Raw genomic sequence first — 56,358 nt, 5'->3', positions numbered from 1 at the left:
CTCGCGTTGATCATGCCGAAAGAGCCGGCCTGGCCGTACGGACACGACGCCTGCGATCCGTACGATCCGCTGTTTGCCGGTCGGGGATACGGATCTGATCTGGACAGTGAGATTGAGCGCCTGGAAAAACGGGCTTTGATACAAGAAGTACACCGCCTTCGCGCCGAATTGGCGAAATGGAAAGGTCTATAAGAAACCGGCAACAACTGCGTACTTCCGCATATCATGTAAGGTGGAACCTTTACATAGAATGGGGAGGGGAAAGCAGTGCATCTCGGCTTGTTCGATCTGAAGCAAAGGCTGGAACAGACCCGCAAGATATTGCGGGAAAAACAGCAAGTGAAGCGATTGATTGAAGAGGACATCCGTGAATTGGAAAAAGACGTGCAGGAATTGGAAGCGCTTATGAACCGCTACGCGAACAGCGTGCAGCGCTAATCACCAACACCGTGAGTCAATAAAGCGGCAGCCCCCTTGCTTGGGGAGCTGCCGCTTTTCTTTGCAGACCTTGTTAACCGTACGGTCAGGTCGACTGTCACTGCTTGGTCAGAATCACGGGACCGTCGGCGGTAATGGCGATCGTGTGCTCGTACTGGGCAGACAGCTTGCCGTCACGAGTCCGGGCCGTCCAGCCGTCCTCGTCGATCTTGACGTGGTAGCTGCCTACATTCAGCATCGGCTCGATTGTAATCACCATGCCTTCTTTCAGACGGGGGCCGCGTCCAGGCGGTCCAAAGTGGGGAATGTACGGCTCTTCATGAATCCGTTGGCCGATTCCGTGACCGGTAAAGTCGCGCACGACCGAATAGCCCTGTGCCTCGGCGTAGCTTTGAATCGCGTGGGAAATGTCGCCGACGCGGTTGCCCGGGACAGCCTGCTCAATACCCAGATAGAGCGCTTTTTCCGTCACCTGCAGCAGCCGCTTTGCTTCGGGTGAGATGTTGCCCACCGCGTACGACCAGGCGGAGTCGGCCAGCCAGCCGTCCAGGTTTACCACCATGTCAATCGTCACGATGTCGCCGTCTTTCAGCGGTTCCTTGGTGGGAAACCCGTGGCAGATGACGTCGTTGACGGAAGCGCAGGTGGCGTAGGGGTAGCCCTGGTACCCTTTCTGCTCAGGCGTGGCTCCGTGTTTTGCGAGGAATTGCTCGACAAATTGGTCGATTTCCCAGGTAGTTACCCCGGGGCGAATCCGTTTGGCCAGAGCGCGGTGGCAGGCGGCGAGAATTTTGCCGGCTGCCCTCATCCGTTCGATTTCTTCCGGTGTCTTGAGGATAATCATCGGCTCTCTCCTTGTGTTCCAGTTGTTCTCGTTATTAGTGTAGACCTCTTTGCCGTTGATTGCCACCGTCATTTCCGCGTGGTAGGATGGGAAGAGACAGTGAAGATGGGGGTACGTTGCATGGACAAATTTCAAGAGCACCTGGCTCACTACCAGGCTCATGTGAAGGAAGATCTGGAAAAGCGCGTGGCCTTTATCCGTGAGCAGATTGACGGACCCGGGCTCGGCGGCGCCGTCGTGGGGATTTCCGGCGGCATTGACAGCGCAGTATCCGCTGCTCTCTGCGTACGGGCGCTGGGCAGGGAGCGTGTGATCGGCGTATGGATGCCGGCGTACTCGCAAGCCATTCATGCGGAGGATGCCCAAAAGCTGGCTGACGCGATTGGTCTGCAGTTGGTGACCGTCGACCTTGGACCGGCGTTTGACGCGATCGTCCCGGAAATCGAAAAGGTGCTTCCCCTTGACGACAAAACAAAAGGAAACACCAAGGCGCGGCTGCGCATGACGACGTTGTACGCGATTGCCAACCAAAAGGGCTATCTGGTGGTGGACACCTGCAACCGCAGCGAAATCTACATCGGCTACATGACCAAGGGCGGCGACGGATTGGCCGACATCAATCCGGTGGCCAGCCTGACCAAGCACGAAATACGCATTTTGGCGCGCGAACTGGGCGTGCCGGAGTCCATCCTGACCAAGGCGCCGTCCGCCGACCTGTGGGAAGGGCAGACGGACGAAAAGGAAATGGGCTTTTCGTACGAAGATCTGGACCGACTGCTGATCACGGGCGAGACCGATCCGGAGGCCAAAAAGCGGATAGATTACCTGCACCGCATCTCTGAGCACAAGCGGCGTCCGATGCCGGAAGTGTAGACAGGGACAGGCGAGTCACTGCGAATGACGGTGCCTTGCCGTTCGGCGGCTCGCGGAGAAACGGGGAAGACGTTGATTCTCCGCCGCGTTTGTACGATAATAGAAAGTATGCACAGATCTGTTTAGGAAAGAGGTGGAACAGATGTCGACAACCGAACTGATGCTGAAAACGACTTTGGAAGGACGCGTGTTGCGAACCCTGCAGGCTTACTTCCGCAGCCCCAACGATGTGTTGGTCCGCGAAAGCCTGTGGGCAAACGGCCTGTCTGAAGAGCAGGTAGACGTTACCATGAATCTGTTGCAGCAAAATCTGACCGTTTCCGAAATCATGGAACAGCTGCGGGAAAAAGGCTTTTTCGCGTAACCTCGTGACAAAGCGCTTCGATTGACGGCCTGTTTTCACCCGCCGGTTGCCGTGAACGTCAAAAAAAGAGACCGGGTCGACAAAACTGTCGGTACCGGTCTTGTTTTTTTATTTTGCATAGGGAGACGCGCCCGTTTTCCCGCTTACCGTGACTGCCGTTGGGCAAGTGAACGGCGGGCCCGTTTTTGCCGGTACCACTGCAGAGCGGAGTAGACGAGGAAATAGCTGCCGATTGCGACGATGAGGCCCATGATCGCGCTGCCGGTAAAATAGGCGAGTCCTTTTTGCTTCATCCAGGCGATCCAGTTTGCCCACGGCTCGTTGTTGTGCTTCATATGTTCATGCAGCGGCCGGCCGATGATGGAGTAGCCCAGTTTGTAATTTAGTACCATAAAGATTGGCAGGATCATTTTTCCGATTACAAAGCCGATCAATCCGGCGGGCAAACTGCAGCGAAACAGCTTGACCAGCGGAAACAGCAGGAGGAATGCCAAACCAAAGGTTGGCAGCGTGATGAACTCAACAAATATGCCGACGGAGAAACCTCGGGCGACAAAAGAGGGCGCCCCTTTCATCCGAATCAGCTTGTAGTACTCGTATTTCAACTTGCGGTAGATTTTTTTCCACATTCCGGCTTGTCCCTCATTTATCCTATTTCCATACTCCCACTCATTATAGCGAAAAGTGAGTGGGAAAGCCACGGCGAGAACCCATAAAATTCGTCATTTTTAGACAACGGTTGCGATACAGGCGCACAAACCCATGGCCTGCCAGGCAAGGTCAACACTCGCTGCGAAGAAGATTATACTTCCTCAAATGGGAATAATTCACAGATATTTGTCGCCCGCTTCTTCTTTTGGCATAATGTATTGAAAGAGGGGACAAGCGCGAAATGTGGTGAAAACATCTTGAATGAAATAAATGAAATTGTAACAGTTTTTGGCGGATACATCTCCCAATACGGGTACGGCGCCTTGTTTGGCCTGTTTTTTTCTGGGGATTCTCGGAATGCCTCTGCCGGAGGAAACGCTCCTGGTCTTTTCCGGGTTCCTCGTCTCCACTGGCCAGTTGAAGTACGTCCCCACGTTTCTCGTCTGTTTTCTGGGGTCCATTACGGCGATGACCACTGCGTACTGGATCGGCAGGACGTTGGGATTCGTCTTTATCGAGCGGTATGGGAAGCGGCTCGGCCTGGGCTACGCGCTTTATCGCAAGACGGAAGACTGGTTTAACCGCGTGGGCAAATGGGCGCTGCCGCTCGGCTACTTCATTCCCGGCATTCGCCAGTTTACCGCCTATTTTGCTGGCATCACCCGGCTTCCGTTTCCGACGTTCATGCTGTATACATACACAGGGGGCTTATTCTGGTGCGCCTTGTTCGTCACGATCGGCTGGCAGTTGGGAGAACGCTGGGAGCAGTTGTTCGTGCTGGTCGCGCGCAACCTGGCAGTCTTCTTCCTGGCCCTGCTTGCCGTTATTGTCTGCTGGTCCTACTGGTGCAAGCGCAAGGCTGCCGCAAAAACGAAACGGGAGGAATTGCCATGAACGATGAGCAGCGCCATCAAGACAAACAATTGTCTGACGAGCGATTGCCCGCCGTCCGGAGACCGGCCGAGCTGGTGCCGTTGAAACTGCCGGAGAAGCACCAGCGCTTTTACGACAAGCTGCGGGCGAAGATCCAGGCCTTTATCCGTGAAAAGGGAGGCAGCGAAAAGGCAGCCGCGTACATCCTGCTTGCGCCCGACCTGTTTGTGCTGCTGGCCCGCCTGATGCTGGACAAACGCGTCGGTGTTCAGGCGAAAGCGTTGGCCGGGATTGCCGTGGCCTATTTTATCACGCCGATTGACTTCATTCCGGAAGCCTTGACTGGCGCCCTTGGTCTGCTTGATGACGTCGTGCTGGCGGTGTACGCGCTGCGGCGCATCCTCGTCGACGTGGACGAGGCGATCGTGCGCGAACACTGGAACGGGGAAGAGGATCTGCTCCAGGTGATTACCAGGGTGATCAAGTCGGCTGACGAGCTGGTCGGCAAGAAAATTGTGCACAAGATCGAAGAGACCCTGTTTCGCAAAAAATAGACGAGGAAGGACAGACAGATGAGATATCTGCTTGATTATCAAGAGGGAGAACGGGTTGTCACGTTTTGTCTGGTCAAGAGCAAGGAGGTGGGCGTCGCCAGCAACCAGAGCGAATACCTCAGTCTGGAGCTGGGGGATTGCTCCGGCACGATTGCCGCCAAACTGTGGGACGTCACCCCGGAGCTGAAGGAAGCCATCCAGGTGAAATCCGTCATCAAAATCGACGCGACGGTGCAGGTGTACCGGGGGAAAAAGCAGTTGGTCATCCAGCGGGTCCGGCTCGCGTCTCCGTCCGACGACGTTCAGATGGAATCGCTGGTGCCGGTCTCGCCATTCCCCGCCGACGAGCTTTGGGAGAAGCTGCAGCAGGCGGTTCGCGGGATCAGAAGCGAGACGCTGCGCGCGATCGTGACGGAGGCGCTGACCGACGAGGAGATCGGCGGACGCCTGCGCTGCTATCCGGCTGGTGTGCGCATGCACCACAATTACTACCACGGCTTGCTGGAGCACATCGTCTCACTTTTGGCCGCAGCCGAGCGGCTGGTGCCGCTCTACCCTCAGGTGGACCGGGATGTGCTGTACGCGACATGCATTTTGCACGACATCGGCAAGCTGTACGAGCTGTCTGACCCGATCGCGCCCGACTACACCACCCCCGGGCAGTTGATCGGCCATTTGGTGATGGGAGCGGAGATCATCAGCGGCATCTGCCGCAAACGTGACATTCCCCTCGGTGATCCCGAAGTGCTGCACTTGAAGCACTGCATCCTGAGCCATCATGGCGATGTGGAAAACGGGTGGGGAAGCGCCGTCTCCGGCAAGACGCCCACAGCCGTGCTGTTCCACTATCTCGACCAGATTGACAGCAAGATGAACGCCCTGGGCCAGGCGCTGGCCGAGATGGGGGACGAGGAGTGGGCCTACGCCGGCGCCTTGAGGCGAAAGGTGTGGCGCGGCTATTGACAGCGACGAGGCAAAAGCGACTGCCGCTTGCGCCTCGCCGGAGCACTTTTTGAAGCGGATCGGGTCCGCTCTTTTTTCATTTATAAAAACAAACCGAATAGACAATCACTTTCGGTCGCAGTAGGATTTTTCCCTGCTGGTGTCGAATACCCATCTTGATTCCCATTTGCTTGGCAGACCTGTTGCCAATAGCGTAGAAGGAGTAAGTTTAATGAAACGGCCAACCTATACCCTGTCGAGTATTATTAAAAAGGTGTTTCGGTCTGGCGAACGCTCCCTTCCCCGCGAGGAGATCTGTTCCCGTCTGGAAGCGAGCGGGTTGACAACCGGCTTCGGCATGGACGGCAGCGCCCTGCTCGCCAAGGTGCTGCGAATGGAGCAGGCACCGGTGAAAGTTGGGCGTTCCGAGGCGATTATCGAATTGACCTATCAGCCCCATCAACTGTTTGATCTGGCGTACCGTTTTGTGCGTGATACCCATATGCCCAAAACGTTGGAACAAATAGCGGCGGAGCTTCGCCGTCAGACCCAGTTCGGCTGGAATCAGATCATGCGCATGCTGCAGTTGGAGCGGGACCCCCGCTTCGTCCAGTACCAGGGTGATGGCCGCTGGTTTCTGGCGGAATGGACACTGGCCAATGACCAGGTATACGCATTCTGCCGCGCCAACGGCATCACCCAGGTGGCGGCCCGTACCGTTCACCACTTTCTGGAGCAGGAGGTGGGCGTGGCGGACGACGCGATGTTTTTGCCGGCGCTGGACGACCGCTTTCGGTTGGACGGCGAGATCTTGTACATAATCGCCCGCGACGGTGACGAAGAGCAAAGTCAAGCCGGTCTGGAAGCGGCCGCAGCCGTGGAGACGGCGGACGAAACAAAGCCTGAGGCAGATCCGGCAGAAGCCGGCCATACCGATGTAAAAGACGCGGGACAGTCCGGCACCTCACAGCAGCAGTCCACGGACGGACAGCGGGAACGCGAGGCGCAGCCCGCACAAAACCATACACACCGCCATCAGGAAGTGCACGAACAACTTCACTTTGAGGAGGAATTGTCCATGAATACCGTACAAACCCAATCGGTTCTGGAAGAAGTACAACAACTGCTGCGCCAGGCGCTGGGACGTCTGGAGTCGCGCAACGCGGAGATGGCCCAGGAAGTAGTGGCTCATTTTCAGCAAAGCAACATGCAGGCCATCGAAGTTCTGATGAAAGAGAAGCATAAAAACGAGCAGATCGCACTTGGCATTCAGCAAGTGCTGACGACTACCGAACAGCAATGAGCGATCTGGAGGCCATGATCCGGTTTGAGCAGAGGTTTTCCTTGCTGCGCGAGATTATCGCGCGTTATCGGATTCGCCTACAGGAAATGGAACGGGAAGTGGTGGAGCTGTTCGCCGCGAATCAGCTTTCCGCCATCGCTGACTGCATGAGTGAAAAGCACCGCATCGAAGCGCTGATATATCGGCTGGAGCAGTTTATCGCCCAGTGGGAGTCGTCCGCAGTGGCGGGCATCGCTCATGACCGACACGAGAACACTTGAACACCTGATAAGAAATGCGGTATATATAGGGGGATTGCGCTAGATTCCCCGCGCATGCCGCGGTGGAAATGAAAGGAGATCCAAACCCCTTATGTCTGTAGGAAGAAATGATCTTTGTCCCTGTGGAAGCGGGAAAAAATACAAAAAATGTTGCGGCATCGTGACACCGATCACGGAGCTGCGCAGCCGACACGAGCAAAAACTGCAAAAGGAGTACGCATCCTGGGTCGAACGGCTGAACCACTTCGTCGCCGGCAAGGTCAGCAGCGAAACCGTCCAACAGGCACGGGAGCGCTTTGCCGCGGAGGTCGGACTGGCGGCTGAGAGCGTCATGAATCCGGAGTGGGCGGCCCACTTTTTCAACTGGTTCGTCCTTGATGTGAAAGCCAACGGCGAAACCGTGCTGGAAAGCTATCTGAAGCAGCACGGCCGCCGGATGGACCTGGATCTGCGCCGCTCCTTCACCCGTCTGCACTTGAACGCCTACGAGATCGTGCAGGTGGAGCGGGATGTGCTGACGGTCCGCCATCCGCTCAGCGGCGAGACCCGCTATGTGCTGAGAACCAGCCCCCTGAACATGCAGCCTGGTCAGATCATCGTGGGCCGGTTGCTCAATCTGGGGCTGCGTGATCTTTTGTTCTCGGGCAGCATCATCTTGCAACCACACGTAAAGCCCGCATTGGTGGAGTGGTTGGGTGAACATCCGGAAGTGCTGGAAGCAGCGGATAACCCTGAACGGCGCACCTACACCACCGCGCTGTATCGATTCATCGTCGCCTTTGGCGCATCGGAGGGCGGCAGCCGCAGCGACGGTCTTACCCGGCGCATCTACACGATTCCGGACATGGACCGGCTTCGTCAGGCGATCGATGCGCAGCGGGCGTTCGAATTGAAAAAGCGGGACGGCAGCCGGGAAATCTGGGTGTACGCCCCGCGCAAGGAAGAGCATCTCTTTCCGACGCTAAAAGATGCGCTTCTGGAGCTGTACGAAGTGCAGGCTGAATTGATCCTGCAGGACAATACGGCCTGGGTGGAAGGCTATCCGGCGCAGATTGACGAAGTGGCGTCGCTGCTGCAACTTCCCGACCAAGCATCCGAGGAAGAGATTCGCGTGCTGACGTCTACTGGTTCCAGGCTGGCGAAAGGCACGTTGTTTGTCACCAGCGAGCCAATGCTGCCGTCCCCTGTTTTGCAGTGGGCGATGCGCGCCTATTTTACGGAAAAGTGGCTCGTGACCCCGCATGAAGCCTTGGACGGGCTGGCTCCTACGCTGGCAGCAGCTTCTGCGAACGAGACGCTGCAAAACAAGCTTCAGGAACTGATCGATCATCTGGTGCGGGACGGACAGTCCGGCCAGGGACTGGGTCGGCTCATCCACCTGGATACGCTCAAGCCGCGGTTGGCGCTGCCGAACAACACCCTGCACGTGGCCAACCTGCTCAGCCGTCCGCTGATCGAAGGGCTGCCGGAGAGCGTCTATACGGTGCAGCCGGAGCGGCTGGCCGATATCAACCGCTTTGTGGCGGAAATGACCGAGGGCAAGTCGGAAGCGACGGTCAAGAAGTACGACGAAGCGATGAACAACTTCCGCACGTTTGTCCGCAGCGCTTTTGGCCCCTCCTTTACCTGGGAGCAGCTCCGGCAGGAAGACGTGGCGTACTTCCTCGTCCACGACATCTTTACCCGCGTGGACGCGGCCACCAAGACGCTGGCCGGCAACCTCTTGTCGGTGCTGATGGCCTTTTTCAAGTGGCTGGACAAGCAGTACGGCACGTCAATTGCCGCCGCCATGCAGCCGCTGTTCGGCGAGTTGAAAGAGGCGCTGCCGGAGGCGTACCGCCTGCGCGGTCTTCTGGAAAAAGAGGCGTACCAGCGTCTGTTTGGCGCGGACGGGCCCAAGCAGGTGGCAGAAGAACACCTCGTGCTGATCAGCCGGGAAACAGACGGTTGGCTGGCGAAACGGCCGAGCGGCGAAACGATCCGTCTGTCGCTTGCCGCACAGGCAGCCGAAGCACTGGCGCCCGATTGGACGATCGCCGGGCTGATCGGCCAAACCCAGGACGGCTCCTGGTATCTGTACGGGACACCCGAGCTGTATCCGCAGGCCGTTTCCCAGCTGTTGGGTGTCACCACCAGCGTTCCCGTATAACTCATCACATGAAAAATCCCCCATGGGCTGAAATCACCCATGGGGGATTTTGCTTTGGTGCGCTGCTTTCGTGTCCCGTGCTCGCTGTTAAGCGTGGTTAATCGCGTGCCACCCAGGCTCGCAGGTTTTGATCTTTGGGCAGAAGCAGGCCGAGGACACCGATCAGCGGCATGAGCGAGCAGAGCGTGATGACGGACGCAATGCCGTACAGGTCGGCCAAATACCCGAGCACCAGCGCACCCATGCCGCCCATGCCAAAGGCCAGACCGATAATCAGGCCGGAGACGGTGCCAACGCGTCCCGGCAGCAGTTCCTGGGCGTAGACGACCGTGACGGAAAAGCTGGACAGCAGGATCAGACCGCAGAGAAACAAGACAGGATAAATCCAATATCCGGACACGTACGGTGTCAAGAGCGTCAGCGGCAGCGCGCCCAGTGTGGAGACGATCAGCAGGTTGCGTTTGCCGAACCGATCGGCCAGCGGGCCGCCCAAAAAGGTGCCGATCGCGCCTGCGAGCAGGAAGACGAACACGCAGTACTGCGCACTGTCATAGCTCATGTGCTGGATGTTCATCAGGTAGAACTGGTAGAAGCTTTGATAGCCTGCACTCATCCAGGAACGGACGCTGACGATCAGGACCAACAGGCCCAGTGCGACCAGGCGCTTGTTGCGGTGGGTGTAGGCGACTGCAGCGGCGACAGCTTTTTTGGCGCGCTGCTGCCCCTGGTACCAGTTGGCGACGTACACAAGCACTGCACTGGCGGCAGCTGCCGGGACCAAAAACCACATCGCGCCCGGCTGGCCCAACTGTTGGAAGATCAATATGGTCATCAGCGGCGCGAGCGCCTGTCCGGCGTTGCCCCCCACCTGAAAAATGGACTGTCCCAATCCTCGGCGGGTGCCGGAGGCGTGGTGGGCGACCCGCGATGCTTCCGGATGAAATACGGCCGACCCGATGCCGACGCAGGCGACGGCGAGCAGCACGACGTAGTAATTGCTGGCCAGGGCCAGTGACAGCATGCCGAGCCCGGAGACCAACAGACCGACCGGCAGCATGTACGGTCGCGACTTGCGGTCGGATATGTACCCGACGACCGGCTGGAGAGCGGAAGCCGTCAGGTTCATGACCAATAGGATCATGCCCACCTGGGTATACGTCAGGGCCAAATTTGCTTCAAGAACTGGCAGCAGGGCGGGAATGACCGCCTGCAGGCTGTCGTTGAGCAGGTGGACCAGGCTGATAGCAAACAACACACGGTACACCGTGGGAGCGGCATGTACCGCAGCAGAGGTGTTAACACTGCCGCTATGGGCACTCATAAGTTCATCTCCGTCATCGTTTTTGCCCTTAACTGTAGCACTGTTTGCGCCGCTCGTCACTACTGAACATTGATCATATGCCGATGTGAAATAAACGTGCAAGCGAACGCGTATTCCATCTTGTGGTAGGGAAACACAGAATAATGTCGAAAGAGTAAGAAAATGCAAGAAGACGCGAATGGCGACGAGGGGGGCATGACATGCTGGGTAGCATGAAGGAATACTGGTTGTGCGCTGGGGGAGCCAATGTGGACGTGCAGGGGATCACGTCCGCCGCACTGCTGCCGGGAACGAGCAATCCGGGTATCGTACGTCAGACGGCGGGCGGCGTGGCGCGCAACGTGGCTGACCACCTGGCGCGCCTGGGAGAAGAGGTGCTGCTGTTCGCGCTGGTTGGCGAAGATGCGGAAGGGGAATGGCTGCGCCAGATGACGGCCCAAAGCGGCGTGGCGACCATCGGGATGGTCCGCGTTCCTGGCGGCAGGACGGGACGCTATCTGGCCATCCGCGCCGCTGACGGCGAACTGCTCGCGGCCATCTCCGACATGGCGGTGAACGAGGCGTGGACGGAGCAGATGATGGAAGACGGTGTAAAGCGGCTGCAGCATGCAACCGGCTTGTTTCTGGACGCCAATTTGCCGGAGTGGGTCATCCGCCGTTTTCTGCGGGAAGGGATGCGCCGGGGCATACCTGTCGTGGCCGATCCCGTCTCGGTGAAAAAGGCGGAGCGGTGGCGGGGGCTTTTACACGGCGTCAAGCTGATCGTCATCGACACGGACGAGCTGGAAGTGCTGACGGGGAAGCCTGCGTCCTCGGCTGCGGGCGCGGAAGCGGCAGCCAGCATACTGCTCAACGAGGGAGTCCAACAGGTGATCGTGCTGGGCGGTGAAAACGGCCTGTATGTGTGCCGGCAGTCAGAGGCGCTCTGGTTGCCGCAGCCCGATTGCTCCCTGCGCGAAACTGCCAAGGATGCGTTTGTGGCGGGCGTGCTGGCTGCCCTCAGAAAAACCGAGTCGCTCGCCGAGCAAGCGGCATTTGGCGTAACGGTGGCGGAACGGGCAGCCGCCTAGCTGCCGCTCACGCACGAATCGATGCGGAAGCGAACGGAAGCCTGCGCGACACAGGGACGACAATGACCTAAACTCTTTAACAAGAACCACTCCTCCATCGACAACCAATGGAGGAGTTTTACGTTCTGGCAACATTTTTCTACAAAAATGGACAACAATATGGTATAATACCGAAGTCAGAGTATTACTATTTGGAAGAAATATGCGGTGCTTTATTTCAACAAGCACTTTTCTTGTTTTTTCGATCTTTTCACAACTTTTTTCCAATGCTAACAAGGAGTTTGATACATATGCCTGAAACTGTGGCAACGCGCACGCGCACTTCCGCACAGAAGAAAAAGTCGGCGCGTCGGCGCACCCTGCGCAGACGGCTGATTTTGTTCAGCTTGTTCATGCTGCTGATGATCGGCGGAGCGGCTGGCGCGGTTTACTGGAAAATCGATCGGACACTGGATACCGTGACGAATAACGACTTTTCTCCGCTAACTTCAAATACAGACCCTACCTACCATTCCGACAAGCCGCTGTCGTTTATCATTCTCGGCCGGGATACACGCCCGGAGACAGGGACGATGAATACGGACGTCATGATCGTCGCCGTCGCCAACCCGGAGACGAAAAAGGTGACCATGGTGTCGATCCCGCGGGATACGCGGGTAAAGATTCCGGGGTACCGGGACTACCATAAAATCAACGCCGTCTACGCCAACGGGGAGGCGGAGCGACGTCGGGCGGAGCGGAACAACGAAACGCCGACGGAAGACGGCATCTCGCTGACGAAAAAGACGCTGACGGAACTGCTGGGCATTCCGATCCATCATTACGTCGCAGTTGACTTTGAAGGCTTCAAGGCGGTCATCGACGAGTTGGGCGGCGTCGAGGTCAACGTCGACCGCAAACTGGTGTACGATGACCCGACGGACGGCACCCATATCAACCTGGAGCCCGGTCTGCAGCTTTTGAACGGCGAGCAGGCGCTGGGCTACGTCCGCCATCGGCACGACAACCGCGGCACCAAATACTTTTCCACCGACTTTGACCGCAACCGCCGTCAGCAGGAGGTTATCCGAGCTGTAGTGGACAAGGCCACTTCGCTGGACGGCTTGACGAAAATCTTTAACGTCATGGATATAGGCGCAAAGCACATTCATACCGATCTGTCCAAAGAGCAGATCAAGGGGCTCGCCTACGACTTCAAGGGATTCAATTCCTCTTCGCTGGTTACGTTGGATAACGGGGCGTACTGGAAAGGTGGGTACACCTACCTGCCCAAGGAAAACCTGAACGCCATCCGAACCACCCTGCAGACGGAGATGGGCCTGTCGGGAAGCGTCGTCGCTCAGTTAAACGATTCTCCCGTACTGGAGAGCGGGGAGGAGACAGTGACCGCCAGCAGCAATCCGCGCAAGAAAAGCACATCTGCAACGGTGGAGACGGCTGCACCGGCGACCCGGCCAGCCAAGTCGAAGGCGAAGGAAGAAACGCCATCCAATCCGGCACAGGACGAAACTGAGCTGAAGCCGGAAACAGGCGAAACACCGCCGCCTGATATTATTTCGCCGACGGGACAGGATGGCACGCCGTCGTCCAATCCCGTGCCGTCGACGGGAACCACACCGCCGCCGGACATCGTGCCGCCGGCAGGAAGCCAACAGCAGGTGCCGACAGCAGTCGATCCGTCCGACCAGATCAGCACCTCGTAGCCGTGTCGCGATAAAGAGAGCAGAGAAAACACCCGGTAGACCGGGTGTTTTTTTTGCTGGGCGGAGGACGATGTCATGTTCTGCGTACAAAAAAGTTTTTTTGCAAAATAAATGCACAAGGTGGTTTAAAAACACCGAAAGCGTGGTAGAATAATAATATACTGATAAGACAGATCATTCAGACAAATATGCTGACGGGAGGGATTTTGGATGACGATTTTTTTAGTCAACCTGTTTCTGGTGATCGCGTTCGTATACATTATCAGCCGCCAACAAAACGAAGAAATCATTTATGATGAAGATTTTTTCCTCCAGAACCCCTCAGCTTTGGAAGAGTATCATCAAATGCCGCCCGACTTTCAGCAGGCGTTTTTCCGGAAACATAAAGAGTGGATCAAGGAAAAGTACATGCGCGGTGAGAGCTATGTCCTCGCCTTTTGTCCCAATAAAGAAGTCCGGCGTGCTTGGCTGGCGGAGTTCATGAACCAAAAAAACGTTAACAATCCCCCGACCCCTTCTTCGTGAAGGGGTTTCAATTTGCAGACAAAGTCCGAGGTGTCATGTGTGATGGTGCCCGCTCGCTCTCTTGACGACCAGCAAAGAAGTGGATATTGTCCGCTCCAAAACGCGACGCGGGCAGGGGGCAAACAAATTTGGTTGATGAATGTGCAGGCCACCGGCCTGGGGCCTGGTTACGATGGGAAAATCTTACGATGTGGAACCTTTAATGATAAAAAAGAACAGCTTGTCTTCACTCTGCACCCCTTCTTCGTGAAGGAGTTTTCCACTGCCCGGGCGCACGTGATATACTCAAAAGAAAGAGTGACAGCAAGACTGGAGGAACATGTTTGTGTTGCAGCGCATGATGGAAATATTGGACCAAACACTCTCGGGCCACGGGGTGATCCGCGACGTAATTCTGCGGACGGAGCATTCCCTGCTGGAGGACGAGGAGACGCGGGAGATCACGGTATACGTGACGGCTTCGGCGGAGGAGAGCGAACAGCCGCTTGCGACCGTGCATCTGTTTCCGCTGCCCGACGCTGCCGCCTGCGAAGTGGAGGCACAGATCGACTATCCCGGAGCAGTTGAGGCAGAGGCGGCCGCCCGACTGTGGGAGCGGGCTCGTGAGATTGTGCCGGACGTTTCCTTGACGGAAAAGCGGCGCTGTCTCAACCCAGGCGTTCTCGCCGAGTACGGCGTGACTCTCGATTTTCACTTTGTGGTGGAAGAGCCTGATACAGATGAAACAAACGCGCACTGTCGGCAGGCTCTCGATCAATTCGCCGCCAACTTGGGCAGATTGCTCCGGCTGTAAGCAGGCCGGGGCAGCAGGAAAACCGGCCGTGCCCGCCGAAATGATGGGGAGTAAAAATGAATGAGCATTCATTCGATTCGTCAGGAGGGGGCACGAATGGAAACAAAACGCGTCTGGGAACCGATTCGCGTCGGGGGGATTACCCTGAACAACCGCATCATGATGGGCTCCATGCACGTCGGGCTGGAAAAGCTGGAGGGAGGCGTGCGGCGGTTGGCCGCGTTTTACGCGGCGCGGGCCCGCGGAGGAGTAGGTCTGATCGTCACCGGAGGGGCTGCCGTCCGGCCAGAAGGCGGTATGGGCGAGCAGTACTGCAGCGTTTACAGGGATGAGCACATCGAGCCGCTGAGAGTGATCACGGAGGCTGTGCACCAGGAGGGCGGCAAAATCGCCCTGCAGCTCTTTCACGCCGGGCGTTACGCTTATCAGGAAGCCACCGGTCTGGAGCCGGTCGCGCCGTCCCCGCTGCAGGCGCCGATCAATCGGACGCGGCCGCGTGCACTGACCGGCGAAGAGATCGAGCTGACGCTGCAGGCGTTTGCCGACGGCGCGGTGCGGGCGCAGCGAGCCGGTTTTGACGCAGTGGAAATCATGGGCTCCGAAGGATATTTGATCAATCAATTTCTCTCACCGGTCACCAATGTGCGCGACGATGAGTGGGGCGGCGACTTCGAACGGCGGGCACGCTTCGGCGTGGAAGTGATGAGACGCGTACGCGAGGCGGTCGGTCCCGATTATCCAGTGATCTTTCGCATGTCCGGGCTGGACTTGATCCCCAACAGCACGACGATGGACGAGACGCTGCAGTTTGCCCGCATGCTGCAGGAGGCGGGGGCCGACGCGCTTAACATCGGAATCGGATGGCACGAGTCGCAGGTGCCGACGATCGCAATGATGGTGCCGCGCGGGGCGTATGTGTGGGTGGCCCGGCTGGTGAAAGAAGCGGTGACAATTCCCGTCATTGCCAGCAACCGCATCAACGACGTGCGTCAAGCCGAAGCAATCCTGGAGGACCGCTGCTGCGACATCGTTTCCATGGCCCGCCCCCTGTTGGCCGACCCGGATATCATCCGCAAGAGCCGGGAAGGCCGCTTTGACGAAGTCAACACCTGCATCGCCTGCAACCAGGCCTGCCTCGATCACGTGTTTGAGGGAAAACCGGCCTCCTGTCTGGTCAATCCGGCGGCCGGCCGGGAAGAGGAATGGACGCTGTCTCCCGCCCCGGTGAAAAAACGGGTGGCCGTCGTAGGGGCGGGACCGGCCGGGCTGGAAGCGGCGCGCGTGCTGGCGGAGCGCGGTCACCAGGTGGTGCTGATGGAAAAACGGCAGCAGATCGGCGGCCAGCTCAATTACGCGCGGCAGGTGCCGGGCAAATCGGAATTTAACGAAACGCTGCGCTATTACCGGACGCAGCTCGGTCTGCTTGGCGTGGACATCCGGCTGGGTGTGGAAGCACAGGCAGATGCGCTGCTTGCGGAAGGATTTGACGAGGTGGTGGTGGCTACCGGCATCATCCCGCGGCGGCCGGAGATTCCCGGCATTGATCTGCCGCACGTGGTCAGCTACACCCAAGTGTTTGAAAAGCAGGTGGATGTCGGCAAGCGCGTGGTGATCATCGGCGCGGGAGGGATCGCCTGCGATCTATCCCACCTGCTGGTGCAAAACGACAACATCTCGCCGCAGACCGCCCGCTACCTCCTGGAGTACGGGATTCTCAGCGCTGCGGAGGTACATCGCCTGCAGCAGAGCGGCAGACAGGTGCGGATGCTCCGCCGCGGTCGGCACGTGGGCACCGGATTGGGCAAAACGACGCGCTGGGCGGTGCTCGCCAATCTCAAGCGGCACGGCGTCGAGATGCTGACGCAGGTAGAATACAAGGAGATTACGCCGGAGGGCGTGCGCATCGTCCACGACGGCGAAGAGCGGCTCCTGCCCGTGGATACGGTGGTGGTTGCGGCAGGGGGCATATCGGACAACCGCTTGTACGAATCGCTGAAAGGTCGGCTACCGGTGCATCTCATCGGGGGGGCCAAAGAGGCAGGAGAGCTTGACGCCAAGCGGGCGATTTACGAGGGAGCGCTCATCGGCCGATTGATTTGAGCAAAACAGGGAATCGGCACATTGTCAGGTTATAGGATCTTTTGTCGAAAGACTTTCATTTGGACATGAATTTTTGCAAAATGAAAGTACGCTGTTCAAATTTAGTTGAATGGGGGCCCTTGCCTTGATGAATCACTATGGCATTCTGCTGGGAAAACGGCACTTTCTCTACTCATCCGCTCGGGTGGTGGAAGTAGAGGGCTGGACGTTCACGGTTGCCCCGGGGGTTAAGGTAATTGCCGGCGGAAGCGCCAACCCGCTGCAAACCTTGATCAGCATATACCGCGGAAGCGAAAAGGTTGCGCAGCTTGTGCTCATCCATAAACGCCACGACACCGATTTGGCGATCCAGGCGGTGTCCAGTGACATTTTGTTGAAACTGTCCCCGGCCACGCGCACGGTCAGCGTAACCGAAAAATAGCAGGGCACCCTGTACGGGGTGCTCTTTCACACTTCCCGCATCTGCATACAAACTTGAGGAGGCTGGTACCATGCAATTGACAAACCTGCAGGCAGGAGCATTTTCCCTGACGTGGCTGCGGGGAGGGCTGTCGCAGTTGGACGGAGGGGCGATGTTTGGCGTGGTTCCCAAACCGCTCTGGAGCAAGCGCTATCCATACAACGATCTCAACCAGATACCGCTTAGGGCTGATCCGATCCTGGTGGAAGGCGGCGGCAAAACCATCCTGATCGAGTCAGGCTTGGGCAACGACCGGCTGACGGACAAGCAAAAGCGCAACTTTGGCCTGCTGGAGGAGTCGCAGGTGAAAGAGTCGCTGGCCGCCAAGGGATTGACGCCGGAAGATATCGACATCGTGCTGATGACCCACATGCATTACGATCATGCCAACGGGCTTGTTTCCTGGCAGGACGGCCGGCTCGTCTCCACGTTTCCGCGGGCGGTCATTTATGTCCAGGAACAGGAATGGGCGGAGATGCGCGAGCCCAACATCCGTTCCCGCAACACCTATTGGGAGGACAACTGGAAGCCCATTTATGAACAGGTGCAGACGTACGGCGACACGCTGGAGGTGCTGCCCGGCATTTCGCTGCACCACACCGGCGGGCACAGCCAGGGGCATGCGATCGTCCGCATCGAAAGCGACGGTCAACTCGTATTGCATCTGGCCGACCTTTTGCCGACACACGCGCACCAGAATCCCCTGTGGGTGATGGCCTACGACGACTACCCGATGACCTCCATTTTCGCCAAGCAAACATGGATTCAGGAGGGCATCCGCCAAGGCGCCTGGTTTACGTTTTACCACGACATCAAGTATCGGGCGGTGAAATGGGACGAGCAGGGAGTCATTACGGACAGCATAGAAGTGGAATAAAAGCAGCAGTGGTTACTCGCCTCCTTTCGGTACAGCGCAAGCATGTCCCCGAGCAGGGGGCTTTTTTTATGCGGGGGACAGCTTCAACGCCCGTGCGGCCTTCCGTCATCGTCTGTGGTCTTATCGATTTTTCGATTGTTGTTCTAAAAAAATTTTCATAATCAAAAAAGTTCGGACAGTGATTGACGAAACCAAGACTGCTCCCTACAATTTAGGAAAAACTTGTGATGACTGTTCTGTTTCCATTGTCGGGCAGAGCAGTTGGAGGAGAGAGAAACACATGGATAGGGTCAAGGGGTTGTTGCGCGAATTTCACCCCATCGTCTGGTCGCTTGTGGTCGGCACGGTGTTTGTCCGCGCAGCCAGTTCGATGAGCATGCCGTTCCTGTTTTTGTACTTGTCCAATCATACCGACATGGATTATGGAACCATCGGACTGACGATCGGCGCGGGGGCACTGGCCGGGACGGTGGGCGGCTTCATCGGTGGGACGCTTTCAGATATATTTGGCCGACGCCGCGTCATGCTCGCGGCATTGTACGTCTGGACCCTGGTGTTTGTAGGGTTCGCATTCGGCAAAAGTCCGCTGTTTTTCCTGCTGTTAAACGTCGTCGGCGGGCTCTGCCGCTCCTTTTACGAGCCGGTGTCGCAGGCGCTCATGGCCGACGTGACGCCGCACGAGAAGCGGTACCGTGTCTTCGGCCTGCGCTACACCGCGATCAACGTGGGCGTGGCCGTGGGGCCGATCGTCGGGGCGATGCTGGCGTTGACTTCGGCGGCGCTGCCGTTTCTGATGACTGCCCTCATCTACCTGCTGTACGTCATCAGCTTGCAGGTGATGTTAAACGTCTTTGGCATCAAGCAGATCGAGGGACAGAAAAAAGAGCCGGTCAGCTTTCAGCGTGCACTTGAAGTGGTGGTGCGCGACAAAGCGTTCCGACTCTATATGGTGGCGGGGATGCTGGGGGCGATCGGCTACTCGCAAATGTCAACAACGCTGGCCAAGTATACGGAGATGGCCGTTCCCGACGGGGCGAAGCTGTTTGCCATCCTGATGAGTATCAACGCCATCGTCGTGGTGTTGATGCAGATGCCCTTGACCCGCTGGGCGGAAAACAAGACGCCCCTGACCAGCATCGTGGTGGGGAACGTCATGTACGCACTCGGGGACCTTGGCTACGCCTTCGCCCACTCATGGACGATGTTTATTGTGGCGATGGTCGTTTTTACCATCGGCGAGATTCTCACGTTCACCGCGTCCGATGTCCTGATCGACCGGATGGCGCCGGACAACATGCGCGGCACGTATTACGGAGCGAAAAGCTTCGGCAACCTCGGCCAGTTTATCGGCCCGTGGATGGGCGGCATTCTGCTGGCGTCGTACGGCGGTCCCGTGCTGTTCGGAGTGGTCGCTTTCCTCTCCATGACGAGCAGCCTGTTTCATTGGGCTGGACAGCGCGCCTACCAGAAACGCACCGGGACGTCAATCAACATCGCCCGGAACACGTCACTGTAGTGCCTGCATGATCCGCTCGGCGATCCGGGCGTAACCGGCCTCGTTGGGATGAAAGTGGTCCGTGTAGAGGTAGGTATTTTCCTTGTGGACGAACAGATCGTAGGTGGGAACGACAATGACGCGCGGATAGCGGGCCGCGATGGCGGCAGCATCGCTGTTCCAGTCCAGCACCGGCTTGACGGTGTCGGCGGCCGCGTCGGTGTCCCCGAACGGATTGTACAGGGCGGTGTAGACAATCGGCGCGCTGTCGTTCAGCTCCCGGATACGCCGGAGAATCTGCTCGTAGTTGGCCGCAAGTCCTTTGATGGCAGCGGCCAATTTGTCGTTGTCGACGCGGTATACGCCGCCGGACTGCTTGAACAAATCATTTCCGCCGATGGTAAACAGGATGAGATCGGCCTGCTTCAGCAGCGACTGGACCTGGGGTTGGGACAACTGATCGACGAGGCCGGTCGATTCCTGGCCGTTGATGGCCAGATTGGTCAGCGTGATCGGGTGGCCCGCCTGTTTTTCCAGTGCTTGGCGGACGTGTCCCACGTAACCAAGCCCGTTGGCGTCGCCGGCTCCGCGCGTCAGCGAATCTCCCAGCGCCACCACGTGACGGATGCCTTCCCCTGGCGCCAGCGGGGCCGGCTTGGCATGCCCGGCCGGTTCTGCGACCCGGCCGGATGAGAGCTGGCGAGGGTCCAGCGCAAACACGAAGCCTGCGGCAAACAGCAAAAAGGAGAGCACGGAGAGCAGGCCGACTGTACGCCACATGAATTGACCGGATGTGCGCATCGGGTACCTCCCATTCGTTGGTGGATGGTCAAGCATGGTATAATGTGACATGTACTGTCAGTGTATCACAATCACCGTTTTCGCGTCAGCGAACGGTATCTGGATAGGGAGGGCGAGCAGTGGGCGAGACAGTCCTTTCCGTAAAAGGATTGCGCAAGACGATCGGCGGCAAGCCGATCATTCACGATATGACGTTTGACGTTTACGCCGGAGAGGTCTTTGGCTTTCTCGGGCCTAACGGCGCGGGCAAGACGACGACGATCCGCATGCTGGTCGGGCTGGCCTCAGCCGACGGAGGAGAGATTGAGATCGGCGGCATCTCCCTTCGCCGTTCGTTTCCAGAGGCGATCGCCCAGGTGGGCTGCATCGTGGAAAACCCGGAGCTGTACAAATTCATGACGGGCCGGGAAAACCTGGAGCATTTTGCCCGCATGAGCGGCGGCATTCCCCCGAGCGGATCGAGGAAATCGTCCGCTTTGTCGATCTGGAACGGGCCATCGACGACAAGGTGAAAACCTATTCGCTCGGCATGCGGCAGCGGCTGGGCATCGCGCAGGCCCTCCTGCACCGGCCCAAGCTGCTCATTCTCGACGAGCCGACCAACGGCCTGGACCCGGCGGGCATCCGCGAACTGCGTCAGTTTATCCGCAGGCTGGCGGAAGAAGAGGGGCTGGCCGTGTTCGTCTCCAGTCACCTGCTCAGCGAGATTGAGATGATGTGCGACCGCGTCGCCATCATCAACAAGGGACGGGTCATCTCCGTCGGACCGGTGCAGGAGCTGATGGAACAGTTTGCCGACCGGGTGGCGTGGACCTTTCCGCCGGAGGCCGAGCGCAGGGGACGGGACGTGCTGAGCCGCCTGTCCTTTGTGGAACGGGTGTGGCCGGACGGCGAGGGACGGCTGTACTGCCGCATGGATACGGAGCGAATCAGCGAGGCAAACGCCGCATTGGTGCGGGCCGGCGTCCCCGTCCTCGGCATCGTCGCCAAGACGGTGACCCTGGAAGATTTGTTCCTGACGCTGACAGGGGGAGGTGGAGAAGATGGGGCCGAGCATGCTCGCACTGGTACAAAATGAGACGATCAAGCTGCTGCGCCGCCGCCGCTTTCTCGTCGTGCTGCTGATCCTGGCCGTCCTCATCCCGATCTTTACCTACGCGCAGTACCGCTCCGTGGTGACGGTCCAGGAGCGGATGGGCACGACTGACTGGCGGACGATATTGCAGCAGCAGATCGTGGACACGCAAAACCGGCTCGCCTCCAGCAGACTGCCGGAGGAGTGGCGGGAGTTCTTAAAAATTCGCGTCCAGCAGCAGCAGTACTATCTGGATCATGACGTCAACCCGATGGCACCGGGGGCGCCCACGTTTGCGCGGGGCTTCATGGATCAGGCCGTGTCGCTGTTTCTGCCGATGATCATCGTCGTGCTGGCGGTCGATCTGGTCTCCGCCGAATACAGCGAGGGGACGATCAAGCTGCTGCTGACTCGGCCCGTGCGGCGCTGGAAGGTGCTGACCAGCAAGTACATCACCCTGCTGTTGTTTACCTCGCTCACGGTACTGATGACCTTGTGTATGGCCTACCTGATATCCGGTGTGGTGTTTGGCTATGCGGGCTGGGATCTGCCGGTGCTGACCGGCTTTGACGTGACCGGCGGCGAACTGGTCACATCCGCGGTGTTCATGCTGCCGCAGTGGAAATACCTGCTCATGCAGTACGGACTTGGGTGGTTTGTGTGCATCGTGGTCGGGACGATTACGTTCATGGTCTCCGTACTGGTGCGCAGCGCGGCTGCCGGAATGGGCATCATGATGGCGGCCCTGATCAGCGGAACGATTTTAACCCAGATGGCGTCGACCTGGGAGTCGGCCAAATACCTTTTCGTCGTCAATTTGCAGTTGACGGACTACCTGGCCGGCACGCTGCCGCCGATCAAGGGCATGACGCTGCCTTTTTCGCTCGCCGTGTTGAGCGTCTGGGCAGCAGCGGCGCTGATTGTCGCCTACGCCGTGTTTATTCGCAGGGATGTCACGTCTTGACCTTCTCTTGACCGGTGTGGACGGAAACCAAAAGGGACACTGCTTTTTCGAGGAAGCAGTGTCCCTTTTTTGGTGCTGGGCTGTTTTGATCGGCAGCGGGATTATTTCCACGTCAGCTGCTTGGACATTTCGACCAGTTGGTCCAGTCGGATGCCCCGGGCGGTCATTACGACGTAGAGCGATTGGTTTTCCGTCTGCGCGTTGAAGTGGACGGCGTGCTCGGCAGCCGCTTCGCCTGACGAATCCGGCAGGTCGAATGAGACGGCGATGGCCTGTTCGCCGTTGACCGTGTACAGCTGTGTGGCCGTAAAGGTGCCGGGGATGGACAAGCTGCGCTTCCCTTTTGCGTTGGGCACCACGTCCACCTTGATCCACTCCTTGCTGCGTTGGTAATGGCAGGAGAGGCGAACCACCTTATGGCTGGTCGGTGATTCGTACTGGACGGTGACTGCCTGCAGGGTCATGCCGTCAGGCGGCTGGTTCAGCACGGGTACAGGCACGTCGGATGAACGGATGGCCGTCTCCAGATCAGTGAACGCGGAGAGCGTAATTTCCTGTTTGGCCTGATCGGTTGCGGGCGGACCGGCTACGGGCGGTACGCTTTCGATTGACGGGTCAGGTGCGGCATCATTGCTGAACATGTTGACGCCCCATTCGTTCTCCGTCTTTTGAATGGCGGATTGACCGTCTGTCGGTTTAATTGCATCCGTCTGTTTCGACGGCGTGTCCTCATGTTTGACATGGTCGTTGGCGGATTTTCCGTTGGCGTTGCGAGCGGCGATGATCGTTCGTTTATGCAGGGGTTGCCCCGATTCGTTGACTGTATCGAACGCCTGTGTCCGCGACGTCTGAGGGGGTTGGGCCTTCTCCGCGGTCTTTGCTCCCGACCCGGCGTGCGGTTCCTGCGCCTGACTTGCAGCAGATTTGGGCTGATTGGTTCCGCTGTCGTTCATCGCCAGTGCGGCCGGCTGCACCGTGGTCCCGTCCGGTGACGTCTGCCCGTCTGGTTGTTTTGCGGCAATGTCTGGATAGCCATACCCGGCGGCCGGGCTTGCTACGGGCGTGTCAGGCGAAAGCAGGATGGACGGAGCGTCGGCAATTTGTCTGTCTTTCTGTTCCATATCGGCTTTGCTCTCGTGGTGCATGGCGTTTTCCGTGGCGCCATCTTGCCCTGCCAGTTGGAACTGCTGGTAGCCGGCCACCCCGACCGCGAGCAGGATGGCGGCTGCGCCCACCCACGACAGTGAAGGGAGGTAAGACGTCCAGCGGCGGAATTTCGCCTGTTTGGGTGACGGCGTGACGGATGCCGACGCGGCGTGAGGAGGAGCGCTTTGGCCGGCGGTTTGATAGATCGCCTGCATGATTTTCTCTTCCAAATCGGCCATCGGTTGAGGAACTTCTTTCAAGAATTGCACCTCCTCGCCGCTAGTCAATTGGGCTTCCATCCAGGCGATACACTCATCGCACGTCTCGATATGGGAAAGCGTTTCGATGTCCGGCTCGTATGCCCATGCTTTTCTAAATTCCTGGCAGTTCATGCACGAGCCCCCCTTCCTTGCGAGTAAGCAGTTTGGCCAGTTCTTGGCGAGCGCGCAGATAGCGGACACGGGCCGTTGACTCGGCGATGCCGAGCAGCGACGCAATTTTTTCAAACGGATATTCGTGCGTGCAGCGCAGCACGATTACTTCCCGATACGATTCGGACAACATCGAAAATGCTTTCTCAATCTCCCGGCGGCGCTCCTTGTTCAAGAGGGAGTCCTGCGGTGATTCGTCGCTCGCCTGGGAGGGGACGTACGCCAGTTGTTCGTCGGATTCGTGAAACTTGCGCCGGCGCAGGAAGTCGATGGTCTTGTTTCGCGCCAGCGTATACAGCCAGGAGGAAAACTGGCTGTCCCCACGAAAGCTGGAGAGTTTTTCATACGCTTTGACGAAGACTTCCTGGGTCAAATCTTCCGCATCGGAGCGGTTGTTTACCATTTTGTAGATAAACACGTAAATCATGTGCTGATACCGCTGAATCAGCTCGCGGTACGCTTCGATGTCGCCTTGCAGAATCCGCTGAATGATTTCGGCGTCGGATTGCATTGAATCTCCGGCCTCCCTTCCTCTATGAGACGCTGGTATCGATCCGAATGTTTCAATCCAGCGCATCCATTTCTATCACGTCGTAGTGGTATCCCTGTTCCACCAGAAACAATTGCCGGTGAAGCGCAAATTCCTGTTCGCGTGTGTCCCGAGTGACCAGCGTGTAAAAATAGGCGGCGTTGTCGCGCTCTTTGGGACGCAGAATGCGACCGAGCCGCTGCGCTTCTTCCTGGCGCGAGCCGAATGTGCCGGATATCTGGATGGCAACATTGGCATCCGGCAGGTCGACGGCAAAGTTGGCCACCTTGGAGACGGCGAGCCGGGTAATCTCGCCGCGCTTGAACTGGCGGTACAGCGCCTCCCGTTCCTTTTCCGGCACCTTGCCCGTAATCAGCGGGAGGTTCAGCGCTTCGGCAAGCTGCTGGAGCTGTCCCACGTACTGGCCGATGATCAGGACGCGGTCGTCGGCGTGACGCTCCAGCAGATGGCGCACGACCTGGAGCTTGCGCGGATTCTCCGCCGCGATCCGGAATTTTTGCCGCGCGTTGGCCCGGGCGTAAGCCTCCCGTCCGTTCGCTTCAAACGGCAGCCGAATTTCCTGGCAGCGCGCTTCCGCAATCCAGCCTTGTTCCTCCAGGGCTTTCCACGGCATTTCGTACTTTTTCGGCCCGATCAGGGTAAACACGTCTTCTTCCCGGCCGTCCTCCCGCACCAGTGTGGCCGTCAGTCCGAGCCGGCGCGTCGCCTGAATCCCGGAGGTGACGCGGAAGACGGGAGCGGGCAGCAGGTGCACTTCGTCGTAGATCACCAAGCCCCATTCCCGTTCTGAGAACAGGCGCATGTGGGGATACGAATCGTCCGCTTTTGAACGGTATGTCAGGATCTGATAGGTGGCTACGGTAATCGGTTTGACCTCTTTCCGTTCGCCTGTGTATTCACCGATCTGTGAGGGATCGAGGTCAGTCTTGTCGATCAGCTCGGCGATCCACTGCCGGACCGATGTGGTGTTGGTCGTCAGGATCAATGTGGCCGTCTGGAGCTGGCAGATCGCTCCCAGGCCGATGATCGTCTTGCCCGCGCCGCACGGCAGCACCAGCACGCCGCTGCCGCCAGTGGCAGCACCGGCGGCGTGGAAGGCATCCACCGCCTCCTGCTGGTACGGCCGCAGCGCAAACGGCCGGCCGCTGGCGGTCACTTCCCGCAGCGCGACGGGACAGGCTTCTCCGGATGTATAGCCGGCCACGTCCTGGACGGGGTAGCCGAGCCGGATCAGCTCCTGTTTGATCAGCCCGCGGGCGTATGGTTTGACGCGCCAGACGGCCGGATTCACCTGTCCTTCCAGCAGGCTGCTCACCGCCTTGTACCCGGTCAGCTCAGCCAGCAGGGGCACATCGTCGCCGGTCAACAGCAGGTGATCGCCGTCTTTTTCCAAGCGAATCAGGCCGTACCGTCCCATCGTTTCGGCGATTTCCCGGACGATGGACGGCGGAACTCCGTATTTACTATACGTGCTCAAGACGCCGGTTACCTGCTCCGCCGTCAGGCCCCCTGCTGCTGCGTTCCACAGGGAGAGCGGGGTAATCCGGTATGTGTGTATGTACTCCGGGCTTTTGATCAGTTCGGCAAAGCCGGACAGCGCCTGCCGGACTTCCGCAAACAGCGGATGCTGCGCTTCCAGCAGGATGGTGCGATCGCTTTGCACGATCAGCGGCAACTCGGGACGGTACGACACATTCTTCACCTCTGCGGCTTTGTGGTCTCCATGTTCATACAGTCAATCGTATCACAATCGGAAGGCGAATGAAAAACGGGTTTGCCGCCGTCGCGCTGCCGCGCTTTTGACAGGAACGGGCAACATTTGGCCGCCCGTGGGTTACACTAACGCAAGAAAACGGGCAAAGGAGTAGGGACGGCATGGCGATATGGAGTGCCTTTTTCAATCTGGTCCTGGTCGCATTTCTCGTCTTTCTCAACGGCTTTTTCGTGGCGACCGAATTTGCCATCGTGAAGGTGAGGGAATCGCGCATCGCCCAACTGGTAGCGGAAGGAAACAGGCGGGCGGGCGACGTCGAACTGGTGCTGGACAACCTGGATGCCTACCTGTCCGCCACCCAGCTGGGGATCACGCTGGCGTCGCTCGGACTGGGCTGGCTGGGGGAACCGGCCGTCGCCCATCTGCTCCACCCTGTCTTCCGCTACTTTGGGCTGAACGAGACGCTGGTCGGCAGCATCTCCTTTATCGTCGCGTTCTCCATCATTACTTTTTTGCACATCGTGCTGGGCGAGCTGGCGCCAAAATCGCTGGCCATCCAGCGCTCCGAGAAGGTCTCGATGTTCGTGGCCCGTCCCATCCGGATGTTTTACAAGCTGATGTACCCGTTTATCGCCTTTCTCAACTGGGCGGCGGCCAAGATTCTCAGGATGCTCGGCATTAGCATGGAACCGCATCAGGAAGCGCACACGGAAGAAGAAATCCGCATCCTTGTCAACGAGAGCCACAAAAGCGGCCTGATCGACCAGACCGAGCTGATGCTGGTGGACAATATCTTTGATTTTTCGGAGACAATGGCCCGGGAGATCATGGTGCCGCGCACGGACATGGTGGTGCTCAACCTGCGCGACCCGTTAGAAGATAACATCAAGGTCGTGCAAAACGGCCGCTTTACCCGCTACCCGGTGGTGGACGGGGACAAGGACCACGTGGTCGGCAGTTTGCATATCAAGGATTTGTTGACCAGCCTGCTGGAAGGGGAGCAAAAAAGCCTGGAGCAGTTGAGCCGCCCAGTGCTGACCGTTCCGGAGACGATATCCATCAGCCGGCTTTTGACCATGCTGCAAAAACAGCGCAGCCAGATGGCGATTATCATCGACGAGTACGGCGGAACGGCAGGTCTGGTTACAGTGGAAGACATAATGGAAGAAATTGTCGGCGACATTCAGGATGAATTTGACGACGAGCGGCCGGAAATCGAGCGGAAAGACGACCTGCTGTCGCTGGACGGCCGCATGCTGCTGGAAGAGGTAAACGACTACCTCGGGCTTGATCTGGACGACAGTGAGGTGGACACGCTGGCCGGCTGGATCTACATGCAGATCGACCATCCGCCGCGCGTGGGCGACGTGGTCAGAGACGGCGGCTACGAATTCATCGTCGGCGAGGTGGACCATTACCGAATCACCCGTGTATGGGTAAAAAGAGGAACGAAGGAAGCGGGGCAACAAGCGTAAAACATCTTTTCAACGCCGCAAAGTATGCTATAATGGAACACAAGTTTTTCTGTTATTGCAGAGTGAGAGCTTAGAGGAGGAAGAACAGATGAGACGAGCTGTACATGCTGTACTGGCCGCATGTCTGTCGATTGCACTGACGGCGTGTGGCAACCAATCCGGCCAACAGACGGACGCAACCGCGACCGCTGCCAACGGCCAGCAAATGGTGAAGCTGGGGCTGACCCAATTCGTGGAACACCCGGCGCTGGATGCGATCCGCCAGGGAATTGTAGACGGATTGAAAGCAGCCGGATATGAAGAAGGCAAAAACGTGGAGCTGGATTATCAAAACGCCCACGGTGACATGAACAACACGGTCTCGATTGCACAAAAATTCGCCGGCGACGGAAAGGACCTGGTCGTGGCCATCGCCACGCCATCCGCTCAGGCAGCAGCCAAGGCGATTACGGATAAGCCCGTGATCTTCAGTTCCGTGACGGACCCGCTGTCCGCCCAACTGGTCAGCAACCTGGAGAAGCCGGACAAAAACGTGACCGGCACCTCTGACAAGGTGTCGATGGAGCAGCAGCTGGAGCTGGTCAAACGCTTCCTGCCGAACCTGAAAAAGCTGGGCGTCATCTACACCACGTCGGAAGTGAATTCCGAGGTGCAGGTGAAGGAACTGGAAGAAGCGGCGAAAAAACAAGGGGTCGAGGTCGTCAAGGCAGGCATCTCCCAGCTGTCCGAAGTGCAGCTCGCAGCCCAGGGACTGGCCGGCAAGACGGAGGCCATCTTCATCCCGATTGACAACACCGTGGTCTCTTCATTTGAAGCGGTGTTGGGCGCGGCGGAACAGCACAAGGTGCCGGTTTTCGCTTCCGACACGGATACGGTAAAACGTGGAGCCGTGGCCACCTACGGCATTGATTACTACCAGATCGGCAAGCAGACCGGAGAGATGGCCGTCCGCATTTTGAAGGGACAGAAAGTGGCCGACACGCCGGTGGAAGTGTCCAAACAGACCGAGCTGTACATCAACGAGACGGCAGCTGCCAACTTTGGCATTGCCATTCCCGATGAATTAAAACAGCAGGCGAAAGAAATCTTCAAGTAGAAAAAGAGAGCCTTGCTCTCTTTTTCTGTTTGAATTGTGTTTCCATCGTGGTAAAATGAAAAAAATTTTATAATTAGGGGGGTTTTTTACATGAGAAAGCAAAAGTATTGGCATGTCGTCCAGAAAATTCTGTGTCCTTTGCTACTTTTATCCGTTGCAGCGTGTGGGCAGCAAAGTGCTCCGGCGGACAGTCAGCCGGCCAACGATCCTGCCCAGGATACGAAGCAATTGAAGGTGGGCATCGTGCAGATCGTGGAGCATCCGGCACTTGATGCGGCGCGGGAAGGCTTCATTGCCAAGCTGGGGCAAAACGGCTACGAGAAAGACAAACAGGTGGTCTACGACATCAAGTCGGCCCAAGGTAACATGGATCAGGCTGTGCAGATCGCGCAGAAGTTTCAGGCGGACAACGTCGATCTGATCCTGGCCATCGCCACGCCGGCCGCTCAGGCAGCCGCTCAGGTGACCAAGGATATTCCAATTCTCTTCACCGCCGTGACCGATCCGGTGGCGGCTTCGCTGGTGCAAACCATGGAAAATCCGGGCGGCAATGTGACCGGCACGACGGACATGAACCCGGTGGAAGAGCAGTTGAAGCTGGTACAGGAGCTGAAGGCGGACGCCAAGACGGTCGGCATCATCTACAACTCCGGCGAGGTAAACTCCAAGGTACAGGTGGATGCAGCCAAAGCCGCAGCGGAAAAACTGGGCCTGACCATCCGTGAAGCAGCCATCACCAGCCCGACGGAAGTAAAGCAGGCAGCCGAATCGATGGTCGGCAAAGTGGACGCATTCTACATCCCGACCGACAACATGGTGGTCTCCTCCATCTCTGCGGTGATCGGAGTGGCGGAGTCGCAAAAAATCCCGGTGGTGGCCGGCGAGGAAAACTCCGTGAAGAGCGGCGCAATCGCTACCTATGGCATTGACTACAGCAAACTGGGCGAACAGACCGCCGACATGGCGGCCAAAATCCTCAAAGGGGAAGCTCAACCGGCCAGCATGCCTGTAGAGAAGCAGGCGGAGATGAAGCTGGTGCTGAACAAAAAAGCGGCGGAAAAAATGGGCGTACCCCTTCCGCAATCCCTGCTCGACCGGGCAGCTGAAGTGGTCGAGCAATAATCGCAGCAACAGGAGGACGCTATGAACCTGGCATATCTCGGAGCAATCGAACAGGGCTTGCTGTTTGCGATCATGGCCCTGGGCGTGTATCTGACCTTTCGCATCTTGAATTTTCCTGACCTGACCGTGGACGGCAGCTTTGCGCTGGGCGGTGCGCTGGCAGCCAAGCTGATCATTGACGGCACGAATCCGTTTCTCGCCACCCTGGCGGCCTTTGTCGCCGGCGCAGCGGCGGGAGTGTTTACGGGACTTTTGCACACCAAGGGGAAAATCAATGGACTCTTGGCCGGGATTTTGACGATGATCGCGCTGTACTCGATCAACCTGCGCATCATGGAGAAAGCCAACCTGCCGCTTCTTCGCGAGGAAACGCTTTACACGTTTGTCAAAAACCTCGGTGTCCCCAATGTGACCGTGGGCGGGGAGGTGCTGTTGACCGGTGTGGCAATTGTATTTTTCATTGGTATTCTGCTGCTGAAAGCACTGATTGATTGGTTCCTGCACACCGACCTTGGCCTCGATCTGAGGGCGACGGGCGACAATCCGAAGATGATCCGCAGTTTCGGCATCAACACCGACACGACCACGATCATCGGCCTGGCCTTGTCCAACGCGCTGGTGGCCGTCTCCGGCTCCTTGGTCGCGCAGTACCAGGGCTTTGCCGACGTGGGCATGGGGATCGGGATGATTGTGATCGGTCTGGCCTCCGTTATTGTCGGGGAAGTGTTGTTTGGCAGCTCCTCCATTGTCCGGGCGACCATCGCCGTCATCGGCGGCTCGCTCGTCTACCGGCTGGTGATTGCCCTGGCGCTGGACAAAGGGCTCAACCCGTCCGACATGAAGCTGATTACCGCGCTGATCGTGATCATCGCCCTGACGGTGCCGACGTTTGCCAAAGGCGTGTGGAAAAGACAAGGGTTCCGTGCGGTGAAAGGGGGGAACGGCGATGCTTAGGATTTCCGGCGTACGCAAAGTATTCAACGAGGGAACTGTCAACGAGAAGGTGGCGTTACGGGAAATCAACCTGCACGTCGCCCCAGGCGATTTTGTCACCGTAATCGGCAGCAACGGGGCCGGGAAATCGACGCTGATGAACATTATTTCCGGCGGATTGATTCCCGACAAGGGCACCGTGACGATTGACGGCAAGGACGTCACCCGGCTGGGTGAGCACCAGCGTGCCACCTTTGTCGGCCGCGTGTTCCAAGACCCGATGGCGGGCACGGCACCCAACATGACCATCGAGGAAAACCTGGCCATCGCCTACGGCCGCGGCCGGCGGCGTACACTGTCGTTTGGCGTTACCAACCGCAAGCGGGAGCTGTTCCGCGAGCACTTGAAACAGCTCGACCAGGGGCTGGAGAACCGTTTGAAGACCAAGGTGGGCTTCCTCTCCGGCGGCCAGCGCCAGGCGCTCAGCCTGTTAATGGCGACGTTTACGGAGCCGAAAATCCTGCTGTTGGACGAACACACGGCGGCCCTGGACCCGAAACGCGCACAGCTGATCGTCGAGCTGACCCGCAAGATCGTGGAGCAGCACCAGCTGACGACGATCATGGTCACGCATAACATGGAACAGGCGCTGAACATGGGCAACCGTCTCTTGATGATGCACGAGGGCAGCATCATTCTGGACATTCCGGAGGAGAAAAAACGGAAGATGAAGCCGCAGGACCTGCTGCAGGCGTTTGAAGCGGCGCGTGGCGAATCGTTCAGCGAAGACCGCTACCTGCTGTCGTAACGCGCACCGTTTACATGCTTGAGCCTTCCCGAAGTGACGGGGAGGCTTTTTCCATTCGCTGCAGGTACAGGTACTGGGCCAGGGCCCCGATGAGCAGCAGCACGGCCGAAGCGCCGAACAGCCATGCGCCGCCGAAATGTATCAGGACCAGACTGCCCAGATAAGGCCCCGCTGCGCGGGAGATGTCCCAGTGCAGCCCCGTTATGGCAAAATAGCGGCCGCGCATGGAGGGCGGCGCGATCCGTGCCACCAGCGTCAGCAGGTGATTGAGACCGACGCTTTCGCCGAGAATGAGCACGAGCTGGATGGCGAGCAGTACAGCCGCGCTGTCGGACTGGGCGTAGGCTGCGGAGACCGCGGCAAAGCAGACGTATGAACCGGTGATGAGGATTCGCGGGGACACGCGCTGCGTCCATTTGACCAGCCAAAATTCCAGGAAGATGGATGCGGCCGCTTTTGTGGAGGCCAGCATGGCCAGCAGTTCCAGATAATCGGTGAATGTATTCTTCAGATGCAGCTGCAGATTGGTTTCCGTTTGCGCGTAGAACAGGCTGATCGGCATGGCCAACAGCATCAGGTGCAGCGCGGGACGGATTTTGTGCCGGGCGGCGGGAGCAGGCAAGTCCCCGGCGGCGGCCGGTGATGGTGTGCGTGCCGACGACGACACTTCTGGCGCAGACGCCGGTATCTTCCACCAGACGCACGCGGCGTAGAGGACCAGCGAAAACGCCGTCAATTGAAAGGCAAGGCTGGGGTCGCTTTGATAGATCAGCACGCCCACAAGCGGACCGGCCGCAGCGCCGATATAGCTGGCTGTATTCAACAGGGCGAACGCTTCCGACTGGAGCTTGTGAGGGACGGTATCAGCCAGGAGGGCGCGTGCCGCCGGGATGAAGAGGGAGCGGCCCGCACCGTTTATCATGTACAGGATGGCAAAGGCGGCAAGCGAGTGGGCAAACGCCATTCCCAGCATGGCCAGCGCCTGCAGGCCCAGAGCGACCAGCATGACGGATTTGCGTCCGTACCGGTCCGTCACACCCCCTGCGATTAGCGTCAGCGCGATTTCACTGGCGGGCTGCAGCCCGATCACCAGCATGGTCAGGGGAACGGAGCTGCCTGCCTGCTCGTTCAGATACAAGATCAGAAAAGGGGCAATCATGCTGAGAGAGAGCTGCGTCACCAGTTCGCCGAAGAGCCGGACCCAGACCGTGGTCGGATAGCGAGTGAAAAGTGATGTTCGTTTCATGTTTATCCTGGTATCCTTTCTGTATCGGGATTGGGATTGTACCCGATTGTACGCCGGGGGGAACGAAAGAAAAAGCGTACAAAACGACACGTCGTTTTTTCATGTTTTGAGGCGGTGTATGATTATGATCCTGTTTGAACATTATCATCGGCTGTTTGCCGGCTGCCCGCAGGCGGCGATCGACAAGCCCATCACCCTCTCTCTGGCCTGTGCGGCTTCCATCTTGTGCTGCACCCCGCGCAATGCGGCGGCTACGGTAAAAAAGTTAGCGCAGCGGGGGTGGATTGTCTGGCAGCCCGGTAAGGGCAGGGGACATCAGTCCGTGCTGACGTTTCGCATTCATCCCGCTGACGCCGCGCTCTCTGTCGCCAGGGAACTGGTCCGGCAGGGAGAGATTCGCGGAGCACGCGTGTTTGTAGCCCGGTATCGGGAGGAGTTAGGCGAGCTGGAGGAAAGTTTTCAGCGCTGGATGAGCAGTCAGTTTGGCCTGCATGTCAGCAGGAGTCCGGGAAGCAGACAGGACGTGCTGCGGCTGTCCCAGGGCAGGCCGCTGCCCATGCTGGACCCCTCCCGCGTGCTGCTGCGTTCGGAAGCCCATCTGACCAAACATGTATTTGATACGCTTGTTCACTTTGATCCACAGCAAGGTCGTTTTGAACCCCGGCTTGCCTTGTACTGGGAGGCGAATCCCCAGGGAACGGAGTGGACGTTTATCCTGCGAAAAGGGGTCTGGTTTCACCACGGCAGAATGCTGGAGGCGGAGGATGTGCGGTATGCCCTGCTTCGCCTGCGGGACAAGTCTCCCCTTCATCAATGGCTTGTCCGGTCGATCCGTGCGGTGGACGTGGTTGACGCGTACACACTGCGGATCAGGCTGCACCATCCGGACAGCCTGCTGCTGCACGCCTTGAGCAAGGAGTTTGCTTCCATCGTCCCGTTTGACTACACGGAGCAGATGGGCGAGCAATTTGGCTGCATGCCATCGGGAACCGGGCCGTTTCGCGTGGTCCGCAATGACGACTCGATGCTGGTGCTGGAGGCGTTTGAGCCGTATTTTGGCGGCCGTCCGTTTACGGATCGGATCGAAATCTGGTGCGTCCCGGACATGACGGGCGAAACGGAAGCCGGATGGCCCGAAATCGTATTCGCCAACGTCCCGGGAAGGGAAAAACAGGATGATTCGCGGTCGACCTGGACGGAGGTGTCCCGCAGCGAGCGCTGCTTTCAGTACCTCGGGTGCAACATGATCAAGCCTGGGCCGGTTACGTCTGCTGCCTTTCGGTCGATCCTTGACCGTATCCTGGATCGCCGGCTGCTGCTGGAGGAACTGGGAGGATTACGGGAGCCGGCGGTCATCTGGGGAGAACAGGAGAGGCGCAAGGTACGAAGTTTCCCGCAGACGAGTGACGCCGAGATTTTGCGGCGCTTGCAGGCGAGCGGCTACAGGGAAGAACCCCTCCGGCTCGTCAGCTATCCTGACCAGGATCACGTCGAGGATGCGGAGTGGATTCGGATGCGCTGCGCCCGTTATGGCATCGATGTTCGGATTGTGTACGTCGAGCCGGAAGAGATGGCCCGACCCGAGACATTCAGGCATGCCGATCTCGTGCTGGACAGCGCCAACATCGACGAGCGGGAAGAACTGTCGCTTTTGGAATTTTTGCACGATCAGGCATTCAGTCCGTGTCACCACCTGCCGCCGGAAGCCGTCAGGGAAGTGACCGCCCGATCAGCGGAGCTTGCGCGCACCTTCGATGAAAAAAGCGGCGCCGGCAAATGCAGGCGATCGTGTCCTGGCTGCTTCGGCAGCGGGTGTTTTTGCCGCTGTACCGGAATCGCATCGAACTGCTTGCCCACCCCCGATAGTCAGGCCTTTCACTCAATGCGCACGGTTGGCCAGATTTTTCCCGCATGTTTGTCCGAGCGTGACAGAAAATGTCACATTTTTGTCTGAAACCGCTTACCCCTTTCGTCGTATAATTAGGCAAATACTGCTTCTCACATTTGCAGTGAATATCGCGCATTGCAGTGAGTTTCGGGGGAGGAAAAACGATTGTACAGCAAAACCGAAAAGGACAAACAGATTTTGTTTGCGTCCATTCGCTTGATGATCTGCGTTGGCCATGCCGACGGATATATAGGCAATAAAGAATTGACCCGGATTCAGGAGATTGTCAATTCGGAGCATTTCACGCTGAAAGAGCGGCAGATTCTCATGGATGACATGGATTATCCCAAGCGGCCGGAGACAATCGTGGCTGACTTGATGGACCTGACGCGGGCGGAGAAGCTGATGCTGTTGCGCAAGCTGTACCGGATCGCGCTGATCGACCACAAGCTGTCGCAGGCGGAAACGAACGAGATTCGCCGCATCGCTCGCCTGCTGGGGATTCCCGAGGGAAAGATCGCCCAGGTGGAAGCGTGGATCGAAGAAGGCATCCGTTGGCGGGAGCGTTGGAAAAAGATCGTCGACGATTAGGTAGCAGGCGGCGCTCTGAAAGCGAACCGCGTGCAGCTGAAAAACGATGTGCGGACCTCACAGTGGATTGGGGTCCGTTTTTCATTTTTGGTACAATAAGGAGAAAAGCAGGCAGTGCCAATAAGCTCCCCTGCGGGCACTTTGATGTGGCTTGACGAGGAAGAATACTCGAGGTGGCGGCGCCACTACGAAGGAGGACACAACATGTTGCGGATATTGTTGACCAACGATGACGGAATTGAAGCGCAGGGCATCAGGCGGCTGGCGGAAGCGCTCCTCGATCTGAAGAATGCGGAGATTTACGTTGTGGCTCCGGCGGAAGAACGGAGCGGGGTAGGGCACGGCCTCACCTACCGCAGCGCGCTGGCTCCTGTCTCTCACCCCTTTTACGGTCTGCCGGTAAAGGCGTGGGCGATCAACGGCAACCCGGCCGACTGCGTCAAGGCGGCCTGCCATCTGCTGTTTGAAGACCGGCGTAGGCCGGACATCGTCTTTTCCGGCATCAATGTCGGTACCAACCTGGGCCGTGACATCTACTACTCGGGCACCTGCAGCGGGGCAAGGGAAGCGGTCATTCTCGGCGTTCCCGGCGTCGCTCTCTCCTACGACAACTGGTACGCCCAGGACGACTTCGGCCAGGTGGGCGAGCTGATTCGTCCGCTGCTGCACATGTTCTGCGAGCAGGCGGCCGAGAAGAAGCTGCCCGCCGACGTTTTCTTCAACATCAACATCCCCCATCTGCCTCCCGAACAGGTAAAAGGAATCGCGCCGGCAGCGCTCGCCCTGCACCACTACGAAGACAAGTTCGATCGGCAGGACGAGGGATACTGGCTGACACGGGAGTACCCGGATGGCCAGCAGCAGTCCGATGCAGACGACTACTATCTGGTCAAAAACGGCTATATAACGGTCACGCCGGTACATATCGACGCCACGGACCGCTCGCTGTTGGCCGACATGGCCGAGTGGCCGTTGCTGAAGCAGCGGGGTCAGGGCACATCATGACAAGACAGCCGTTTCGTCCGGAAGTCGTGCCCGATCCGTCGCTGAGGTCGCCGACAGCAGCCACGCAGGGGGAAGTGCTGGATGCGACCAACTTTGCCGATTTGTACCGCCTGGCGGGCGAAGAAGGACTGCCCTACTTTGCCCGTCTCAACGCGGCAGGCGACGTGGAGCTGTACCTCGTGTTTGAGAGCGTCGACGCGTTCAGCGAAGCGACCCGGGACGCCGTCTCGGTGGAGTTCAAGACCTACCGCGACAAGCTGCTCGCAGTGATCTGGACTCTCCATGATCCGATCCAGCCGCTCGGCTTCCCGCTCGCGTTTGACATCAAGCGGCCGGAGGAGCATCACATGGCCCTGCGCATGCTGGAACAGGAACAAACACTGCTGCATTACCTCTCCTACGAAGCAGGCCTGCTCACCCATATCTACACGGAAGCAATCACCTTTTCGCCGCAGGAGGCATCGCGGGCGAAAGCGATGATTCGCTCCCTGTACGAAGGGGGACGGAAGACGTGCCCAGCGAAGCGGCCGTGCAGGAAGAAGTGGTGCAGACCATTTCTGCACTGGAACTGCCCGATCAGGTGCTGGAAGAGACGGGCGTCGCCTATCTGATCGACTACGCCCGCCTGCGCCAGAAGCACGGAGACGAAGGGGCCCAGCACCTGTTGATGAGTGCTGTCCAGCAAGCGGTCTGGGTCATGCGCCGCCACGCCCGCAGCGAGGTGCGCGAGACCGCCTTTACGGTGTGGGCTGCCGAGCAGGGAGAGATGCTCCGGCTGATCGTCACGCCTTCCTTGTCGCACGTGTTTGAGGTGGTGCACATGTCCGCCGACGAGGCCAACCCGTTTGCCCGGTTTCTCTTGGCGCTGCCGGAGTTTGTCCGTACCGAGGAGGCGGTTCCCCTTGAGTGGGGCGCCTATCCGCTGATTCGCATGGAAAACGGCCGGCTGTTTCACCTGGAACTGGACGAAGCCGTGCAGGAAAAGTTGCAGCACTTGTTCGCATCCCGCTGGCCTGCCGCTTCCAATCCGTACGAGCTGAGATAGGGAAAGCGAAACGCCCGTCCGTCACGGCCGTCAGTGAAGAGGCCTGTCCGATCGTTCAACACGCTTGTAAAGTGGTATGTTTGTCGTTTCGGGAAAATATGGGTAAAGTAGTCAGGTTTCCACAAAGGAAACGACAAGCGGCGCTGCGAAGTTAGAGGGACAGATATTCTGCCGGGAAGGGTGAGTAGGATGTACTCTGTTCAACCTTGCGTGTTTGAGGCGGTTTCGGAGTGCGCCCGCCGTTTTCAGGAGGAGGTCGCACAATTGGCCGAACGGTTTGCACTGCGCGTCGACGGCGGCTTCCCCGCGCTGGAGCTGCAGGTCCATCCGCATTTTCAGGCGATCCTGGAGTACACCTTGTGGGGAGATGCCGGCGTGGTCGTGATCCGCGGCAAGGTCGGAACGCAGACCGAGTCGCGGCCATGCAAGCCGATCGCAGTGACGATGAAATTTTCGCTGTCGCACGACCCGGAACTGGACATCGAAGCCAAGAAGCAGCGGATTGAAGAAATCCTTGCCGGTGAAACGGAATTGTCCTGGATTGTCCCGCCGGCTGGACACGTCGGCCATCTGGAGTTGACGCTTCGCTTTGAAAGCAAGCCGGGTTCCGGCTTGGTGGGCGACTACGCCCGCACGGTCCTGGGCATTGTGACCGGAAAGGTGATGGCGGCCTGATCAGTTCCGCTTGAGCTGCACCAATGGTCGAATTTTGCGGCCGGTCGTCGCCGCCCACACCGTTTTCCCCACCAGCGGGCAATAAAAGATCACGGCAAAAAACAAGCGGCTGATGAATAAACTGGTAGGGAGAACCATGGCTCACACCGATGTGCCCAAAAGGGGAGCCTGCCAGAAAGCGGTGGAAAACGGATGGGTGAGTTTACGACGGGGATTTTGTATCCGCGCAAATACGAACCGAAAGTGCTGACTGATCTGCCCAAATCGCGTCAGCCTTACTTCCACAGAAACGTCAATCACCAATGGAACGCCTTTTTCCTGCAGGACGAATGGCTGGAAACGCATCAAACCGTGCAGTTTCTCCTGCAGTTGTCCCGCCATTGCGTGCCGCTGCTCTGGTTTCACGACTCCGAAGAAAATGGATGGGGCTTTCGGCTGTTTGACGGCGGGTACGAGGTATCCTCGGCCACGATCAGCTATTCGCTGGACGTGGAGCTGGCGGAAGCGGAGTTTGGCCGATTGTATCCGCATGTGGATGTGGAGGAAGCCATCAGCGAAAACGACGACCTGCGGCAAAAGTACGAGGAGATCCTGGATCGCGTGGTGCGGTCCGACCAGTATCGACGGGAAGTGGGCAAAGGCATTACCCGGGTGCGTCCCCAGTGTTTCAGCAGGTTTGTCGGACCCAAGCAGGTGCAGCAGATTCGTTCGCTGTTTGACCTGCAGCTCCTGACCGAAGTGGACGAGGAGACCGGCTCCTCCATGCTGTACGACTCCGTCGATCTGTTCAAGGAAATTCTCGGGATCGAGGAGATGGTCTGGGTCAATTACTCGTATCTGGCCAGCGGCGGCCGGGAGTAGCGGAAAAGAGGGCCGATCGCTATTCGATCCGGGAACGAATCAACGTGTCCGTGGCAAGACGGCATCGTCTGTCCCAAAGCATTATGCATGCAAGCTAAACAACGCCCCTGTACGCTTTTTTCGTACCAGGGGCGTTGTTTGGTTTCAAGCCTTTTTCCACTGGGCAAAAATTTCGTCCGCGTCCAACAGCATGATCAGCTTGTCCTGCACGCGGGCAATGCCGCTTAAGTATTTGCCGTCGACTCCGGCTACGATCGGGGGAGCCGGTTCGATCACCTGCCGGGACAGGTAGATGACTTCCGACACGGCATCCACGACGATCCCCACATTCAGCCCTTCCAGCTGCAGGTCGATAAACCGGCTCTCTTCCGTCAGCGGCAGCGGCTCCAGACCGAACATCGTGCGCAGGTTGATGATTGGCAGAATCCGTCCCCTCAGATCAATCACGCCTTCCACGTACGGCGGCGACTTGGGGAAGCGGGTTACCGGCAGCGGCTTGATGATCTCCCGCACCAGCGAGATCGGCAGGCTGTAGGTTTCGTCCCCCATTTGAAACAAAATGGATTGGACGGAATCGCCTTCCGCTTTCCAGTCTGTACCGTCCACATGTTGCAACGTTTCCATCTCCCATGTCCCTCCTGCAACGCAATCCCATTCTTTCATTCTTTACCCGTATTGTACCATGGACAAACGCTGAGAGTGGGAATATTTACCCGGTTTTCTCAGAGCGGGATTACGCCGAGCGACACGAGGACGACCAGTCCCAGGCTGACGCCAAAGCTGATAAAGACGTTGCGGCTGACCGCCATCACGGCCAAGCAGAGCGCGCTGGCGATCAGAAACAGCGGTTGCACCGCCAGTTGCCCCTCGGCCACGAACAGCGAGGGAAAGATGAGCGAGGCAAAGATGCCAAGCGGAATAAAGCTGAGGCCGTTCTTCAGCCGGGCGGAAAAGTGGCGGCTGGGCAAGCGGAGAAACGCCCGACGCGACAGGTAGGTGGCCACCGCCATCACGAGAAAAAGCAGGAGCGGATGGGTGCTCACGTCGACTCCACCTCCTTGACGTTCGGCGATTGAGCGGTTTCGGTCGGTTCAGCCGCGGGCAGGAAATAGCCGATGGCAAAGGCGAGCAGGCCCGCGACCAGAACGGGCAGCCCGTTGGGGAGCACGAACGTCATCCCGACGGCCGCCGCCCCGCAGAGCACAAATGTCAGGATGCGAACAACGGACAAGAGCTGGTAGTACGCGAGCGCCACAAACATCGCGGTAAAGCTGAAACCGAGGCCCAGAGCGGCCGGGTCTGGTATCCACTGGCCGGCCACTGTTCCCAGCCAGGTGCCCAGGCACCAGGCAATGTACAGCGAAAGGCCGACCCCGAGAATGTACGACGTGTCGCTCGGATAGCGGCGAAAACGGTTAAGGGTAATGGCGTACTGCTCGTCGGTCAGCAGAAAAGCGAGCGCATTCACCTGGGCGGGCGAAAAGCGCTGATAGTAGGGAGACAGCGACAGGCCCATCAAAAAGTGGCGTGCATTTAACAGACAAGTCGTCAAGATGATTGCCCAAAAGCCAGCGTGTTCGGCGATCATGGAGCTGGCCGCAAACTGCGCTGCCCCTGAATAGACGAATAGTGACATCGCCATGCTTTCCCAGGCGGCCAGGCCGGACTGACCGGAGAGCATGCCGAAGATGGCACCAAACAAGACGTAGCTGGCCGTAATCGGCAGGGCGTCCAGCACACCCTGCTTCCACGCTGCGGGTTCACTCGTGTTCATGTCATCAACTCCTTTTGTTCGTGCAGCAGACGGGCGATGATGGCCATCCCCCTGTCGATCTGTTCCGGCCGTTCGTGCGTAAAGCAAAGGCGGATATACGGCTGTTCTGCCTCCCGCAACAAAAACATATCGCCGCAGGCAATCAGAACCCCCTGTTCCCGGCAGAGCGTCATCAGCCGGCGGGGGTTGATCTCTTCAGGCAGGGACAGCCAGAAATAAAACCCGCCGGCCGGCCGTTCCCAGCGGATGCCGAGAGGCCGCAGCCGTTCCAGATGGCGTTCCATGATCGCCGCCTGCTCGGCGTATTGGCGGCGTGCGTCCGTCAGGTGCGGGAGCAGCGCGCCGTCGCGGAGAAAGGCGGCCACTGCCAGCTGTCCCAGCGTATTGGTGGTGATCGACAATTCCTTCAGCCGGGTCAGCAAGCGCACAAATGGACGGCTGGCCGCCACCCAGCCGATGCGCAGGCCGGGGAACAGCAGTTTGGAAAACGTGTTCAGGTAGATGACGCTGCCGGTCTCATCCAGCGCCTTCAACGGCGGCGGCGGTTCCTCCGCGAGATGCAGGTGCCGGTAGGCGTCGTCCTCGACGATGGGAATGCCGTATCGTTCGCTCAGCGCCAGGAGCCGCTTGCGGCGTTCAAGCGACAGCGTCCGGCCGGTCGGATTGTGATACGTCGGCACCGTGTAGAGAAAGCGCGGCCGGCAGCGGGCCAGTACGCCTTCCAGGACGTCGATGCGCATGCCGTCCGCATCCAGCGGCACCGGCACGATCTGCAGGCCAAGCGACTGGAAGAGCTGCAGCGAGCCGAAATAGGTGGGCATTTCCGTAACGATGCAGTCACCGGGCCGGGCCAGCAGGGTGGTGATCAGGTACAAGCCTTCCTGGGAGCCGCTGGTAATCGTCACCTGCTCCGGAGATGAGATCTGCTCCATCCCCATCCACTCCACCAACAGTTCCCTGAGCTGGGGCAGCCCCTGCACCGAGGTAAAGTAATACGAAGGCAGCTCTTCTGCCGTCGCCTTCACGTAGTCGGAAAAGCGGGAGGAAGCCAAGGTGTGCTTGCCCCCGTCACCGTGGGCAAAGTTGATGGGATTCGGACAGCGGTCGGTTACCTCCAGCAGCTCCGCCATGTGCGACGGGGAGGAGGTCAGCGATTCGTAACCGTGCTGGCTGTTCCAGTCAATCCGCCTGATGCGCGGAGCGGGCGGGAGGACTTCCACGTACCGGCCGCTGCCCATCCGGCTGGCGATGAATCCTTCCGCTTCCAGTTCGGCATAGGCCCGAACCACCGTATTGCGGCTCACCCCCAACTGCGCGGCCAGTTTCCGCTCCGGTGGCAAAGGGGAGCCAATTGCCAATTCGCCGCTTAATATTTGATAGCGCAGCTGATTGTACACACGTGTGTAAATCGGTTTTCGCCCCATGATGCCGCCCCTTTTCAGTCTGTGCTTTGCTCTCCACTATACCGGCTCCCGTAATAAAATAAAAGAGCCAATTTTCCGGCAATAAAAAGCCAAACAGACGGACTGGACCATAGGGGCCAATCCGTCCGTAAAAAAGGGGGGAGCCGGTTACGGCTCCCGCAGCTCGTCCAACGAGATCCCTTGTTCCAGGGCAAATTCAAAGTCGTCTACATCGTAAAACTGAACGGGTACGACATATTCCAAAATCCGATCCTGGTAATCCGTCTGGTCGGTGATCAGCGGTATCTCAAAACGCATCGATGTGAGCAGCAGTTGGGTCTCCACCGGATCAAACAGTTCTCCCCACATGGCGTTGTCGTCTACCTTGACCACGTTGAGCGTCACGCCGTTTGGAAACGAAAACGGCACGATGGACCAGGGAGCGATCAGGCCCTTTTCCATGCGCTTGCGGTTGAACGGATCGGAGAAGAACTGAATCATTTCCTTCATGATCTTGCGTACGTGCTGATCGTCGGCCGGGATCGGCATGATCGGTTCCGGGCTATGATAAAACTCGTCCAATTCGTAGATTGTCGACGCGGGTATGTAATACTCTACAGGTTGCGACGGTGCCATTAATTCCCCGTAGATGGCCAGCATGATCGCTTCAATAACGAATTGTTTCGGCATTTCGACAACCCTCCTCGTAACCATCATACTGAAATCGGAAGTTGACAACAACCCTGGGGAGAGGGCCGAGCACACCTGCTGGACAGTAAAGGGGGAGGCATGGCAGAGAAAAAATTGACGGCCTGCTGCTCGCAATAGCGCAGCAGGGCGGCAACAGCATCGAAACATAAGGAAGCAGCCGCATTCCAGATGAAACACAAGGCAACAAAAAAGCTGAGACAAGGGTCTCAGCATCTGACTGAAAACAAACTATTTATCTGGTAAGTGTTCACAAGGAAACGATCTTCCATCGTTTCCAGGCCGAAAGGCCTGCACATTCATTAACCAAAGCTGAAGACAAATTACTTGTCATGGAGTGATGGGCCAAGCGAGCTCCTTTGACGACCGGCTCAGCGGAAAAACGCTAGACGCGGGGAAAAACAGGGGGCACAAGTCTCACTTCGTCGAAACCCCCAGATGTTTGCCCCCTGCCCGCGTCGCGTTTTGGAGCGGACATCATCCACTTCTTTGCTGGTCGTCAAGAGAGCGAGCGGGCCCGAGCACCCATGTGCCACGAACTTTGTCTGCATGCTGACCTGAGACCCTTGTGTCTCAGCTTGTTGGCTTTCCCGGAAACGCAGAGGACGGCAGGCTTGTCCAGTCTGGAGATTCGCTCTGTCTGCCTTTGCCGTCATGCCGAATACGACACAGTACGGCAGGGCATGCAGCTAGTTCTTGGCTGCGGCGCTCCGGTCGGAACGCGTAAACCAGCGGAACGGATTGAGCGACCAGCGCGCTTGATGACGCTCCAACCGCTCTTTTCGCCGGGTCAGGCGCTGCTGCATGAGATCCATTTCAAATGTGACGCGGCGCATCTCCAGCCGCAGCGACTCTTGCATCTCCTCGATGTCGGCGATTTTTTGCAAAATGGTGGACTGCAGTTGGTTCAATGACGACAGTTGGGCCAGCTCATGCTGAAACTGAACGATCATCTCCTGCACGGTCAGCTCCATCTCGCGAAGGCCGGCTGCTTTTGGCCCGGTCACCACAACGGATTGTTCCTGAGCGGCGGCCGTTTCCTCCTCGGCCAGCATGTCCGCCGGAATGCGTCCTTCTTCAATCAACTGACGCTGTATGTCACGCAGGGAGTAGTTGCCTTCGTCCTTGCGTTGTTTGACTTCTTTCAGCAAGGAAAACCCTGTTTCACTGATCAGGTAGTGACCCTGAGGATTTTTTTGCCGCTCCTGCGGCGGCACGAACATCTCCAACCAGTTTCGCAACGTCCGGACGTGAACATCCAACCGATCCGCCACTTCCTTGGAAGCCATCCACACTTGTACATCCATCCCGAATCACTCCTTATCCCATCAGGAATTCCCGTGGCCCCATTATAGCACCAATTTTTCCGGGTAAAAGGGAATCGACAAAGGTTCTAAAAACAAGTGGCGTTTCGGCTAATTCGGACAGGTTGGCGATTTTTGTCATGTGTTCGCCGGGCATGGCAGCAAGGACGGGGCCATGCAGCACAGCTCTTCGTTTTGCCCCGGGAATCTCTAGCGGGTACTGCCGCAGGTAAAGGCATAACGACCGGGACACGCGCGTAGAATGGAAGGGACACACGTCCGACACCCCGGATGAAAGGGGACGTGCCATGCAACCGGATCTGATCGTGATACTTACGGTGGCAGCGGCCGCAAGCAGCATCGGCGGGCTTCTCCTGTGCCTGCGCGCCTGGTCGGAAGAGACGCTGTACGCCATGGTCAGCGTCGGCGGCGGTCTGCTGTTGGCGCTTACCCTGCTGGATTTGCTTCCCCATACAATGGAAGGGGGAAGCGAGCGGGCCATGCCGTTGGTGATGTTCGGGTTTGCGTTATTGTTCGCGCTGGAGCTGATCGGAGGAGCGGAGCGGAAAGCCGGCTCCTCCCGCCTGATCGGCCTGTTCAGCGGATTTCTGCTGCATGCGTACGTGGAGGGCGTCTCGCTGATCGCCAGCTATCACCTGGACCATCGCATCGGGTTTTCCGTCCTGCTGGCCATGGTGCTGCACAAGGTGCCGGACGGCGTGATCTTTGCTTCACTGGTGCTGGCGGCGACGCGCTCGCAGTGGAAAGCGTTCTGGGGGACGGCCGCACTGGGGGCCTCCACACTGGCGGGGGCATTCAGCGTAGGGGCGGTGGAACAAATTTTCCCGGACGGATGGTCTTCCGTGGTGATAGCCCTTACCACCGGCGTCTTCCTGTACGTCTCGGCCAGCCATCTGGTGCCGCTGATTCAGAACGGACGACGGGTATTGGGGGTGTACTTTTTTGCCGGGATGGTTGCGTACCTGTTCGTGACAGCCGTCTGGCTGCCGGGCGGGCATGTTCATGCATAAACAGCCGCCTCCCCAGCCAGCCTAAAAATGGTTGTGGGCCAAAAAAGCCTGGACGGAAGGGAGCGATCATCCATGGAGAACAGAGAAGACTTGACGCCGGCAGGCGAACCGGCGCAGCTGCAGGCGGAATTCCCGGCAAACGGAACGCCGCTCAATCCGGTGGAAGAATCCTGGGTCTTTTCCAACAGTGCAGCCGCTCCGGCGGACGATTTGGCAAAAGCGATGCAGCAGGGAGAATAACCGATGGAAGCGGTCCCGTTTCGCGTTTTTCCAGCAGACTCTCGTAACCGAGGACAAGATCGGTTATAATGTCAGGGGAAAAACGTTGAAAAGGGGCCGATACATAATGAATACATTGTTGCAAGGCAAGAACTTCGTTATCATGGGCGTGGCCAACCACCGCAGTATTGCCTGGGGAATTGCCCAGTCCCTGCACAAGGCCGGGGCCAACCTGATCTTTACCTATCAGGGGGAGCGGCTGCGGGAAAACGTGGCGCAGCTGGCCCAAAGCCTCGGCGGCGAGCCGATTTTGATTAACTGCGACGTGACCAAGGATGAAGAAGTGGAAGCTGCGTTCGCCCAAATCAAGGAAAAAGTGGGCGTCATCCACGGACTGGCTCACTGCATCGCATTTGCCAAGACGGAAGAGCTGGAAGGCGAGTTTGTCAACACGTCCCGCGACGGCTACGCGCTGGCGCAGGACATCAGCGCCTACTCGCTGGTGGCGGTGACGCGTGCCGCTCGTCCGCTGATGACCGAAGGCGGAAGCATCGTCACCCTGACCTATCTGGGCGGCGAGCGCGTCGTTGCCAACTACAACGTCATGGGCGTTGCCAAAGCGGCGCTGGATGCCTGCGTCCGCTATCTGGCGAGCGACCTCGGCAAAGACAACATCCGCGTCAACGCCATTTCCGCCGGACCGATCCGCACCCTGGCGGCAAAAGGCGTGCGCAACTTCAACAGCATGCTGAAGGAAATCGAGGAAAAAGCACCGCTCCGCCGCACCGTGGACCAATCCGAGGTGGGCGACACGGCGCTCTTCCTGTTCAGCCATCTCTCCCGCGGTATCACGGGCGAAATCATCCACGTCGATGCCGGCTACAACATCATCGCACGATAAAAACGCAAACCCCTGCTCCGGCATGTACGGCCGGGCGCAGGGGTTTTTTCGTTTTCAGCCAACAACGCTGCAGCTAAAACGGCGTTGCAAATACCGCTCCCGCGCGCATAAAAGGCTCCCGTTTTCCGCACGCTAGTACCAAACGTACGGAAGGGAGCCGTTTGCCGTGTTTCCAATCATTGCATCGATGGAAGAATGGTTGATCTACATGGGCGGGGGAGTGGACCGGCTATCCGCCCATTTCGGCGATGAAGCGGGAGGGCCTGGTTTTCCGGCCGAACCGTTCGCGGGGGATGCCGACCGCGACCGAATGGCGGGCACGCGTGATCGCCACGTATAGGAGCCGCCGCTCTTCCTCCAGCGCGGACGATTCTCCCTTGCGCACGGCGTCCAGCGCGTACTCGTGAGGGAGAGCGCCTTCCACCAGATCGGGCAGGAACACGTGGTCAAATTCCAGTCCTTTGGCCCGATGAATGCTGAGCACGTGAACACCTTCCTTTGGGAGTGGCCGCGCATGGCGCCACTCCTTTTCCTGTTCTGCCATGCGTTCCACAAGGTGCAAAAACTCGGCGACGGTAGCGTGCCGCCTGGCTGCGGCCAAGAGCTGCTGCAGTTCGTCGCTCCAGCGCTCCCTGCCGTCGTCCCGGTCTTTGGCCCGCTTTTTCAGATAATCCCGCAGCCGGCCGTCCTCGTAGATCAGCTCCAGCGCCTGGGCGGGCGGGCATTCCCGGCAGGCGGCGAGGATGTCGGTCACGGTTTGCAAGTGTTTGCGCTGGTAGACTTTCCACTGCGGCAGGCGAGGCAGCACGTGCAGGATCGGCAGATCTTCCAGTATGGCCTGGCTGCGCACCGCGTTCCACATCTCCTGGGAGATGTAGAGGGTGGGGAGAATCTCCCTCAGCGCTTCTGCATCGTCCGGGTCCTGCGCCAGCCGCAAATAGCCCAGCGTCCAGCGTACAGCCTGCCGCTGGTAAAAGGAGTCCTCCTCCTGCGTGTAGTGAAACGGAATGCCCGCTTCGCTCAGCCGCTCCAGGATCGGTCGGGCCGACTCGCTGGTGCGGTAGAGGATGGCGCATTCGCCGGGAGGGGTCCCCTGCTCGATCCGGTGGCTGATTTCGTCGACGATCCGGGAGGCCTGTTCTTCCTCGTCGTCCGGCTCAAACAGATAGGTTTCCCCTTCCTCGCTGTGAAACGACAGGCAGTCTTTTTTCCAGCGCGCCCGGTTATGGCCGATCAATGAGTAGCCCAGCCCGACGATGGCGGAGCGGGAGCGGTAGTTCACTTCCAGCGTAATCGTTTGGGCCTGGGGATAATCGCGGGTAAAACCAAGTATGTACTGCGGATCGCTGCCGCGAAATCCGTAGATCGACTGATCGTCGTCCCCGATGACGCACAGATTGTTTTGCGGCGCTGCGAGCAGCTTGACGGTTTCGTACTGGATGCGGTTGATGTCTTGAAACTCGTCGATCATCACATGCGTGATCCGCTCCTGATAGCGGCGCAGGGTCTCCGCATCGTCCCGCAGCATTTCGTAACAGCCGATCAACATGTCGTCAAAGTCAAACCAGCCGAGCGTCCGCTTCGCCTGTTCGTACAGCGGGTACAGCTCGTGTGCCTGCCGCTCCGCGTCGTTTGCCGCTTCCTGCGGGACGGACTGGCCGGGCAGCAGGTATTCGTTTTTCCAGCGGCTAATCACGCCAAACGCGTCCAGCACGTCCTGTTCCTTTTGCCCCAGGAGTTCGGGATGGCTGGCGAGCAGGCCGCTTTCCCTGAGCAGCCGCCACTTTTGCCAATCTTTTTTCAGCAGGCGGCGCTGATCCCAGCGTTCCGGCTGGTGGTACAGCAGCATGCGGTAAAAGATGCCGTGAAACGTGCCGGCGATCAGTTCCCGCGCCTGCTCGCGGGGAAGCTGGCGGGCCAGCCGCTGCCGGATCTCATCCGCCGCCTTGGTGGTAAACGTGACCACCATGATCTGCCGGGGAGGGACGCCTTTGTCCCGGATCAGGTGGGCGGTCCGGGCTGTCATCACGCGCGTCTTGCCGCTGCCCGCCCCTGCCAGGATGAGAAGGGGGCCATCCGTGGTCGTGACAGCCTGCTGCTGGCGGGGATGAAGCGGTTCGTTCTGCTGTTCCGCCAGGTGTTGGATGCGCGTTTTCGGCATCAGCCGTTTGCGAAACAGCGGCGGTTTTGGCGCGGGCGTCACGCTGCTGCCGCCGATCGTCCGCTGTTTGGGCAGGCGAAAGGAGCCGACCCGCACCGATTCGCCGTCTTCTTCTTCCACCGTGGCGGCGTTCGCCTGACGCGGGTTGGCATCACGCGGAGCGGGATCGGCCGCAGCTGCGACAGCGGCCGCCAGCTCGGGACTGGCAGCCAGCCGCTCGTGCACCGCCTCGTCACTTCCTTTGCAGGCACAATCGCTGTCCGCGGGATGGAGAAAGCGGGGTTCCGCACTGATTCCCGCCATCAGGCGGAGATGCGAACCGCAGACGGGGCAGCGCACTTTTCCCTGGCGAGCGGCCAGCCGCCAGGCGGGGATGCGAGGGTATGTCTCGGGTGTTAGCAGGATGACCTGGTCGTCTAGCTGCGCGATTTTCATGGCGACACCTCGTACGGAATGCGGCGTGTGATACGGCAGACTTACCGCGCTGACACGCCTGTGAATGGTAACATCGGATGATGGGGACGGGGGCTGTCGGTCTTGTACCGCCGGCAGCCGGAAAGAAGAAGTGCCCCCTGCGGGCAGGGGACACTTCAGCGTGTAGACAAAGTCCGTGGCGCATGGATGATCGGGCCCGCTCGCTCGCTTGACGCCCAGCAAAGAAGCGGATGAAGTCCGCTCCAAAACGCGACGCGGGCAGGGGGCAAACATCTGGGTGTTTCGCTGAAGTGAGACTTGTGCCCCCTGTTTATCCCCGCGTCTTCGTTTTTCCGCTGAGCCGGTCGTCAAAGGAGCTCGCTTGGCCCATCACTCCATGCGATGTACTTTATCTCCACCTTCGGTTGATGAATGGGCGGGCCTTTCGGCTTGACACCGATGGAAAGATCGTTCCTACAGTTTGTCTTCAGTCTTTGTCTATACGTCACGACTGTGCGGGTAAAAGAACGGTCTCGTCGCTCTCTGTCGGTGGTGCGTTTTCGCCCACGTAGGTGATGCTCACCCGCGTGATGCGGTGGTTTTCCAGCTCGGTGATGGTGAAGAGGTAGTCCTGCAAGCGGACCGACTTGCCTTCCGCCACATCTTCGTTCAACTGGCTGTAGAGCCAGCCGGCAATCGTGTCTACCTCGTCGGAGTGCATCTCCACGGGGATTATGTCATTCAGCTCAGAGAGCAGCATCTTCCCGGAGACGGACCATTCGTTGTTGTTGGAACTTTCAATATCGGGACGTTCGTTTTCGTCAAATTCGTCCTGAATGTCGCCCACAATCTCTTCCAGAATGTCTTCCATGGTAATCAGTCCGGCGGTGCCGCCGTACTCGTCGATGACGATTGCCATCTGCGAACGGCGTTTCTGCATCAGCCGCAGCACGTGGCTGATTTCCATGGACTCCGGCACGGTTAAAAGCGGGCGGAGAAAATCCTTCAGCTCCGCTTTCCCATAGGTGAGAGCCGACAGGTAAAAATCAGAGGTGTGGACAAACCCAATCAGTCGGTCCTTGTCCTCGTGGGCCACCGGAAACCGGGAGTGTCTTGACTGGCGCATGATTTCCAGGTTCTCCTCAAACGTGTTGTCATCGTAGAGGCAGACCATGTCAATCCGCGGGATCATGATTTCCCGGGCCAGACGCTCGGAAAACGCAAAGACGTTGTCCACCAGTGCCAATTCGGTCTGGTCGATGTGGCCGCTTTTATGGCTCTGGTTGACGAGCAGGCGAATCTCTTCTTCCGTATGGGCGGAGTCGTGTTCCGCCGCGGGCTCGATGCCCAGCCGCCGGATGAAGAAGTTGGCCGTGCCGTTCAGCAGCCAGATCAGCGGATAGCTGAGCTTGTAAAAGAACATCAGCGGCGCTGCTGTCCAGAGGGAGGTAGTTTCCGCTCTCTGGATCGCCAGCGACTTGGGAGCAAGCTCCCCGAAAATAATGTGCAGGAAGGTAATGAACCCAAAGGCGATCGCCAGCGATATGGGCGTTGCCAGGGATTGTGGCAGGTTTAAAGAAACCAAAACGGGTTCGACAAAATGGGCGACGGCCGGTTCACCTACCCACCCCAGTCCCAGCGATGCCAGCGTAATGCCAAGCTGACACGCGGACAGATAGGCGTCCAACTGGCGGGTCACCTTTTGCGCGTAGGCGGCGCGCTTGTTTCCCTCGCTTGCCAGTTGGGCCAGACGGGTTTGGCGCACTTTCACCAGCGAGAATTCTGCTGCGACAAAAAAGGCATTCAAAAAAACCAGAAAGCCGACGAGCAGCAGATTCAACACAATCTCCCCTATCGGACCTATCGGACTCTCCAATAATGTCTCCCCTCTCGCATCCGCTAGCGCTTTTGCGACAGCAGGAGAATTCACCTCCACTTGTTATTGTCAGATGATGTTTGTACGAACGCCCTACGGCCAACATTCGCACCTATCCTGTTACTGGATAGTATACCAGCAGAAAAAGCGAAGAGTCAAAACCATCCGATTTGTGCCGGCACATCAGCACAATTGCCATACATACCCGCACCCGCTCTGACATAGAGTTAAGCGAAACCCTGTCCGGGGAGGAGAAGCGTGTGTACTGGCTGCAAAAAAGCGTGGCAATCCTGGCGGGCAGCGTGCTGGTCGCCGTGGGCGTCAACCTGTTTCTCGTTCCGCACCAGCTGATGGATGGGGGCATGATCGGCCTGGGGCTGTTGGCCACGTACTACCTGCACGTGCCCCCGGGACTGGTGATGATTCTGGTCAGCCTGCCCGTTTACGCACTCGTCTTCGCCTTCGACCGCAGCCTGTTTGCCCACAGCTTTCACGGTATGCTGATCTCTTCTTTTTTCATTGATGTCTTTTCGCCGCTGCGGTCCTGGAACGTCTGGTCGACGCCAGCCTCGGCCGTCTGGGGCGGCGCGCTGATCGGCTCCGGCATCGGACTGATGCTGGCGTACAAGACCAACACGGGAGGCACCGACCTGTTGGCCCAGTTTGTGGCGAGGCGGTACGGACTGCCAGTGGCGCTCCTGATTCTCGGCATCGACGGACTGATCGTCGCCGGTTCGCTGCCGGCGATCGGATGGGAACGCACCGTCTTTTCCCTGATCACGATTGTCGCCGTCGCGTCCTGCACCCATGTCTTCAGCGGCATTCGCCGCAGGCCGGCGCCGTACGTCGTAATCGGGCCGATCGGCAGGGATGGGGGAGGCGCGTGGAGAAAATAAGCAAAAAGCCAGACAAGAAAAGAGGGAACGCCTGTGGCCTCACATATGCCTGAAATGATTACCGATCGGATCGGCTACTTTCCCGGCAGCGTCAACATCGGCCTCGTTCTGGGAAAAAGCGGCGCCATCCTGATCGATTCCGGATTGGACACGCAGACCGCGAAGAAAATCAAAAAAGGGCTGGAGGCACTGCCCCAGCCGCTGTCTGCCATCGTTCAGACCCATGCCCATGCCGATCATTTCGGCGGCAATGCCTACCTGCTCACCTGCTGGCCGGAGGCGGTCGTATACGCTCCGCCGCTGGAGGAGGCGATCATCCGCTACCCGCTGTTGGAACCGATCTACCTCGGGATGGGGGCCCAACCGCTGGCGGAGTTGTGCAACAAGTTTTTGCTGGCGGAAGCCTCCCGGGTGGACCGCCTCCTGCCGGTGGATGGCGGGCTGGACATCGACGGCGTCCGCTTTGAGGTCATCGCCTTGCCGGGACACAGTTGGCAGCAGGTGGGCCTGGTGTGCGATGGCATCTGCTTTGCCGCCGACAGCTTTTTCGGCGAGGAGACACTGAAAAAGCACAAGCTGCCGTTTCTCGTCGATGCGCATGAGACCCTGCGCAGTCTGGTGAAGCTGCTGGAATCCGGCTATCGCGGCTACCTGCCGGGGCACGGTCCTACACCACCGCCCCGGAAGCGATCCTGACGAAAAACATCCACTGGCACCGCGGCTGTACGACGTGATTGAAGAGCTGCTGGCGGAGGAGAGAACGCTGGAACAAACACTGGCCTTGCTGTGTGAACGCTTGCAGATATCCATCGAAAACGCCACGAGCTACGTGCTGTACCGGACCGCGCTGATGGGCTACCTGATTGGACTGATGAAGGAAGAGCGCGTGGGCTATCGCTTCGCCGCCAATCAATGGCTGTGGAGCCGAAAAGTGAGCGATCAGCGCTGAGCAGCGGGATGGGACAAGTAGTCCGCGATTTTCGGCCAGCTTGTGCTCGGCGGCTTCGCGGATCTCTTTCGGAATCACGAACTGGTCATCGTCTGTCGTGTGCATGTAAAACTTCGCTTCCAGATAAGGGTGGCCCAATTTGACCGTCAATTCTCCCTTGCCGGTGGTAGTGCTGGTGTAGTTGGTCGGAATGCGGAGAAAATACGAAGTGCTGGTGGCTGAGTCGTAGATGAACGACATCGTAGGTAGGGGGGCTGTCTCCGCCGGAACGGTGAAATCCTTGCTGCCGGAGCATTTTGTCGACATAAGACAGCGGCCGAACAACACCGGTCAGGTTTTTGCTTTTTAACCGCATGGACATCCTCCTTGGCTACACTCAAAATTGTGTGTTGCCTAATCATATGTGGAGGAGCGGCGATTCAGACTTACAAACAGGAGAAACCAGAAGGAGTGGAACATCACGTGAAACAAGCCGATCTGCATACCCATACACGCGCATGCATAGCGGGAGCCCGCGAGCGCCGGCCGGACTCACTCGACACCGTCGCTTTTCAACAAGGGGTGGGGGAAAGGGACATCCACGTGCTCGGCTATTTCATCCCGTACGACGACGAGGCGTTTCAGGAAAAGCTGCGCGGGCTGCGCGAGACCCGGCAGCGCAACAAGCTGATGATCGCCCGTCTGCGCGAGTTGGGCATCCCGATCACCCTGGAGAGCGTCTACCGGCGAAAGAAGGGGGAGGACAAAAACATCGGCCGGCCCCCATCGCCGAAGAGCTGGTGGAACTGGCGTGGTCGGCTCCTCGACGAAGCATTTGCCAAGTACCTGGGCCGCGAGGGAGCCGCCTACGTGAACCCTCGCGCATCACACCCCAGGAGGCAATCACGCTGATCAAGGAAGCCGGCGGTGCCGCCGTGCTCGCCCATCCCGGCCTGTACGACGACGATGACCTGGTGCAGGAACTGATCGCCTTTGGCCTGGACGGCATCGAAGTATGGCACCCGGACAACGACGCGGCCGAACGGGAGCGGTATCGCACTTGGGCTGAGCAACACGGCCTGGTCATGACCGGCGGCTCCGACTTCCACGGCTGGCGCGGCGAAGAGCCGTTTCACGCCATGCTGGGTACGCACACCGCACCGGTCTCCGCAGTGGAACGGCTGCGGGAGATTGCGGCGATGCGGAAGCGATAACACTGCACAATGAAACCCCGCGTCCGATGAGGACTGCGGGGTTGTTTTTTACACTTATATTTTTTTACCATGGCAACAATGCCGGCTTCGTCAAACACGTCACCGTGCGCCTGGTAGCCGAGCTTTTCGTAAAAGCGTGGGCGTGGGTCTGGGCGTTCAGTTTGAGGCTGTGGTAGCCGAGACGGCGGGCGGCTTGCTCTACGGCCAGCATCAGTTCCCGGCCCAGGCCGGTGCCCCGCTCGCTTTTCACCACGGCAACCCGCTCCACTTTGCCCACACCGGGAGCATACGGCCGCAAACGGCTTGCTCCCACGGGCGTCTCCCCCGCGTAGGCGACGAAGTGAACGGTCCCTGTGTCCGGCCGGTCATGCTCGTCAATCTCCAGCTCTTCCGGCACCTGCTGCTCCTCGACAAACACGGCCCGCCGCACCGACAGGGCATCGTTCATCTGCTTGTCAGACTGGACGGTCTCGATTTGGTACACCTGGTTCATCGTCACGCTTCCTTTCGCTCTGCGCCGAAGTTCTCTTTTCACAAGCCGTGAAGGGGTTGCGCTCAAACGCCCGCTTGCTATCCCGCCCGCGAGAATAATCGCCTCACGGTTATTTTTTCAAGTGGAACGTTTGGTATACGCTCCAGGTGCCGTCCTCCAGGACGAATCAAGTGGAAGCTGTCAATCTCGAGGTCAGGTCGATCTTGTGCATACTCAGCTGGCTGGTCACGTCGCGCAGCTCGTCGTTGGACAGATCGCGCCCGATGGTCAGATGAGGCACGTAGGCGTATGTTTCCGGAGTATTGACACATTTCTTCACAATCTTTTCGTGCAGGGCCACAAACGGCTCCTTGTTTTGCACGGCAATGTAGATCACGTTGCTGGTCGGGTGAAACGTCGAGATGCGGTGGAAATGAGCGGTAAAGCTATCTGTCGACTGGGCAACCTGTTCGAGGTGGCTCACGAGATTAGGCAGGCGGTCTTCTTCCAGCTCAAACGCCTCTTTCAGTCGGATGTACGGCGGGATCAAATCAAAGGTCGGGTCGTAACGTTTCCGGTATGAGTTGGCGATCTCTTGCACCTGGCTGGATGGGAATACGACGATACTGTATTTCATATGGAACCCCTCCTTCTTCACGTTTTTGAACATGCCATCATATCCACTTATTTTAACAGAAAATTCGCCATTTGTGTAATGTTATGCGTCAACCCGTATATTCCTTCGACGATGGGACAGACTGTTAACAGCAAGGAGGTGTCCCAATAATCATGAAAACAGCCATGATGATTACCTTTATGTTCCTCGTTTTGTTTTTGTTGGCACTGCTCACCTTTACAATCATTACCGTCATCCGCAAAGCGGAATTCGAAGAGGCGCTCGTCTCGCCAGGAAAGGAAGACGGCACGCAAAAAGAACGGCCACGGTAAGTTTACCCAAACAGCGCGCGCAGCATGCGCGGCAGGTTGGCCTGCCAATATCCCCACGTGTGGTCACCCGCAAAGGTCTCATAAGCCAGGGTGACCCCTTTTGTTTGCAGGATGTCGCGCAGTCGTTCGTTGGCCGCGAGCAGGTTGAGCGTCCCGCGCGACGTTTCCACCGCCGTTTCTTCCGTTCCCACTTCCAGGTAGACGTGCAGGGAAGCGGGCAGCTCCGCTTCGGCGACACGCCGGTTCAGCGCCTCGTCCATCGCGGCAGACTGGCAGGCCACCTGGCCAAACGTGTGCGGATACGCCAACGCCGTAACAGTGACACGACGCCGCCCAACGACTCGCCCAGCAGCGTTCGCGCCTGCCCCAGCGGTGAGTGGAGTAGTGACGGTCCACATACCCAACGGCCTCGACAGCCAAAAAGCGCCGGTAGGCCAGATGCTCATCACCGTCCGGATGGTAACGCGCGTACCGCCGGGACTTGTCCACCGGCAGGAACACAGCAATAAGGTCAGGGATTTCTTTTTCCCGGTGGAGCTGTTCCAGAAGCGTCGCCAGCCGGCCCAGCGACAGGTAATCCTCGCCGTCCTGCACGTACAGCACGGGATAGGAGTAGAGCGGGGAGTACCGCTCAGGGTATAGATGAGGAGATGTTCCGTTGTTCCCAGGAAGTTGCTCGTCAGTGTGATTTCATTCAGCGGCACAGGGATGTCCTCCTTTCGTGGCTGCGTTCATTATACCGAAAGCCAAGGGGACAGGGAAATCGTTTTCAAATAAGGGAGGGCGACCCGCCGGCCATGTTTTCCCAACTCCTCCATCGGAAAAAAACCTTTCCAGCCGAAAGATTGTCGCAATTCTGCCAGCGTATGATACTACTATGATAAAAAGTGACTTCACTCAATCGTGGAAGGGGTTGTCTCAATGAAGAAGCACGTACACAGCAGCGAAGTCAGAAATGCCGCCCTGACACGCCTGGCAGAGCGCGGCGTCACGGTAGAGGATATTGCCGAATCGTCTATCTGATGCAGTCCGCCGTACCATCCCGACCTGACCATGGAACCCTGCATCGAGAGCGTAAAAGCCGTTTT

54 protein-coding genes and 6 pseudogenes (1 of these 60 only partly in view) are annotated in these 56,358 nt (G+C 58.4%); 40 read left to right on the top strand and 20 right to left on the bottom strand.

From position 1 onward, the window contains the following. Both IRT44_RS00305 and IRT44_RS00300 read left to right on the top strand, forming a co-directional pair. Positions 1-192, top strand: the 3' portion of a protein-coding gene (locus tag IRT44_RS00305; RefSeq protein ID WP_171567103.1) for a PspC domain-containing protein. It extends 159 nt beyond the left edge of the window; 192 of the gene's 351 nt are visible here — the last part of the coding sequence; its start codon lies off the left edge, out of view; its stop codon occupies positions 190-192. Positions 193-267: 75 nt separating this feature from the next. Next, complete coding sequence (locus IRT44_RS00300; protein WP_171567101.1) at positions 268-438, top strand: hypothetical protein; 171 nt, start codon at positions 268-270, stop codon at positions 436-438. A 97-nt stretch (positions 439-535) separates the two neighbouring features. Here IRT44_RS00300 and map read toward each other — a convergent pair whose 3' ends face one another. Continuing rightward, positions 536-1,282, bottom strand: a complete 747-nt coding sequence (gene map, locus IRT44_RS00295) for a type I methionyl aminopeptidase (protein WP_171567099.1) — start codon at positions 1,280-1,282, stop codon at positions 536-538. 120 nt (positions 1,283-1,402) lie between these two features. Here map and nadE point away from each other — a divergent pair, with 120 nt between their 5' ends. Together nadE and IRT44_RS00285 are read left to right on the top strand one after the other, a co-directional pair. After that, positions 1,403-2,155: an NAD(+) synthase gene (gene nadE, locus IRT44_RS00290; RefSeq protein ID WP_171567096.1), complete on the top strand. Its 753-nt coding sequence runs from the start codon at positions 1,403-1,405 to the stop codon at positions 2,153-2,155. A gap of 142 nt (positions 2,156-2,297) precedes the next feature. Continuing rightward, complete coding sequence (locus IRT44_RS00285; RefSeq protein ID WP_171567095.1) at positions 2,298-2,519, top strand: hypothetical protein; 222 nt, start codon at positions 2,298-2,300, stop codon at positions 2,517-2,519. A gap of 143 nt (positions 2,520-2,662) precedes the next feature. Here the strand turns inward: IRT44_RS00285 and IRT44_RS00280 are convergent, their stop codons facing one another. Further along, positions 2,663-3,148: a DUF2062 domain-containing protein gene (locus IRT44_RS00280; RefSeq protein ID WP_171567093.1), complete on the bottom strand. Its 486-nt coding sequence runs from the start codon at positions 3,146-3,148 to the stop codon at positions 2,663-2,665. Positions 3,149-3,436: 288 nt separating this feature from the next. Between IRT44_RS00280 and IRT44_RS00275 the strand changes: the two are divergent. From IRT44_RS00275 to IRT44_RS00250, 6 genes and pseudogenes are all read left to right on the top strand, one after another. Beyond that, positions 3,437-4,064 (top strand): annotated as a pseudogene (locus IRT44_RS00275) (DedA family protein). Then, positions 4,061-4,597 carry a YkvA family protein gene (locus IRT44_RS00270; protein ID WP_171567091.1) on the top strand — a complete coding sequence of 179 codons (537 nt, stop codon included), beginning with the start codon at positions 4,061-4,063 and terminating at the stop codon, positions 4,595-4,597. The pseudogene IRT44_RS00275 and the gene IRT44_RS00270 overlap by 4 nt, the downstream one beginning before the upstream one ends. Positions 4,598-4,615: 18 nt before the next feature. Then, positions 4,616-5,560, top strand: a complete 945-nt coding sequence (locus IRT44_RS00265; RefSeq protein WP_212132754.1) for a 3'-5' exoribonuclease YhaM family protein — start codon at positions 4,616-4,618, stop codon at positions 5,558-5,560. A gap of 211 nt (positions 5,561-5,771) precedes the next feature. Continuing rightward, the gene (locus tag IRT44_RS00260; RefSeq protein WP_230077250.1) at positions 5,772-6,842 is read left to right on the top strand and encodes a hypothetical protein; all 1,071 of its coding nucleotides are present in this window, start codon (positions 5,772-5,774) and stop codon (positions 6,840-6,842) included. A 14-nt stretch (positions 6,843-6,856) separates the two neighbouring features. Continuing rightward, positions 6,857-7,102, top strand: a complete 246-nt coding sequence (locus tag IRT44_RS00255) for a hypothetical protein (protein ID WP_230077249.1) — start codon at positions 6,857-6,859, stop codon at positions 7,100-7,102. A gap of 43 nt (positions 7,103-7,145) precedes the next feature. Next, positions 7,146-9,251, top strand: a complete 2,106-nt coding sequence (locus IRT44_RS00250; RefSeq protein ID WP_409978437.1) for a YecA family protein — start codon at positions 7,146-7,148, stop codon at positions 9,249-9,251. Between the two features lie 97 nt (positions 9,252-9,348). Here the strand turns inward: IRT44_RS00250 and IRT44_RS00245 are convergent, their stop codons facing one another. Then, entirely contained in the window at positions 9,349-10,572 is a 1,224-nt protein-coding gene (locus IRT44_RS00245) for an MFS transporter (protein WP_230077247.1), read from the bottom strand. A 200-nt stretch (positions 10,573-10,772) separates the two neighbouring features. On the opposite strand from IRT44_RS00245, the gene IRT44_RS00240 reads away from it, so the two are divergent. The 8 genes from IRT44_RS00240 to IRT44_RS00205 all read left to right on the top strand — a co-directional run bounded on the left by IRT44_RS00240 (position 10,773) and on the right by IRT44_RS00205 (position 19,616). Beyond that, positions 10,773-11,642: a carbohydrate kinase family protein gene (locus tag IRT44_RS00240; protein WP_171567079.1), complete on the top strand. Its 870-nt coding sequence runs from the start codon at positions 10,773-10,775 to the stop codon at positions 11,640-11,642. 290 nt (positions 11,643-11,932) lie between these two features. After that, entirely contained in the window at positions 11,933-13,345 is a 1,413-nt protein-coding gene (locus tag IRT44_RS00235) for an LCP family protein (RefSeq protein ID WP_171567077.1), read from the top strand. Between the two features lie 210 nt (positions 13,346-13,555). Next, on the top strand, positions 13,556-13,870 hold the full coding sequence (locus tag IRT44_RS00230; protein ID WP_171567076.1) for a hypothetical protein: 315 nt from the start codon (positions 13,556-13,558) through the stop codon (positions 13,868-13,870). A 319-nt stretch (positions 13,871-14,189) separates the two neighbouring features. Next, the gene (locus tag IRT44_RS00225; protein WP_230077246.1) at positions 14,190-14,663 is read left to right on the top strand and encodes a hypothetical protein; all 474 of its coding nucleotides are present in this window, start codon (positions 14,190-14,192) and stop codon (positions 14,661-14,663) included. A 96-nt stretch (positions 14,664-14,759) separates the two neighbouring features. Next, positions 14,760-16,763 carry an oxidoreductase gene (locus IRT44_RS00220; protein WP_230077245.1) on the top strand — a complete coding sequence of 668 codons (2,004 nt, stop codon included), beginning with the start codon at positions 14,760-14,762 and terminating at the stop codon, positions 16,761-16,763. Positions 16,764-16,890: 127 nt separating this feature from the next. After that, positions 16,891-17,184 (top strand): hypothetical protein, encoded by a 294-nt coding sequence (locus tag IRT44_RS00215; protein ID WP_171567128.1) that lies wholly within the window; start codon positions 16,891-16,893, stop codon positions 17,182-17,184. Positions 17,185-17,254: 70 nt separating this feature from the next. After that, positions 17,255-18,100, top strand: a complete 846-nt coding sequence (locus tag IRT44_RS00210) for a YtnP family quorum-quenching lactonase (RefSeq protein ID WP_230077244.1) — start codon at positions 17,255-17,257, stop codon at positions 18,098-18,100. Between the two features lie 280 nt (positions 18,101-18,380). Continuing rightward, entirely contained in the window at positions 18,381-19,616 is a 1,236-nt protein-coding gene (locus tag IRT44_RS00205; RefSeq protein WP_171567068.1) for an MDR family MFS transporter, read from the top strand. Here IRT44_RS00205 and IRT44_RS00200 read toward each other — a convergent pair. Continuing rightward, entirely contained in the window at positions 19,608-20,396 is a 789-nt protein-coding gene (locus IRT44_RS00200; protein ID WP_171567066.1) for a GDSL-type esterase/lipase family protein, read from the bottom strand. The genes IRT44_RS00205 and IRT44_RS00200 overlap by 9 nt on opposite strands. 188 nt (positions 20,397-20,584) lie before the next feature. Between IRT44_RS00200 and IRT44_RS00195 the strand changes: the two are divergent. Together IRT44_RS00195 and IRT44_RS00190 are read left to right on the top strand one after the other, a co-directional pair. After that, positions 20,585-21,474: pseudogene (locus tag IRT44_RS00195) on the top strand (ABC transporter ATP-binding protein). Further along, a complete protein-coding gene (locus tag IRT44_RS00190; RefSeq protein WP_171567064.1) occupies positions 21,440-22,435 on the top strand; it encodes an ABC transporter permease in 996 nt (331 codons plus the stop codon). Before IRT44_RS00195 ends, IRT44_RS00190 begins: the two are co-directional and overlap by 35 nt. A gap of 101 nt (positions 22,436-22,536) precedes the next feature. On the opposite strand, the gene IRT44_RS00185 is transcribed toward IRT44_RS00190, so the two are convergent. From IRT44_RS00185 to IRT44_RS00175, 3 genes are read right to left on the bottom strand one after another with little or no spacing between them, the layout of a single operon-like run. After that, the gene (locus IRT44_RS00185) at positions 22,537-23,973 is read right to left on the bottom strand and encodes a hypothetical protein (RefSeq protein WP_171567063.1); all 1,437 of its coding nucleotides are present in this window, start codon (positions 23,971-23,973) and stop codon (positions 22,537-22,539) included. Beyond that, positions 23,954-24,523 carry an RNA polymerase sigma factor gene (locus IRT44_RS00180; protein ID WP_171567061.1) on the bottom strand — a complete coding sequence of 190 codons (570 nt, stop codon included), beginning with the start codon at positions 24,521-24,523 and terminating at the stop codon, positions 23,954-23,956. Before IRT44_RS00180 ends, IRT44_RS00185 begins: the two co-directional genes overlap by 20 nt. A 52-nt stretch (positions 24,524-24,575) precedes the next feature. After that, complete coding sequence (locus tag IRT44_RS00175; RefSeq protein ID WP_230077243.1) at positions 24,576-26,255, bottom strand: DNA repair helicase XPB; 1,680 nt, start codon at positions 26,253-26,255, stop codon at positions 24,576-24,578. A gap of 182 nt (positions 26,256-26,437) precedes the next feature. Between IRT44_RS00175 and IRT44_RS00170 the strand changes: the two genes are divergently transcribed. From IRT44_RS00170 to IRT44_RS00150, 5 genes are all read left to right on the top strand, one after another. Next, positions 26,438-27,751, top strand: a complete 1,314-nt coding sequence (locus IRT44_RS00170; protein ID WP_171567057.1) for a hemolysin family protein — start codon at positions 26,438-26,440, stop codon at positions 27,749-27,751. Between the two features lie 88 nt (positions 27,752-27,839). After that, positions 27,840-28,847 carry an ABC transporter substrate-binding protein gene (locus tag IRT44_RS00165; RefSeq protein ID WP_171567055.1) on the top strand — a complete coding sequence of 336 codons (1,008 nt, stop codon included), beginning with the start codon at positions 27,840-27,842 and terminating at the stop codon, positions 28,845-28,847. Positions 28,848-28,937: 90 nt separating this feature from the next. Continuing rightward, complete coding sequence (locus IRT44_RS00160; RefSeq protein ID WP_171567053.1) at positions 28,938-29,969, top strand: ABC transporter substrate-binding protein; 1,032 nt, start codon at positions 28,938-28,940, stop codon at positions 29,967-29,969. Positions 29,970-29,990: 21 nt separating this feature from the next. Next, positions 29,991-30,923: an ABC transporter permease gene (locus tag IRT44_RS00155; protein WP_230077242.1), complete on the top strand. Its 933-nt coding sequence runs from the start codon at positions 29,991-29,993 to the stop codon at positions 30,921-30,923. Beyond that, positions 30,916-31,710: an ABC transporter ATP-binding protein gene (locus tag IRT44_RS00150; RefSeq protein WP_171567050.1), complete on the top strand. Its 795-nt coding sequence runs from the start codon at positions 30,916-30,918 to the stop codon at positions 31,708-31,710. The genes IRT44_RS00155 and IRT44_RS00150 overlap by 8 nt, the downstream gene beginning before the upstream one ends. A gap of 10 nt (positions 31,711-31,720) precedes the next feature. Here the strand turns inward: IRT44_RS00150 and IRT44_RS00145 are convergent, their stop codons facing one another. Then, a complete protein-coding gene (locus IRT44_RS00145; protein ID WP_230077241.1) occupies positions 31,721-32,956 on the bottom strand; it encodes an MDR family MFS transporter in 1,236 nt (411 codons plus the stop codon). A 124-nt stretch (positions 32,957-33,080) separates the two neighbouring features. Here IRT44_RS00145 and IRT44_RS00140 point away from each other — a divergent pair, with 124 nt between their 5' ends. The 7 genes from IRT44_RS00140 to IRT44_RS00110 all read left to right on the top strand — a co-directional run bounded on the left by IRT44_RS00140 (position 33,081) and on the right by IRT44_RS00110 (position 39,021). Beyond that, entirely contained in the window at positions 33,081-34,910 is a 1,830-nt protein-coding gene (locus IRT44_RS00140; RefSeq protein ID WP_230077240.1) for an ABC transporter substrate-binding protein, read from the top strand. Positions 34,911-35,009: 99 nt separating this feature from the next. Continuing rightward, positions 35,010-35,435, top strand: coding sequence for a tellurite resistance TerB family protein (locus IRT44_RS00135; RefSeq protein ID WP_171567045.1), 426 nt, complete (start codon positions 35,010-35,012; stop codon positions 35,433-35,435). Between the two features lie 204 nt (positions 35,436-35,639). Further along, entirely contained in the window at positions 35,640-36,440 is an 801-nt protein-coding gene (surE, locus tag IRT44_RS00130; protein WP_171567043.1) for a 5'/3'-nucleotidase SurE, read from the top strand. Next, on the top strand, positions 36,437-37,051 hold the full coding sequence (locus IRT44_RS00125) for a hypothetical protein (protein WP_230077239.1): 615 nt from the start codon (positions 36,437-36,439) through the stop codon (positions 37,049-37,051). Before surE ends, IRT44_RS00125 begins: the two co-directional genes overlap by 4 nt. Next, positions 36,952-37,485, top strand: coding sequence for a hypothetical protein (locus IRT44_RS00120; protein ID WP_230077238.1), 534 nt, complete (start codon positions 36,952-36,954; stop codon positions 37,483-37,485). The genes IRT44_RS00125 and IRT44_RS00120 overlap by 100 nt, the downstream gene beginning before the upstream one ends. Positions 37,486-37,749: 264 nt before the next feature. Beyond that, a complete protein-coding gene (locus IRT44_RS00115) occupies positions 37,750-38,160 on the top strand; it encodes a hypothetical protein (protein ID WP_230077237.1) in 411 nt (136 codons plus the stop codon). A gap of 192 nt (positions 38,161-38,352) precedes the next feature. After that, the gene (locus IRT44_RS00110) at positions 38,353-39,021 is read left to right on the top strand and encodes a hypothetical protein (protein ID WP_171567039.1); all 669 of its coding nucleotides are present in this window, start codon (positions 38,353-38,355) and stop codon (positions 39,019-39,021) included. 144 nt (positions 39,022-39,165) lie between these two features. Here the strand turns inward: IRT44_RS00110 and IRT44_RS00105 are convergent, their stop codons facing one another. The 6 genes from IRT44_RS00105 to IRT44_RS00080 form a co-directional block, all read right to left on the bottom strand. Then, positions 39,166-39,645 (bottom strand): chemotaxis protein CheW, encoded by a 480-nt coding sequence (locus IRT44_RS00105; RefSeq protein ID WP_171567037.1) that lies wholly within the window; start codon positions 39,643-39,645, stop codon positions 39,166-39,168. A gap of 98 nt (positions 39,646-39,743) precedes the next feature. Continuing rightward, positions 39,744-40,064, bottom strand: a complete 321-nt coding sequence (locus tag IRT44_RS00100) for an AzlD domain-containing protein (protein WP_171567036.1) — start codon at positions 40,062-40,064, stop codon at positions 39,744-39,746. Next, positions 40,061-40,795, bottom strand: coding sequence for an AzlC family ABC transporter permease (locus tag IRT44_RS00095; RefSeq protein ID WP_171567034.1), 735 nt, complete (start codon positions 40,793-40,795; stop codon positions 40,061-40,063). The genes IRT44_RS00100 and IRT44_RS00095 overlap by 4 nt, the downstream gene beginning before the upstream one ends. Next, positions 40,792-42,219 (bottom strand): MocR-like pyridoxine biosynthesis transcription factor PdxR, encoded by a 1,428-nt coding sequence (locus IRT44_RS00090; RefSeq protein WP_230077236.1) that lies wholly within the window; start codon positions 42,217-42,219, stop codon positions 40,792-40,794. The genes IRT44_RS00095 and IRT44_RS00090 overlap by 4 nt, the downstream gene beginning before the upstream one ends. A 147-nt stretch (positions 42,220-42,366) precedes the next feature. Further along, a complete protein-coding gene (locus IRT44_RS00085) occupies positions 42,367-42,888 on the bottom strand; it encodes an ADP-heptose synthase (protein ID WP_171567030.1) in 522 nt (173 codons plus the stop codon). 707 nt (positions 42,889-43,595) lie between these two features. Next, on the bottom strand, positions 43,596-44,213 hold the full coding sequence (locus IRT44_RS00080) for a MerR family transcriptional regulator (RefSeq protein WP_171567028.1): 618 nt from the start codon (positions 44,211-44,213) through the stop codon (positions 43,596-43,598). 305 nt (positions 44,214-44,518) lie between these two features. On the opposite strand from IRT44_RS00080, the gene IRT44_RS00075 reads away from it, so the two are divergent. The 3 genes from IRT44_RS00075 (at position 44,519) to fabI (ending at position 46,361) form a co-directional block, all read left to right on the top strand. After that, entirely contained in the window at positions 44,519-45,241 is a 723-nt protein-coding gene (locus tag IRT44_RS00075) for a ZIP family metal transporter (RefSeq protein WP_171567026.1), read from the top strand. Between the two features lie 72 nt (positions 45,242-45,313). Then, the gene (locus tag IRT44_RS00070) at positions 45,314-45,481 is read left to right on the top strand and encodes a hypothetical protein (protein WP_171567024.1); all 168 of its coding nucleotides are present in this window, start codon (positions 45,314-45,316) and stop codon (positions 45,479-45,481) included. A gap of 106 nt (positions 45,482-45,587) precedes the next feature. Next, on the top strand, positions 45,588-46,361 hold the full coding sequence (fabI, locus tag IRT44_RS00065) for an enoyl-ACP reductase FabI (RefSeq protein WP_230077235.1): 774 nt from the start codon (positions 45,588-45,590) through the stop codon (positions 46,359-46,361). Positions 46,362-46,590: 229 nt separating this feature from the next. On the opposite strand, the gene IRT44_RS00060 is transcribed toward fabI, so the two are convergent. Both IRT44_RS00060 and IRT44_RS00055 read right to left on the bottom strand, forming a co-directional pair. Next, positions 46,591-48,957, bottom strand: a complete 2,367-nt coding sequence (locus IRT44_RS00060; protein WP_230077234.1) for an ATP-dependent helicase — start codon at positions 48,955-48,957, stop codon at positions 46,591-46,593. Between the two features lie 484 nt (positions 48,958-49,441). Beyond that, positions 49,442-50,782: a hemolysin family protein gene (locus IRT44_RS00055; RefSeq protein WP_409978436.1), complete on the bottom strand. Its 1,341-nt coding sequence runs from the start codon at positions 50,780-50,782 to the stop codon at positions 49,442-49,444. Positions 50,783-51,072: 290 nt separating this feature from the next. Here IRT44_RS00055 and IRT44_RS00050 point away from each other — a divergent pair, with 290 nt between their 5' ends. From IRT44_RS00050 to IRT44_RS00030, 4 genes and pseudogenes are all read left to right on the top strand, one after another. After that, entirely contained in the window at positions 51,073-51,708 is a 636-nt protein-coding gene (locus IRT44_RS00050) for a YitT family protein (protein WP_230077224.1), read from the top strand. A gap of 54 nt (positions 51,709-51,762) precedes the next feature. Further along, a pseudogene (locus tag IRT44_RS00045) lies at positions 51,763-52,657 on the top strand (MBL fold metallo-hydrolase). 450 nt (positions 52,658-53,107) lie between these two features. After that, positions 53,108-53,548 (top strand): hypothetical protein, encoded by a 441-nt coding sequence (locus IRT44_RS00035; protein WP_230077231.1) that lies wholly within the window; start codon positions 53,108-53,110, stop codon positions 53,546-53,548. A gap of 23 nt (positions 53,549-53,571) precedes the next feature. Further along, entirely contained in the window at positions 53,572-53,850 is a 279-nt protein-coding gene (locus IRT44_RS00030) for a PHP domain-containing protein (protein ID WP_230077230.1), read from the top strand. 53 nt (positions 53,851-53,903) lie between these two features. Here IRT44_RS00030 and IRT44_RS00025 read toward each other — a convergent pair. Then, a pseudogene (locus tag IRT44_RS00025) lies at positions 53,904-54,343 on the bottom strand (GNAT family N-acetyltransferase); the annotation flags it as partial. A 109-nt stretch (positions 54,344-54,452) separates the two neighbouring features. Further along, positions 54,453-54,959, bottom strand: a pseudogene (locus IRT44_RS00020) (2'-5' RNA ligase family protein). Positions 54,960-55,111: 152 nt separating this feature from the next. Here IRT44_RS00020 and IRT44_RS00015 point away from each other — a divergent pair. Next, entirely contained in the window at positions 55,112-55,270 is a 159-nt protein-coding gene (locus IRT44_RS00015) for a hypothetical protein (RefSeq protein WP_171564494.1), read from the top strand. A gap of 2 nt (positions 55,271-55,272) precedes the next feature. On the opposite strand, the gene IRT44_RS00010 is transcribed toward IRT44_RS00015, so the two are convergent. Both IRT44_RS00010 and IRT44_RS19300 read right to left on the bottom strand, forming a co-directional pair. Beyond that, positions 55,273-55,668, bottom strand: a complete 396-nt coding sequence (locus tag IRT44_RS00010; protein WP_230077228.1) for an alpha/beta hydrolase-fold protein — start codon at positions 55,666-55,668, stop codon at positions 55,273-55,275. Between the two features lie 22 nt (positions 55,669-55,690). Then, positions 55,691-55,864, bottom strand: a pseudogene (locus IRT44_RS19300) (esterase family protein); the annotation flags it as partial. Between the last annotated feature and the right edge of the window lie 494 nt (positions 55,865-56,358).

The organism is Brevibacillus sedimenti (assembly GCF_020923495.1).
Classification (GTDB): domain Bacteria; phylum Bacillota; class Bacilli; order Brevibacillales; family Brevibacillaceae; genus Brevibacillus; species Brevibacillus aydinogluensis.
This window is presented reverse-complemented; position numbering and strand designations above follow the sequence as displayed.

Excerpts from the sequence above, each read along its gene's own strand:
- IRT44_RS00075 (WP_171567026.1), top strand. The coding sequence starts at position 44,519 with ATGCAACCGGATCTGATCGTGATACTTACGGTGGCAGCGGCCGCAAGC.
- IRT44_RS00265 (WP_212132754.1), top strand. The coding sequence starts at position 4,616 with ATGAGATATCTGCTTGATTATCAAGAGGGAGAACGGGTTGTCACGTTT.
- IRT44_RS00215 (WP_171567128.1), top strand. The coding sequence starts at position 16,891 with ATGAATCACTATGGCATTCTGCTGGGAAAACGGCACTTTCTCTACTCA.
- IRT44_RS00110 (WP_171567039.1), top strand. The coding sequence starts at position 38,353 with ATGGGTGAGTTTACGACGGGGATTTTGTATCCGCGCAAATACGAACCG.
- IRT44_RS00205 (WP_171567068.1), top strand. The coding sequence starts at position 18,381 with ATGGATAGGGTCAAGGGGTTGTTGCGCGAATTTCACCCCATCGTCTGG.
- IRT44_RS00235 (WP_171567077.1), top strand. The coding sequence starts at position 11,933 with ATGCCTGAAACTGTGGCAACGCGCACGCGCACTTCCGCACAGAAGAAA.
- IRT44_RS00180 (WP_171567061.1), bottom strand. The coding sequence starts at position 24,523 with ATGCAATCCGACGCCGAAATCATTCAGCGGATTCTGCAAGGCGACATC.
- IRT44_RS00170 (WP_171567057.1), top strand. The coding sequence starts at position 26,438 with ATGGCGATATGGAGTGCCTTTTTCAATCTGGTCCTGGTCGCATTTCTC.
- IRT44_RS00140 (WP_230077240.1), top strand. The coding sequence starts at position 33,081 with ATGATCCTGTTTGAACATTATCATCGGCTGTTTGCCGGCTGCCCGCAG.
- IRT44_RS00155 (WP_230077242.1), top strand. The coding sequence starts at position 29,991 with ATGAACCTGGCATATCTCGGAGCAATCGAACAGGGCTTGCTGTTTGCG.
- IRT44_RS00085 (WP_171567030.1), bottom strand. The coding sequence starts at position 42,888 with ATGCCGAAACAATTCGTTATTGAAGCGATCATGCTGGCCATCTACGGG.
- IRT44_RS00225 (WP_230077246.1), top strand. The coding sequence starts at position 14,190 with ATGTTTGTGTTGCAGCGCATGATGGAAATATTGGACCAAACACTCTCG.
- IRT44_RS00280 (WP_171567093.1), bottom strand. The coding sequence starts at position 3,148 with ATGTGGAAAAAAATCTACCGCAAGTTGAAATACGAGTACTACAAGCTG.
- nadE (WP_171567096.1), top strand. The coding sequence starts at position 1,403 with ATGGACAAATTTCAAGAGCACCTGGCTCACTACCAGGCTCATGTGAAG.
- IRT44_RS00220 (WP_230077245.1), top strand. The coding sequence starts at position 14,760 with ATGGAAACAAAACGCGTCTGGGAACCGATTCGCGTCGGGGGGATTACC.
- IRT44_RS00260 (WP_230077250.1), top strand. The coding sequence starts at position 5,772 with ATGAAACGGCCAACCTATACCCTGTCGAGTATTATTAAAAAGGTGTTT.
- IRT44_RS00105 (WP_171567037.1), bottom strand. The coding sequence starts at position 39,645 with ATGGAAACGTTGCAACATGTGGACGGTACAGACTGGAAAGCGGAAGGC.
- fabI (WP_230077235.1), top strand. The coding sequence starts at position 45,588 with ATGAATACATTGTTGCAAGGCAAGAACTTCGTTATCATGGGCGTGGCC.
- IRT44_RS00080 (WP_171567028.1), bottom strand. The coding sequence starts at position 44,213 with ATGGATGTACAAGTGTGGATGGCTTCCAAGGAAGTGGCGGATCGGTTG.
- IRT44_RS00165 (WP_171567055.1), top strand. The coding sequence starts at position 27,840 with ATGAGACGAGCTGTACATGCTGTACTGGCCGCATGTCTGTCGATTGCA.
- IRT44_RS00070 (WP_171567024.1), top strand. The coding sequence starts at position 45,314 with ATGGAGAACAGAGAAGACTTGACGCCGGCAGGCGAACCGGCGCAGCTG.
- IRT44_RS00270 (WP_171567091.1), top strand. The coding sequence starts at position 4,061 with ATGAACGATGAGCAGCGCCATCAAGACAAACAATTGTCTGACGAGCGA.
- IRT44_RS00245 (WP_230077247.1), bottom strand. The coding sequence starts at position 10,572 with ATGAGTGCCCATAGCGGCAGTGTTAACACCTCTGCTGCGGTACATGCC.
- IRT44_RS00240 (WP_171567079.1), top strand. The coding sequence starts at position 10,773 with ATGCTGGGTAGCATGAAGGAATACTGGTTGTGCGCTGGGGGAGCCAAT.
- IRT44_RS00060 (WP_230077234.1), bottom strand. The coding sequence starts at position 48,957 with ATGAAAATCGCGCAGCTAGACGACCAGGTCATCCTGCTAACACCCGAG.
- IRT44_RS00145 (WP_230077241.1), bottom strand. The coding sequence starts at position 32,956 with ATGAAACGAACATCACTTTTCACTCGCTATCCGACCACGGTCTGGGTC.
- IRT44_RS00210 (WP_230077244.1), top strand. The coding sequence starts at position 17,255 with ATGCAATTGACAAACCTGCAGGCAGGAGCATTTTCCCTGACGTGGCTG.
- IRT44_RS00230 (WP_171567076.1), top strand. The coding sequence starts at position 13,556 with ATGACGATTTTTTTAGTCAACCTGTTTCTGGTGATCGCGTTCGTATAC.
- IRT44_RS00125 (WP_230077239.1), top strand. The coding sequence starts at position 36,437 with ATGACAAGACAGCCGTTTCGTCCGGAAGTCGTGCCCGATCCGTCGCTG.
- IRT44_RS00090 (WP_230077236.1), bottom strand. The coding sequence starts at position 42,219 with ATGGGGCGAAAACCGATTTACACACGTGTGTACAATCAGCTGCGCTAT.
- IRT44_RS00190 (WP_171567064.1), top strand. The coding sequence starts at position 21,440 with ATGGGGCCGAGCATGCTCGCACTGGTACAAAATGAGACGATCAAGCTG.
- IRT44_RS00160 (WP_171567053.1), top strand. The coding sequence starts at position 28,938 with ATGAGAAAGCAAAAGTATTGGCATGTCGTCCAGAAAATTCTGTGTCCT.
- map (WP_171567099.1), bottom strand. The coding sequence starts at position 1,282 with ATGATTATCCTCAAGACACCGGAAGAAATCGAACGGATGAGGGCAGCC.
- surE (WP_171567043.1), top strand. The coding sequence starts at position 35,640 with ATGTTGCGGATATTGTTGACCAACGATGACGGAATTGAAGCGCAGGGC.
- IRT44_RS00255 (WP_230077249.1), top strand. The coding sequence starts at position 6,857 with ATGATCCGGTTTGAGCAGAGGTTTTCCTTGCTGCGCGAGATTATCGCG.
- IRT44_RS00285 (WP_171567095.1), top strand. The coding sequence starts at position 2,298 with ATGTCGACAACCGAACTGATGCTGAAAACGACTTTGGAAGGACGCGTG.
- IRT44_RS00095 (WP_171567034.1), bottom strand. The coding sequence starts at position 40,795 with ATGAACACGAGTGAACCCGCAGCGTGGAAGCAGGGTGTGCTGGACGCC.
- IRT44_RS00200 (WP_171567066.1), bottom strand. The coding sequence starts at position 20,396 with ATGCGCACATCCGGTCAATTCATGTGGCGTACAGTCGGCCTGCTCTCC.
- IRT44_RS00150 (WP_171567050.1), top strand. The coding sequence starts at position 30,916 with ATGCTTAGGATTTCCGGCGTACGCAAAGTATTCAACGAGGGAACTGTC.
- IRT44_RS00010 (WP_230077228.1), bottom strand. The coding sequence starts at position 55,668 with ATGTGGACCGTCACTACTCCACTCACCGCTGGGGCAGGCGCGAACGCT.
- IRT44_RS00185 (WP_171567063.1), bottom strand. The coding sequence starts at position 23,973 with ATGAACTGCCAGGAATTTAGAAAAGCATGGGCATACGAGCCGGACATC.
- IRT44_RS00015 (WP_171564494.1), top strand. The coding sequence starts at position 55,112 with ATGAAAACAGCCATGATGATTACCTTTATGTTCCTCGTTTTGTTTTTG.